A 57671-nucleotide genomic window follows, 5' to 3' on the forward strand; every position below is an offset into this window, starting at 1 on the left:
GATTCATTGAATTTCCAAGAAGTACGAAAAAAGATGCTGCTGCTAATCTAATTCTTAGATTTGCAACAGCACCTTTTAGGTTATCAACTGTTATATCGTGTTATCCCCACTGTAAAGGGTTTAAATTAACAGCATTTCAACAGAAAAACACTATAAATGTGGATAACTCTGTGGATAGTGTGGGCAAACGCATGTTTGTCTTAATTCGTCGACACCTTTTTAAGAACGATTTTTTCAAACTCATCCACATCTTCTTTGATTTTCTTAAGGGAAGCATTCCAAAATAACTGACTACTTGGATCGATATCCATAAGTGCACAAACATCTTGTATACACATCTTGCCAGTTGCTTTTAACATATCATCGTATTTTGATACAAATCCTGATTTGTCTTCAAGATATTTTGCATAGAGTCCTGTAGCAAATAAAAGCCCAAAAGCATAAGGGAAATTATAAAAGTTTCTAGATGCGTAGTAATAATGTGTTTTATTGAGCCACATAAAAGGATGAAGGTAATTTTCATCTAAACCATCTCCATATGATTTTTTCTGAGCATCAATCATTAAATCCTTTAACTCATTAACTGAAAGTGGATGATCTTTTCTGGTTTCAAAAACAGATGTTTCAAAGTAATATCTAGACAAAATATCAACAACTACTTGCGTAGCGCTTTGAAGGCTATTTTCTAGTATAGAAAGTTTTAAGTCCTCGTCAGCGTCTTTTAGAACTGCATTTCTAACAATAGTCTCACAGAAAATTGAAGCAGTTTCGGCAAGTGGCATAGGATACGTTGTATTGAGTATACTCTCTGACATGATGCGATCGCCATGGAAGGCATGACCAAGTTCATGTGCAATGGTAAGGACGTTTTTTAACTTGCCAGTAAAATTGAGTAAAACCCTGCTTTGCTTAATACTAGGAATATTGGAGCAAAATGCACCCCCTACTTTACCTTCTTTTGGTTCAAAATCGATCCAATTTGCATTAAAGCAGTGATCGGCGAAGTGTGATAACTCAGGGCTAAAGTCAGCGAAATATTTAACGATAAAGTCTTGAGCCTCATCAATTGTATAGTTACGATCGGTTGCTGAAACTGGCGCAAAGACGTCATAGAAAGGCATTGGACCATCATTTCCGAGTAATTTAGATTTCAATTTGAGATATCGCCTAAACTCATCTAGATGACTTTCCATTGAACTGATCATAGCATCTAAAATTTCACGTGACATACGAGCGTTGTAAAGCGTCTCCTCAAGCGGAGAAGAAAAGCCTCGTAATACGCTAAGAGTAAGTACTTCACCCTTGATTCCATTGAGAGCTGCAGCTGATATTTCAGCATGTTTTTCATAAGCTTTAAGCTCAGATTCATAACCGATTTTTCTGATTTTACGGTCCGGACTAAATGCTAAATTACGAATAGACATAATTGGCATGTTTTTTTTGCCTTCAGGTAAAGGGACTTCATATGATAATTGTGAGGACGCTTTGCTCTGAAGTGTTTCCCATGCTGATGAACCTGTAGCAACAAGCTTTGAGACAAGAATTTCTTCTTCTGAACTAAGCATGTGATCAGTTGATCTGATCAGTTCATCTAGATAGAAAAAGTGCTCTTTGATAAATGAGCTTTGCTTTGCAAGTTGATCTAAACTGCTGACTTCTTTTAACCAAAGCTTAAAAGCGACAGTTGGAGATGTCAACTCGCTGTTAAATTTTTGGACTTTGGCTTTTAATGATAAAGCAGTTTGGGATTTTGAATTTGTCGTAAACGTCAAATGTCCAAATGCCTGCAGCTTTCTGAGTAAAATTACATCATCAATATATGCTTTTAGATAATTTTCAATTGTCTCAATTTCATTTGAATGATCGCAAAATAATTTTGAAGTAAGTTCTTTATACTTACTCGTAATAGTTTCACACTTTTTTAGATCTGATAAAAATTCAGGAGAATCAAATCCAGTATAGAGGTCGTTTAAGTTCCAACTTGTATTCATGATAGATCACCTGCCAAGTCAACAAATTTAGTAATGTCTTTTTTGATAATTTCTAGTGAAGCATCCCAAAATGCTTCATCTTCCACATTGATAGACATAATTTTACAAACATCTACGATACTCATTTTACCAGAAGCGGCAAGAAGTTTGTCGTAATTTGACTTGAAAAATTCAGGGTCTTCAGTATATTTTGCATAAAGACCTTTTGCAAATAATAAACCAAAAGCATATGGGAAGTTGTAAAAATTAAGGTCCGCAGAATAATAATGAGGTTTGATAAGCCACATATATGGGTGTAAGAAATTATGATCAAGACCATCTCCGTAAGCTGATTTTTGAGCGTTAAGCATAGTCGTTTTTAGTTCGTCAACAGATAATGGATGATCATTTCTTGAAGCAAAAAGATCTGTTTCAAATAAATAACGTGAATATATATCGCAGATGACTTGTGTTGCATCTTGTAGTGAATTTTCTAGAATAGTAATTGCCTCTTCTTTTGTAGCGATATTAAGGGCTGCATTGTTAACGATAGTTTCACAAAAAGTAGAAGCTGTTTCCGCTAGCGGCATAGGATAGTCAATGTTTAATATGTTTTCTTCATTTGTACAAATTGCATGGTAACCATGCCCCAGTTCATGAGCCATCGTCGTTACGTCGCCAAGGTTACCAGTATAGTTTAGGAGTACTCTAAATTCTCCAAGTGGATGGAGGGATGCACAGAAAGCGCCACTTACTTTACCTTCTTTAGGTGCAACATCGATCCAACCTTTTTCAATTGCATTTGATGCCACTTGAGAAAGCTTATCTGAGAAAGCAGCGAAGTTATCCACTACAAATTTACACCCTTCTTCATAGGTAAACTTTTTAGATGCAGTACCAACAGGTGCAAATAAATCATAGAACGGAAGACCTTTGTCATGTCCAAGTAATTTTGCTTTAGTTTTTAGATAAGATTGAAAACTTGGAATCGATTTTTCAATAGAATGCATCATCGCATTAAGTGTTTTTTCAGTCATACGTGATTTTTCAAGTGTCATCTGGAGTGGAGATGAAAAGCCTCTAAGAGCACTCATTGTTAAGACTTCTCCTTTGATGCTATTAAGTGACATAGCAACTGCCTCATCAATGGACTGATATGCTTCGAGTTCGGCTTCGTATGCGGATTTACGTACTTCTTGAGATGCATCACTTGCTAAGTTTCTAATCATCGTAATCGGCAATGTTTTAGTTTCACCATCAAGCGTCAGCGTACATTTTAAAGTAGAAGTTAATTTTTGTTGTAGGGTTGTCCATGCACTAGAACCTGTAATAGAAAGTTTAGATGCCAAGATTTCTTCTGCTTCAGAAAGAAGATGAGTTGCGTATAGTTTATTTTCCGTCAAAATGTATTCAAATTGTTTTAAATAAGCTGAAGACTGGATAAAATCTGATATATTGTCAATTTTACTTAAAAAGATTGTCAACTTTGTACTTGCCACAGTGGCTTTAGAAAAAATTGTTCTTAGCTTATTTTGAGTTTGAAGCGCTTTCTGACTGCTTGTATCAGTCGAAAAAGTTAAACTAGAAAAGCTATATAGTTTAATAGCAGTCCTTTGAATTTCTTCGTTAAGTTTAAAATAAAATTCAACTGAAGCGACATCTTTCAATGTATCTGCATGTTGATTTAGTGTAGCAATATCAGCTTCAAGTTTGTCGAAGTCTGATATAAATTCTGGCGCATCAAACCCAGAATAGATTTCCTTTAATGACCAATTCAATTGCATGCTTACCTCCATAATATTTAGATTGTCGAATTAATAATATAATTATACCATATAAAATATTTTTTGCGACAAAGGACAATAAAAAAGCACCTACAGATCATTGATTTGTAAGTGCATACCATTATAAATCACATTGTGTTAATGAGTGATAAAAGTTTAGGATTTTCTGATTTGAATTTTTCTTTAAATTTGTACATGCGTATATCGGCAATTTTAACTAAGATGTCATAGATCATGGAATCGTCTGGAGAAGCTGAGATTCCGTAACTGAAACTGACGGGTAAATCATTACCTTGGTATTCAATGCGGTGGTCTTTTAGTTTTTCGAAAACTTGCGACATTTTCTCTTCGGCATGAATCAATGAAATGTTCCTTAATAGGATAACAAATTCATCTCCTCCGATTCTTGAGAGTACATCTGATTCACGGATAGAACTTGTGATCATATGAGAGAATTCCATGAGGATGGCATCACCTGCACTATGACCAAAGCTATCGTTAATTAGCTTTAAATAGTTAAGGTCACATAATACAATCGCATAGGGTTCTAAACTTTCCAGAGCATGTTCTCTGTGTGCAGTTAAGAGTTTTTCAAAATAGTTTCGATTGTATGCGCCGGTAAGTTTGTCATAACGCGACATATTCACAGTTTCATCTACAAGGTACTTGTTTTTTAATGCAATTGCAATTTGAGATGCGAAAAAATGAATCAGCTGAAGATCGATTTCATCAAAAGCATGAGGAATCTCACTATCTATATTGATAATTGCAAAGATCTGTCCATCAATTACAATTGGGGCAGATAAAACTGCTTCAATTTCCAGTCCACCAGCTTCTTCAATGTTATTCATACGTTCATCATCCAATGAGTCAAGGTCGAATTCTCGAATATTATTGATAATCATAGGGTTTTCATTATTTCCGGCAGAGTTTTTATAGAGAAAAGTCTCTTCTAGCGTCATAGTTACCTTTTGGAGTGTCTCTAAATCGTATCCAACACAAGTCTGATATTCATATGTTTTGGTGTTGGTATTGTAAAGTAGTAAACTTCCTTTTGAAGCATTTTCTATAACTTCGATAGCAGATTTTAAAATCATATCGTAATAATCATTAGAATCATTTAAGTTGAGAAAGAGATGATTAACTTTAAGTAGTGTATCTAAGGTATGATTTTTGAATATGTTAATTCGCTCAAGTTCCTTTAATTTAATCTCAATTTCTTCTTGTTCTATCAGTGTTTTGTTGATGGCTTCATCATAGTGGCTAAAAAGAATATCGAAATTTTGAAATTTTCGAAAAGGCTTCTTTTTAGGTTTTATAATGTCATGATCATAATTTAACTTGATTCTTTTTTCTAGATTAAGTATGCTGCGATCAACAACAGCAATCATTCTAAGCACGTGAACATAAGTTCCTGCTAAGGATATGAAAAAAATTAGAAAAATAGAGCAAAATAATGCAAGCGGACTTAAGCGCATTAAAAGCATGGTTATCGCTACTGATAATAGAGCAAGTAACAATAGCATCCCTATTGATTTGATTATTTGTTTGGGTTCGAATTTCATATGGTCACCTTTAATTGTTCTTTTCTTAAGTACGCGTTAAGAGTTTTTTAATATTTATACATTATAAATAGAGTATAGAGAAAATTTACATTAACGTTATACAAATCTATAAAACTATTATACATGATAAATACTATCAAAGAAATAATAGGATTAAGATATATTTACGAGGAGGTTAGTATGAACGGAGAAACGTTATCAATTATTTGGGCAGTCCTTATTGTTTTCTTCACAGTTGTTGAAGCGTTTACCTTAGGGTTGACATCGATTTGGTTTGCAGTAGGTTCTTTGGCAGCATTGATTGCTTCAGCACTTGGACTGGGATTGGCAATTCAATTTATTGCTTTCATCGTAGTAGCTATTGTGCTTTTAGTATATACAAGGCCCGTTGCAAGGAAAGTTTTCAAAGTGGGTCAAAATAAAACGAACGTAGATGCTTTAATCGGTAAAACAGGTTTTGTTACTAAGGCTATCTTACCAAAAGAAGTAGGACAAGTAAAACTCAATGGTCAAATATGGACTGCAAAAGGGCCAGAACATGAAAGTTATGATGTTGATGAAGAAGTAGAAGTAATGGCAATAGAGGGTGTAAAATTAATTGTAAAGAAGTTTGAAGAGACTAAATAATAGTTTTACTACGGTCTTTATCACGAAAGTGATATAATAAAAAATATATGATTATATAATAATTTAGGAGGTCTTTATGGGTTTTATCATTGGATTCACACTATTAATACTGCTATTAGTCCTTATAGCATCAAACGTACGGATTGTTCCTCAATCTAACGGGTATGTTATTGAGAGACTTGGTGCTTATTTAACAACTTGGGAAACAGGTCTACATTTTAAAATTCCATTATTAGATAGAATTTCTAAGAAAGTGTCTTTAAAAGAAATGGTAGCTGATTTTCCACCACAACCCGTTATTACAAAAGATAACGTTACCATGAAAATCGATACAATTGTATACTACCAAATTACTGATCCAAAACTTTATACTTATGGTGTTGCAATGCCAATTGTTGCAATAGAGAATTTAACAGCTACAACGTTGCGTAATATTATTGGTCAACTTGAACTTGATGAGACTTTATCATCAAGAGATATCATTAATACTCAAATGAGATCGATTTTGGATGAAGCTACTGATCCTTGGGGAATTAAGGTTAATCGTGTAGAACTTAAAAACATTCTACCTCCAAAAGATATTCAAGATGCTATGGAAAAACAGATGAGAGCAGAACGTGAAAGACGTGAATCTATCCTTCGTGCTGAAGGTGAAAAAAGATCTGCAATCCTTATAGCGGAAGGTAAAAAAGAATCTGTTATTTTAAATGCAGAAGCTGAAAAACAATCTGCAATATTAAGAGCTGAAGCGAAAAAAGAAGCTCAAATAAGAGAAGCAGAAGGGGAAGCCGAAGCAATAATCAAGATCCAACAAGCAACTGCTCAAGGTCTTGAAATGATAAAAGGCGTTAATGCTGATCAATCAGTACTCGCACTTAAGAGTTTTGAAGCCTTAGCTAAAGTTGCTGATGGACAAGCTACTAAGTTGATTATTCCTAGCGAGTTGACTACTGTTGCAAGTATGGTTGCAAGTATCACAGAAGTAGCAGGTATGGGTAAGAAAGAATCTTAAGATCCTATATATAAAAGCTTTATGATGAGTCATTCATCATAAAGCTTTTTTTTGGCGTATTATTTATTTTGATTTATAAAATACTGGCGATTTAATTTGTTCAAAAATATCAACTTATTTAATATTAAAATTAATATTATTAATCAAAACATTAGAATTAGGTTAAAAAAATCAATTATACATTGACTAAATTTAATTAAAAGTGTAATTTTGTATTAAGAGAGGTGATGCCCTAGTGAAGAAAATGGTATTAGGAAGATGTCCAATTTGTAGTTCCAAATTGAAAGTTGTGAGGCTTCAATGTGACCACTGTAAAACAGGAATTGACGGAAGTTTTGAACTTGATAAATTCAGCTATTTAACAGAAGAACAAAAAGAGTTTGTTGAGATTTTTGTTAAGAACAGAGGTAACATCAAAGAAATTGAGAAAGACTTAGGTATTTCATATCCTACTGTTCGACGGAATTTAGATCAAGTGATAGAGGCCTTAGGATATAGTGTTAAACCTACCGAAGAAGAAGTAAACAAAAAGGATATTCTAGAGAAATTAAGTTTAGGTGAATTAACATCAGAAGAAGCACTTAAGCAATTAAAAGGTGAGTCGTAACGGAAATGAGTAAAAATATGTGTTAGGAGGGAATACCATGCATGAAGATGAATTAAAAATTTTAAAGATGATAGAAAGTGGAACAATAACTGCTGAGGAGGGAATGAAACTTCTTGAAGCAATTGGTTCAACAGAAAAGAAAAAAGCTACAAGTAGCTCAAAAAGAGAAGCTAAAAATGTTAGGGTAGTCGTTGAAAGTGATCATAAAAGCACTCCTGTAGACATTAAATTACCACTGGGTATTTTTAAAGCCGGTGTAAAAATTGGTGAGAAATTCTCACCAGAATTTCAAGGTGCAATGGCTGGTATAGATTATGAATCGGTATTAAATGCAATTAACGAAGGTGCCACAGGGGAAGTTGTTTCAGTTACAACTGACGATGGACATCTAGTTAAAATTTATATTGAGTAGGTGGAGTGATGAGTGATAAATTAGAAATTCTTAAAATGATTGAAAATGGTAAAATTACAGTTGATGAAGGGCTTCAAATGATTGAAGCTCTTGAACAAACAGAAAGAATTGAAGATGATGTCAGAGAAGAAATATATGGCAAAGAGACAGAAACAGTAATGGATATTGAGAAAGAAATATATGGGTCCAGTAACACATCTCCCAGCGACCTTAAGAATTTTGACGTATCTTTGACAACTTGTAAACTCAATGTTGAAAGATCAAATGTTGAGGATGTAACAATAGAATTATTAGATGACAAAACGCGAGAATATATCAATAAGCCAGAGTGGCTTCATATGGTAGAAGATAAAAATACGATTTCGATTAAAGAATCTCGTGTTACAAACCTCACAGATATTTTTGACTTTTTCAAAAGTAGTAACTTATCATTGAATTCAGTTTTTATCAATGTAAAGCTTCCTTTGGATTCAGTTATAGATAAGGGTAAGTTCACAAATGTTTCTGGGAGTATTTCGCTGATAGGATTAAAAGGAATTGATATTGAAGCAAGGTCTGTAAGCGGTAAGATATATGCAGGAGATATCAAGGCGAAAATAGTACAACTTAAATCTACTTCTGGTTCAGTAATTGCTGATAATATCAAAGTTGCAAAAGGCTATCTTAAAACGACTTCAGGTAAACTGCGTGTTTCAGGAGAAGCTCATCAACTTGAGTGTAAATCAGTGTCTGGCAGTGTAGAAGCGCAGTGTGGTCAGGTGTTAACTAAAATCATTGCAGGTACAGTTTCTGGCAAAGTGACATTACATTTACCTGAACCTGAAACATTCAATCTTCAATTATCATCGATATCTGGAAATATTGAAACCAATGGGTTTGCTGTGGTTAATAAAGGTACATCAGGAAAAAGAAGTGTCAATATTAACAATAGGTCACAGACCAAGATGATCAATTCAACTACAGTATCGGGAAAGATTATCATAGATAAAATTTAATTGTTCGGAGGCGAGATCACATGAAAGAACTTTTATTCAAAAGAAAAAAAGCATTTGCAGTATATGTTCTCGCCTGTTTTTTTCCAGTAATAGGACAATTGTTAGGAAATCTTGGATTTGCCAATCTTATCGGTGTAGTAGAAAAGGCTAATATGCGAGATTTCTACATAGCTGTTTTGGGAATTGTGGCAATAGTAATTATCTCATCATTGTTACAGTTAAGTTCGAGATTCCTTAGAATTCGCTTTATGCGAGATACATTACTTGATATAAGAAAACAGGCATTTGATAAAATACTTAATTACAGTTATGCACATTTTAGTAAGAAATCAAAAGAAGTATATATCTCTAATTTAGTAAATGACATTAACAATTTTGAGCAGATTTTTTTTCATAGATTATTAAATGTAATCTTTAATAGTGGTGTATATTTTACTTCACTTATATTACTTGCCTTCTTTGATTGGCAATTTGCGATTGCGATCTTTGTTGTTTCACTAGTCGTATTTTTAATAACCAAGGGTTTTGAGGGCAAGACAGTTTCGCTCCAAGAAAATGTATCAACATTAAACGAGGAGTTCACGATTAAAGCTTCCAATACTTTTAATGGTCTTGAAATTTTAAAACTCAATAGCATTGAAGATAAGTTTTTACTACAAACTATGAAGAGTATCGATAAGGTTGAGCAAAAAAGGTTTTTCTTCACGTTATTCACTGAAGGGCAACGTGGACTCACTAATATTTTGAGGTATTTGATATTTATTGGTATATTAATGTATTTACTACTTCAAGCTTTCGGAGGGCTTTCAATTGCAAAACTCACTTTTATGCTGCAACTAGCAACCGGATGCGTATGGCCAATTGGTCAAGTAATGCCTATGTTTAACGAATTAAAAGCTGCTATAAGGATTTATGAAAAAATCACTGTAAATGATGAGCCTGAGAGAGACATCAATCAAAATTTAACACCTTATGTTTTTAAGCAATCCATTGTAGCAAAGGGGCTTTCTTTCGCTTATGATAATCAACCAATTCTCAACAACGCGAGCTTTAACCTAATAAAAGGTAAGAAGTATTTATTGAAGGGAGCAAGTGGTGCTGGTAAATCTACTTTAATTAAGTTGCTGTCTAAGATTTACGAAAACTATCAAGGAGAAATTTATCTTGATGATGAAAATTATCATCATGTTTCTTCAGAGGCATTTAACAATAATGTTTCGTATATTTATCAAGATGTGTTTTTGTTTGAAGATACACTTTTAAATAATATTACACTCTATAGTGACTACTCTAGTGAGATTATAGACGATGCGATAAAGCGATCGGGACTTGAAGAACTTTTGCTCGAAAAAGAAGAAGGGCTAAATTTCAAAATCCAAGAAAATGGCAAAAATCTCTCAGGAGGTCAAAGACAAAGGATCTCTATAGCGAGAGCAATTATTAAACAAACCGACATATTATTTGCTGATGAAGCAACTTCAAGTTTAAATGAACAATTGGGGAGAGAGGTTGAAGAAACAATTCTATCTCTAAAAAGTACAGTAATAGCAATTTCTCACAGGTATTATGAAGGAATAACTGAAAAGTATGATTACGTACTTGAACTCAAAAATGGATTGTTACAAGAGTACCCAAGTGAAGTCTATTTTAAAGAGGTGGTCACACTATGAAAAAAGCGATTTTTAAAGCTATACCACTCCTAGTGATTGCTGCATTTATAGGTATTCTAGTTTTCTCGGTTGATGGATTGATATCAATAGAAATGATGAAAGCGATTGATGCGGTAACTTCACAGAACAAAGTAGCTTTTGGAGAACATATTAAAGGGCTATTGTTTCTAGCGATATTTCTTGTGCCCACAACACTTCTCCTGGCTTATCTTAAAGGAAAATACAAGAAAAAGGCAATTGTATCTGCAAAGCGATATTATATGGAACAAATCTTTGATAAAGAGATCAATCAATTTCAATCTGAGAATACAGCTATGTATATCAGTACATTAACAAACGACGTTTCAAATATTGAAATGAATTACATTGATGGACTATATGAAGTTGTCATTAATACAATGAACTTTATCGTAGGAATAATTGTAATTGCTTATGTGAGTCCGATTGCACTTGTCGTTGGTCTTGTACTAGGTTTGCTTGGTACGGTGATTTCGGTAGTGATGGGAAAACCACTCCAAAAACATCAAGAACACAGAAGTGAATTTTATAAAGACTATACTTCATATATCAAAGAGTTTTTAAGTGCTTTTCATATTATTAAATCCAATAACCTTAACGACAAAGTCAGAAAAGATTTTTTTAATAAATCAGAAGCAATCCAAGAAAAGGGATATCTTATTGACCGAATAGTTTCATATATTAGTGCGACTCAGAATTTTATGATGATGACGATGATGTATGGTTTGTTGGCTTTTTCAGTGTTTATGGCAATTAAAGGAAATTTGACGTTAGGTGGTGTGATTCTTATCGTCAATAATATGGAAAAAATCATGTTTCCTTTGATGCAGATTAGTGAATGGTTGCCTAAAATACAGTCAAGTAAAGGAATCTTTAAGCGAATTGATAACTTGTTGATTAAGGCTGTTGAGCATGTTGAAACAGTTGAAATTGACGCAATTAATGAAGCGATTGGATTTGAGGATGTTAGTTTCTCATATGATGTCCAAGAGGTGCTTAGTCATACAAATTTCAATTTTGAAAAAGGCAAAAAATACCTTGTGATTGGACCAAGTGGTGGTGGAAAATCTACGGTGCTCAAGCTAATGAGAAAATACTTCAATCCAACAGAGGGCAAGATTAGGTTAGATCATTATAACTTAAAAGATGTTTTCAAAGAAGATTACTTTTTACAATTAGCCAATATTGAACAACAGGTATTTATCTTTGAGGATACGTTGCTGAATAATTTGTGTTTGTATAAAGAATACTCTGCCGAGGAAATTGAACTGGCTATCATAAAAGCCGGATTAACAGACTTTGTTGAGGGCCATCCACAGGGCTTAGAGCGTATGCTCTATGACAATGGCAAGAACATATCGGGTGGTGAAAAAAGTAGAATAGCAATTGCAAGAGGTTTATTACAACATGCTAAGGTTATCATATTAGATGAAGCGTTTGCAAGCTTAGACAGTGCAATTGCAAAAAATATTGAAAAGACAATTTTAGATCTTGATGAGGTAATGGTCGTCAACGTAAGTCATGTTATTTTTGAGGAAACTAAAGCTTACTATGATGAGATCTATATGATAAAAAATAAAAATGTGTATGCAATGTCTTAACATTGCATACACATTTTTTTTTATGTTGAGTAGACACAGTTACCACCAACATATGTTTTAGCAACCTTAACGTTTAGAAGAGCATCTGCTTCAAGCGTCTCAAGTAAATTAGGAATGGCTATAAAATCTGCTAAGTATCCAGTTTTCAATTCACCTTTAAAGTGGGCTTCGTATGAGAAGTAAGCACCAGCTTTAGTGTAAGCATCAAATGCAGTATTAAAATCTAAGCATTCCTCGCTATAAAAAACTTTTCCTGATGGATTTTTACGGTAAATTGCATAATATAGTCCTCTGAAGGGATTGGGGTCTTCAACAGGTGCATCTGATCCAAAAGCGAGTATGATATTATTTTCAATCATGGTACGATAAGCATAAGAAAATCTAGCGAGTTCAGAGCCAACACGCTGCTCGACTATATTCATATCATATTCTAAGAATACAGGCTGTACCAACGCGTGGATACCCGATTGACCCATTGTTTTTATCATTAAACGGTCCATTATCTGACAGTGTATAATCGCATCTCGTCTATTTTGCGGTGCAGAGGATCTATCTGTATTGCTCAGATGCTCAATGATCCAATTGATGGTGTAATCCCCTATGCCGTGAATGGCCACATCTATATGATTAGCCATTGCAATTGAGATTAGATTTTTGAGTTCATTCTCATTGTGAATCAAAATGCCTTGTGTATCAGCAGCATCGCGATATGGTGCTCTTAGTTTCGCTGTTCTGGAGCCTAGACTTCCATCAGCCAATATTTTTAGAGGACCTGTCTTGAAAAAGATACTGCCTTGGTTTTGCTGATAGCCACTATTAATATGGCTCATGAAGTCTTCTGGTGTGAAAAACTGCGATTGTTCATATACTCTTAATTTTAGCAAACCATTTTGATCTAGTTTTTTAAAGAGAACGATAATTTTGAACTGGTCTTTAGCATCTACCATGATGAGGTCGTCAGTCTGTACTGAAGTTATACCATATTGATGTAGGCAAGACTGTGCTTTTAAAATATAGTGCTCCATGTCACTTATGCTAGGATCTTGACGAACAAGTGACAGTGCATTTTCTCGTAGAATGCCAGTGGGAATAGTATTTTCTAACTCGATTTCGCCACCTTCTATTTTTGTGTCCGCATTAATGTTGAAATAATGAAGTGCATAACTATTTACCACAGCAATATGGCCACATGTTCTGTAGAGAATAATAGGGCGATCATTAGAAACGACGTCCAAATCAAAACGACTAGGGAACTTAACTGAGTCGAAAAGATCTTGATTCCATCCCCTCCCCACAACCACAGAGGGTTGATGTATAGTGATATAGTCGGATAAAATCTGCTGAAGTTGTGATAGGCTTTTTACACCATCAAGGATACATTGGCTAAGTGAAGCGCCATAGCCAATTAGATGCATATGAGAATCGTTAAAACTTGGATATAAGTGGTAGTTGGATAAGTCTATAAATTCATAGTCAGTCATTTCGTAAGTCGTTGGAAGTTTATCAGTTATTCGCTCAATGATGCCATTATCCACATAAATGATTGAATTTTCATCGTGATTTGGGTAGATTGATTTAGCTTTGATTACCTTTTTCATAGTCGCCTCGTTTAAAAGTATTTTACAATTATTATATATGTAAAATCGTGACTTGTCAGTGGATTATGATATAATGGATAGGGTAAAATACATTGTGTAATAAATCACAAATAGTCCTAGAATATAGATAAAAAGAGAGTCTAGGCCGAAATAGGAGGAAAAATGAAGTATAAGAAACATCTGGTATTAGCGATTAGTATGTTGTTTTTATTAAGTGGTTGTAAAGCGCAGCCAAGTGATATAAGTAATACCACGGCAGAAACGAGTTCGACTGAAGTTGTTCAAACTTCAGAAGGTACATCACAAGAAACTACTTTGGTCCCAGGGACAACTGAATCAGCTTCATCTGAAGTTGTTACAAGTGAAGCTGCCACAACTGAAACTACTACAACAGAAACTACTACTACAGAACATAAAATCACTAGAAGTGAGTCAACCATTCGAAATGATTCGAAGACAAATAGTATCATAACTACTCAAGATAGTTTTCAAATAGGTACTTACGTTACGCTAAGTATATATGCAGATGCACAAGTACCTGATCGCGTATTTGATGATCTGTTTGGATTAATTGATAAGTATGAGTATATGATCTCTAAAAATATCAAAGGAACTGAGCTCAATCAAGTGAACCAAAATGCTGGAATAGCACCAGTAAGAGTATCTAAAGATATAATAGAGATGATAAAGTTGGGCCTCAAGTATGCTGATGTAACAAAAGGTAGATTTGATATTTCAGTTGGTCCATTAGTGGACTTATGGGCTATAGGTACTGATTTTGCTCATCTTCCTACAGATGCTGAAATCAAAGAAAAAATGGCACTTATTGATTATAAGAAAATCGTGATTGATGAAACAAAGCAAACGGTGTTTCTACCCGAAAAGGATATGGAAATCGATTTAGGCGCAATTGCAAAAGGATATATTGCTGATCGTTTAAAAGGATTGATTCAAGAAGAAGGCTATGAAAGTGCAATTATTAACTTAGGTGGAAATGTCTTAACTGTTGGTACAAAGCCCAACAGTGATAACTGGAACATTGGTGTAAGAAATCCTGAATCTAATGCAGGTTCAACCATGGGGATATTGAAGCTTACGGATAACTCAATTGTTTCCTCAGGTGTGTATGAAAGATTTTTCATCGAAGATAATGTGAGATATCACCATATTATCAATGCGACAACTGGCTATCCAGAACAGAATGATATGTTATCAGTATCGATTATTTCTGAGCGATCTGTTGATGGAGATGCTTTATCAACAACAGTTTTTCTACTTGGACTTAAAGAAGGTTACCGCTATATTGAATCACTCGATGGTGTCGGTGCGGTATTTATTATGAAAGACCATTCTGTATATGTAACAGATAGCCTACAGGATAAATTCACACTGACGAGCAAAGATTATACAATTAAATCGATCAATAATTAAGTTATAGTTTATGAATAAAGAGAGAACCTTGGATCATGATCCAAGGTTCTTTTATTGTATTATGAATTTGTTTTTATTATGACTGTGTCTATATACCCGAAAGACTATAGCCTATGAAAAAAGGAGATTTTCCTATCTGACAATTGTCAGGTAGGAAGATCTCCTTATCATACTTGATTAGTGTTTTGTTGTTTGCACTTCTCTTTATATTATCTTAATTTAAGCGCTTGCTTAGCAAGTTCAATGAAATTACCTACGTGAATAGATACGCCTGTAATTGCATCAGTGTGTCCTTCAGCATCAGTTAAAGTTACTGCTTCAAAATCTTGAGTATCAACTAAGAATCCTTCAACTAGAGCAGCTTGCTCATGCCATTCAGATGAAGCTTTACCGATAGATACCATACCATAGTCACCATCGATTGAAGCTGTCTTTTTATCTTTTTCAGTATCTTTGCTTGTTCCATTCCAGTTAGCAGCAACGATAAAACCGTTGATTACTGTAAATGAAGCATTTTCTTTCCAACCTGAATCGCCATAATCAGCATCTTCAGCGTAGAAAGAACCATCTACGTATTTACCAGTTCCAACAGGACCAGCAGCAAGAGCTTCATTTGTTAAGTCAACAAAATCACTTACATGGATTGAAACGCCAGTGATTGAGTCAGTATGACCTTCAGCATCTGAATAGTTAAGACCATCAAATGATTGGTTTTCTACTAAGTAAGCTTCAGCAAGAGCAGCTTGTACATCCCACTCAGATTGTGCTTTACCGTAAGCAACCATGTTGTATTCGCCATCCATAGATGTCGTTTTTTTGTCTTTTCCAGCAGTTACGCTAGCGCCGTTCCAATCAGCATTTACGATCTTACCATCTTTAACTTCGATTGTAACAACTGTTTTCCAACCTGACTCAGCGTCAAAAGTTGGTTGTGTAGCAAAGTAGATTCCATCAGCTAATGAACCACCAGCTGCTGTAGTTTCAGCTGCTGTAGTTTCAGCTGCTGTTGTTTCTGCTGCTGTAGTTTCAACTACTGCAGGCTCATCTTTTGCACATCCAATAAATAAACTGCTCATCATAACTAATACGAGCAATAGACTTAATAATTTCCTCATAAGCCACCTCCTAGTGTTTTGCAAACAACCTAAACTTATTATATCAAAAGTTTCGATAAAAGCAATTTATATTAAGGAATCTTGATACTTTTTTAACGTAAAAAAAGGAAACATTTGAGAAATGCTTCCTTCTGTTGATATAAGTGAGTCGTAGAAATTTTTTTGTATGAAAATACTCAAAAAAGTGACAACGTTATTTCCAATTTGAGGTTGTTACTCATACACAACTGCAGTGCCATACACCATGATTTCTGCAGCACCTTGTACAACACTTGATGAGGCATATCTTATGTTTATAATTGCATTTGCCCCTTGAGCGGTTGCTTCATCTACCATGTGCTTAGTAGCAATCTGTCTTGCTTCATTTAACATATCGCTATATTCCTTCATCTCCCCACCAACGAGATGGCGAAAACCTGATGCGATGTCTTTGCCAATGTGTTTGGCTCTTATTGTGCTTCCTTTTACTAAGCCTATTGTCTTTACAATTTTTTTAGAAGGTATATCTGGGGTGTTTACCAATAACATAAAAATTCCTCCTTAAGTTGATATCAATATTTTTTATAGTCGTTTCCTTCTTTTTTAGACTCTTTAAACCGATCGTTAATCAGTGAAATAATGAGGACTATTCCTACAATTAATAAACCAATTGCTAATATATTGATGATTTGGTTAAGGACCATCAAGGAAGGTATCAAAATTGTGAGAACAGCAAACAAAAATATTAAGACAATGAAAGTTACAAATAAAACACTTGAAAATTTGATCATAAGACCAGCCCCTTTTTAATTTCTATCTTTATAGCCTTATATTATCAAATAACACTTCTTTAGTTATTAAAAAAGAATTAACTTTTATGCTTTTAATGAAAAATTATAAAAAACCATAAAAATTTTTTTATAAATTAAAAACGATTTTTATACAGTGGAAGTAAAATTTGAATAGCTCGAATTATTAGACAATTCCGAAATTTTAAACTGTTTAGACTTACTAAGCTATAAATACTTATAAAAATATACAGTGCATGAATATGCAAAATTGTTTGAAAATTCTACAAAAGGCTACAAACGTTGAAAAACTAAGCTTGTCAATATTTTGTCACAAGTGATATACTGTAAGTGCTTCAGAATGATTATGAATAAATTGCCATATAATTACAAACCAAACTGAAAGAGGTGTTATGATGAACCCAAATGGCTTACAGGTCTATTCAGAAATTGGAAGGTTAAAAAAGGTTTTACTTCATAGACCAGGTGAAGAAATAGAAAATTTGACGCCAGAACTTATGAACAGACTCTTGTTTGATGATATTCCTTATCTCAAGGTAGCAAGAGAGGAACACGATGCATTTGCAAAGGTATTCCAAGATAATGGTGTTGAAGTAAACTATCTAGAAGATTTAATTGCAGAATCACTATTTGATAATTCACGTAAAGAAGCTTTTATTGATGAATTCGTTAAAGAAGCAGGCCTAAAAAACCAATTGAGAATTGAACAAGTAAAAGATTACTACAGAAGTTTTGAAACCAACAGAGCTATGATTGACAAGATGATGGCTGGTATTCGTAGAGAAGAACTCAAACCTTCAGGTCTAAGGACACTTTCTGATTTAGTGGACATGAACTATCCATTCATAGTGGATCCACTTCCTAATTTATATTTTACAAGAGATCCATTTTCAACTGTTGGCAGCGGTATTGCTCTAAACAAGATGCGGACACCGACACGTTGTCGTGAAACTATTTTTTCCAAATATATTTTTAGATACCACAAAGACTATAAAAACCTTGATATTCCTTTCTGGTATGACCGTGATATGGCTAATGCTATAGAAGGTGGAGATGTGTTAGTGCTTAGTGACAAAGTAATTGCAATTGGTATATCACAAAGAACGGATGCGGATGCAATAGAGATTTTTGCACGTAATGTTTTCTCTGATGGACAGCCATTTCAAACTATTTTGGCATTTGATATCCCTAAAACAAGAGCTTTTATGCATCTTGATACAGTATTTACAATGGTAGACCATAGTGTATTTACAATTCACCCAGAAATAGAAGGACCACTTACAGTGTATTCGCTCACAAGATCTGATAAAAAAGGCGATTATAAAATTGAACGCGAATATCAAACACTTGAAACAATATTGAGCAAGTACTTAGAGGTCGATTCTGTTAAGTTAATTAGATGTGGTGGCAAAAAAGGAATTGATGCTGGTAGAGAGCAATGGAACGATGGCTCAAATACACTAGCGCTTGCTCCTGGAGAGGTAATCGTCTACTCTAGAAATCATGTCACAAATCAACTGTTAGAATCTGAAGGTATAAAAATACATGAAATTCCTTCTTCGGAGCTTTCGAGAGGTCGAGGTGGCCCAAGATGTATGTCTATGCCACTCAATAGGGATTTAATTATTAAAAAATAGCAATGCATTATATCCAAAATTTGATTAGTTAGCGCAAGCGCTAATATTATAAATTTAACCACTTTATAGGAGGGTTCATATGCCAGTTAGTTTAAAGGGAAGACATCTATTGACATTAAAAGATTTTACGCCAGAAGAGATTAGATACTTGTTAAATTTATCAAAAGATTTAAAAGCAAAAAAACGCGCTGGAATTAGAGGCGATTTATTAGATCGAAAAAATATCTGTTTGATATTTGAAAAAAATTCTACTAGAACACGCTGTGCTTTTGAAGTCGCAGCATTTGATGAAGGCGCAAGTGTGACATTCCTTACCAATAGTCAAATGGGAAAAAAAGAAAGTATTGAAGATACTGCGAAGGTACTTGGCAGATTTTATGATGGCATAGAGTTTAGAGGATTTGAGCAACAAACGGTTGATGCTTTAGCAAAATACGCAGGCGTTCCTGTTTGGAATGGACTAACAGATATGTATCATCCAACTCAGATATTAGCAGACTTTTTAACGATTATGGAACATGTAGATAAACCTCTTAACAAAGTTAAGTTTGTTTATTCAGGTGATGCTAGAAATAATATGGGAAATTCACTCATGATAGGTGCCGCTAAGATGGGAATGCATTTTGTTGCACTAGCACCTAAGTCGCTTTGGCCATCAGAAGCACTTGTTGAAGAGATGAGAGTCGTTGCTAAAGAAACAGGAGCAATTTTAGAGTTTTCTGAAGATGTTGCTGCAGTTGATGGTGCAGACGTTATCTATACTGATGTATGGGTTTCAATGGGTGAGGAGCATCTATTTGAAGAACGCATTAAAACACTTAAACCATATCAAGTAAATATGGACATGCTGAGAAAAACTAATAATGAAGATGTGATTTTTATGCACTGCTTACCAGCTTTCCATGATTTAATGACTGAGGTTGGAGTCCAAATTGAACAAAAATTTGGGATGAGAGAAATGGAAGTTACTGATGAAGTGTTTAGAAGTAAAAATTCAGTAGTATTTGATGAAGCTGAAAATAGAATGCATACAATTAAAGCAATTATGGTTGCTACAATAGGTAATTTGTAATACAAATTTATGCCGGAGGCTAGTTTATGAATACGAAAGACAAGATAGTTGTCGCACTTGGCGGTAATGCACTTGGAAATTCACCAAAAGAGCAATTGGAATTGGTGAAACTAACTGCAAAGCCAATTGTTGATTTGATTGAAGCCGGTCATGAAGTGATCTTAGCACATGGCAATGGTCCACAAGTTGGCATGATTAATTTAGCGATGTCAACATCAGCAGAATCGTCATCTCATACACCTGAGATGCCTTTTCCAGAGTGTGGTGCTATGAGCCAAGGATACATTGGTTTCCATCTTCAAAATGCAATTAGAGAAGAACTGCTTAATCGTTCGATGCAAATACCAGTTGCTACAGTTATTACTCAAGTGATTGTTGATAAAGATGATCCTGCATTTAAAAATCCTACAAAGCCGATTGGTGCCTTTTATACTAAAGAGATATCTGAACAGTTAGTATCTGAAAAAGGGTATACCATGGTTGAAGATTCAGGACGTGGATTTAGGAGAGTCGTTGCTTCACCTAAACCAATAGATGTAGCAGAAAAGGAAACAGTTAAGACACTTGTTGAGAACGGGCATGTAGTAATAACAGTTGGTGGAGGCGGCATTCCAGTTTATAAAGACGGCAATCGATTGATTGGTGTTCCAGCAGTTATTGATAAGGATTTTGCTTCAGCTAAAATTGCAGAAATACTGGATGCTGATTACTTGATTATCCTTACAGCAGTTGAGAAAGTCGCGATAAATTTTGGTAAACCAGATGTTAAGTGGCTAAGTCAAATGTCCATATCACAAGCGTATCAATATATTGAAGAAGGTCATTTTGCACCTGGAAGTATGTTGCCAAAGGTTCAAGCTGCAATCCAGTTTGCAAGTTCGAAAAAGGGAAGAAAAGCACTTATTACTTCTCTAGAAAAGGCAAAAGAGGGAATAGATGGGATAACAGGAACAGTTGTTATCGCAGAGTAAGGATGTTAATCTCATTTATTTAATATATTCACTATCAATCATATTTCAAAAAACGCCCCTGAAAGTCCACTCTTTCAGGGGCGTTTTAAAGTTTTGTGGCATAAAAATTGCGTGTAATATTTATATATCCATTTGAAAGCTGATTCAAATGATTTATAATGAAGAAAAGAGACTAAGATTGTGAGCGTGATGAGATGAGTAATTATACTGGAGAAAAAGAAAACTTAACTGACGATCTGTTTATCAAAAGGCTTCACCAAATATTTGACCCAATTTCAGTGCCGATTATCATGGTTAATAAGGAGACCGAGGTTGTAATGATCAATGAGTCCTTCGCTGATTATCTAGGTTATCCTAGAAGTCAAATTCTTGGAAAGAAAGTAGAAACAGTCGATCCCAACACACGCTTCCCTTATGTTATCAAAAATAAACAACCAGAGTTTGCACATAAGCACAAGTTTATCAACGGGCATACAGCTTTAGTTCACAGAATTCCCGTTCTCGATGACGACGGCGAAGTGGTGTATGGTTTTGGTATGGTTATTTTTGACGATTTAAGACAGCTGCAACAAGTGCTAGAGAAGAACAAATTATTAGAAGGTAAACTAATGATTTATCAAGAAGAACTAAAAAGTATGCGTGGTGCTAAGTATTCTTGGAATTCAATCATTGGAAATTCTGTAATCATGCAGGATGTTAAAAGCATTGCAGCAAAGGCGGCAAAAACAGACTCAAACGTATTAATTGTCGGTGAGAGTGGAACTGGAAAAGAACTATTTGCCCATGCGATACACAATGATAGCAAACGTTTTGATGGTCCATTTATCAAAATCAATTGTGCCGCTATTCCCAAGGATCTCTTGGAGTCAGAGCTTTTTGGATATGAAGAAGGTGCTTTTACTGGCGCGAAAAAACAAGGAAAAGTTGGTAAATTTGAACTTGCTAATGGCGGGACTATTTTTCTAGATGAGATTGGTGATATGCCTCTTGATATGCAAGTGAAAATTTTACGTGTATTGCAAGAAAAAGAAGTTGAGCGTATTGGTGGCAACAAAACTACACCTATTGATTGTAGAATTATTGCAGCGACTAATCGCGACCTAGCAGAACGAATCAAGGAAAACGAGTTCCGAGAGGATTTATATTATAGGCTAAATGTTGTCAATATTGAGGTTCCACCCCTAAGACTCCGAAAGGAAGATGTGGAAATTCTAACACTTAAGTTAATGGAAAAGTTATCACATTCACTTGGAAAGTATGTTAGCAATATAACCGTTGATGCACTTGATTGTCTAAAGACTTATAATTGGCCAGGTAACATTAGAGAACTCGAAAACGTTGTAGAGCGTGCTATTAATATGACTGACAGTGAAACCATAGAGATTCAACATTTACCTACTTTCATAATTGCACATAATCCCAACGAACAAGTAGAACCAACAACGCTTACTAGCCTTAGACATGCGGTAGATGAAGTGGAAAAGGCGACGATTCTCAAATGTCTTAAAGCGGTTAATTACAATAAATTGAAAGCGGCTAAAATTTTAGGCATCAGTCGAACGAGCTTATACGAGAAAATAGAAAAATTTAAAATTGATGCAGAGTAAAATCTGGAGAAGTGACACTGTCCATAAACTGTTGTACAAATTATGGACAGTGTCTTTTTTTTGTACAACATTTAGTACAAGATTCTTATAAAAATTGCCTAAATACATCTTATTTTAATTGGCACGACTTTTGCGTATTCATATTCACAAACAAGAGTGGTTCAGATTGCATAATAGATTTAGGAGGCAACAGATGAAAAAGAGAACTGTTGGAATAGTAGGCACTGGGATTTATATCCCCGAACAAGTAATTACTGCAAAAGAAATTGCAGATGCTACAAATGGTATATGGGCTGAACAAGCTATTATTGATAAACTTGGTTTTACTCAAAAACCTGTTCCAGGTCCTGGAGATGGTACACAAGCAATGGGTGTAAAAGCAGCGCTAGATTGCCTTAAAAATACAGGTGTTGATCCACTTGATATAGATGTGGTTCTTTGCATGGGTGAAGAATGGAAAGAATATCCTTTAACGACTTCTGCAATTTATATTCAAGAACAAATTGGTGCGAAGAATGCTTGGGGTATTGATGTTCAAAATAGATGCTGTACAACGGTTACTGCTATGAAAATGGCGAGAGACATGTTAATCGCAGATGAATCAATTGATACAATAATGGTTTGTGGAGGTTACAGAAATGGTGACTTCGTAGACTATAGCGACAAAAACATGAGCATGATGTTTAACCTTGGCGCTGGTGCAGGTGCAATTATATTAAAAGCAGATTATAATAGAAACATTTTATTAGAATCTCATATTATGTCTGATGGAAGCATGGCAAGAGATGCTGGCGTAGAAATTGGTGGTATAGAAAATCCAATAGATGTTGACAATATAGACGAAGCATACAAATCATTAAGATTATTACAGCCAGAACATATGAAAAATAGACTAAATGAAGTATCCATGAGCAACTGGATGCAATGTATTGACTTGGCATTTGAGAAATCTAATGTCGAAAAATCACAACTCGATTACTTAGCAGTACTTCACTTCAAGTACTCTATGCATAAACAAATGCTTGGCCTTCTAGGTTTAGATGAGAGTCAGTCTATCTATCTTAGTGAATTCGGTCATATAGGTCAAGTAGATCAAATTTTATCTTTACATCTAGCCGAAAGACAAGGGAAACTTAAAGAGGGGTCGGTCGTGTCTATGATTGCTGCAGGAATTGGATATGCATGGGCAGCTAATGTAATAATATGGGGAGAAGGGGGTGAAGGCAGTGTTCGTTAAATCTGAATACCAAAAGAAACTAGTTCATGTAAAAGACGTACTCTCAATGATAAATTCAGGTGATCACGTGGTATCTGGACTTGCAGGTGCAGAGCCAAAGGCTATTTTGTCGGAGCTACATACTGCGGCAGACAGCCTAAGAGATGTATCGATCATCACATGTTTACCAATGGGAAATTACGAATTCTTTGGCAATCCCCAGTACAAGGACTCGTTTTTAATGGAGGGATGGTTTTATAGTGGATTTATGCGTAAACTCCATGCAAACAAGAACATTACCTTTATCCCCAATCATCTTCATTTTGCTTCAACTAAAAGGCTCGATTATAAAGTACCACGTATCTATATGGGCAATTGTTCACCAGTTGATGCGCACGGTTATGTATCGCTTGGACTTAGTGCAGTCTATGAAAAAGATATGATAGAGAAGGCAGACTTGGTTATTTTAGAAGTAAATCCCAATGTGCCAAGAACATTTGGAGATACGTTGCTTCATTATTCAAAAGTTGATTATTTTGTAGAAGCAGATTATCAGATGCCTGAATTACCAGTTACTGAACCTAACGAAAAAGACAAACTGATTGGGAAACATATCGCTGAACTTATAGAAGACGGTTCAACAATCCAGCTTGGCATTGGAGGAATTCCAAATGCAGTTGCACAGGCACTTAAAACTAAGAAAAACTTAGGTATTCATACTGAGATGTTTACTGATGGCATGGTTGATTTAGTAGAGTGCGGTGCCGTTAATAATAGCATGAAAACAATTCACCCAGAAAAAATGATCGCAGCATTTGCACTTGGAAGCAAAAAGTTATATGATTTCATTAATGATAATCCAAGTGTAGAGATTAAAAAGGGTACTTATGTGAATGATCCTTATGTAATTGGTCAAAACCATAAAATGGTATCCATCAATACATCAATAGAAGTTGATTTAACAGGACAATGTTGTTCCGAATCTATTGGTGTAAGACAAATTAGTGGCACAGGTGGTCAAGCAGACACAGCAATTGGTGCACAACTTTCAGAAGATGGAAAATCATTTATAGCACTTTATTCCACTGCTATGATTAAAGATAAAACAACAGGTGAAATTATTGAAAAATCAAAAATTGTACCTATGTTAACGCCAGGAGCAATTGTATCCCTTTCTAGAAATGATGTCGATTATGTTGTAACAGAATATGGTGCAGTTTCATTAAGAGGTACCTCGGTACGAGAACGTGTTAAAAGACTCATCAGTATTGCGCATCCAAAATTTAGAGAAGAACTTCAAAAAGAAGCAGATGCCCTGATGATCTGGTAAAAATGCTATATTCGTCTCCTTTAAATAGACCCTAAACGAAAAGAAGAAACAGGACACCCAACCTGTTTCTTCTTTTCGTTTATATAAAATAAGGTTTATTTATCGTATTCATTATTGAGTCGATCGGCGATTTCTTTGCCAAGTGCATTTAGTGCTTCAAATTCAACATCTTTAGGAGAATAAGTTGCTTCTATGGATGGTCCGATTTTTTCCCATCCAATTTCAGAGACAAAAGCCTCTATACCAGATACACCGCCACCTGACCAAGACTTATTCCCAAATACTGAGATATAGCGATCTTTTAATCCTGAATTACCAAGTTTGGCAAGAACAGTTTCAACAGAGCTAAAAACTTTTGTGTTATAAGCACATGAGCCTATGACAACTGCTTTATATTTCCAGATTTCACTTAAGATATAAGAGCTGTGCGTTTTAGATGCATCAAAGACTTTAACATTTTTAACGCCATTTTCTGCAATGATTCGCGCTAAATAGTCTGCCATTTTAGCGGTATTACCGTACATAGAGCCATATACGATTACGACGCCATGGTCGGCTTCGAAGCGACTCCATTTATCATATAAATCGATAATTTTACTTGGATTACTTCTCCAGATTGGCCCATGCGTTGGTGCGATCATCTTGATATCAAGCCCAGCAAGTTTTTTTAGGCTTCTTTGAACCATTGGGCTGTATTTTGCTACTATATTACTATAATATCTTCTAGTTTCATCTTCATAAAAATCATAATTGAGTTCATCATCAAATATACCGCCATCTAGTGCACCAAATCCACCAAAAGCATCCATAGAGAAAAGAACACCTGAAGTTTCATCAAAAGTCATCATCGTTTCTGGCCAATGTACCATAGGTGTAAGATAAAATGTCAATTTATGCTTACCAAGATCAAGGGACTCACCATCGCCAACTTCATAATAGTTTTTTGTGATGCCATAAAAACCTTCTATAAAAGGAAAAGTCTTTTTGTTGCCTACGATTTTCATATCAGGATATGCACCAAGAAGTGCTAGCATAGAACCCGAATGATCTGGCTCCATATGATTAACGATTAAGTAATCAACCTTGCGATCGCCGATGATTTCTTTGATTTTTTCAAGATATTCAGTTGTTTTATTAAACTTAACCGTATCAAGAATGGCTATTTTTTCATCGTTGATAAGATATGAGTTATAAGCAACACCTTTTTCAAGTGGCCAATAGTTTTCGAAAAGTGTCGTCTCTCGGTCATTGACACCTATCCAGTGGATATCTTCTCTTATGCTTAATCTACAATTCATTTTTCACCTCATATTTTAGTATGTTATAGTTAATCCAGTCTTTCTATGCTTCTATTATAAAATAAAAGTGCATATTATTACAGACAATTTTTGTATTAATTTATTTACAGTTATGAATTGTATACAAAATACAGATATGCTATAATACTATTTGTGAGTGAAATGGCTATAGTAGTTTACATCCTGACTATTCTTTTATATAATGTACTTGAAACTTTAGTAGTATAACATTTGGCGATTCTGTCAAATGATTAACAAAATGTAGTAATGGATTGGGAGTACGTCGATTGACAGGAATGTATTTTGTATACTATACTGTTTTTGTAATCAATGATGATTAAAAGGAGGCTATTTTTAATGGGTAAAAAAGTTATGAAAACCATGGATGGTAACACTGCTGCTGCATATGTAGCATATGCATTTACAGATGTTGCTGCTATCTACCCTATTACCCCATCGTCTAATATGGCGGAATCAGTAGATGAGTGGGCGTCTAGTGGTAAAAAGAACATTTTTGGCCGTCCTGTAGCTGTTTCTGAACTTCAATCAGAAGCTGGCGCTGCAGGTGCAGTACACGGATCTTTACAAGCCGGAGCTTTGACAACAACTTTTACTGCGTCACAAGGTTTGCTTTTAATGATCCCAAATATGTACAAAATCGCTGGTGAATTATTACCTGGCGTATTCCACGTTAGTGCAAGAGCAATTGCTGGACATGCACTTTCGATTTTTGGAGATCATTCAGATGTCATGGCAGCAAAACAAACTGGTTTTGCATTTATAGCTTCTGGCTCAGTTCAAGAAGTTATGGACCTTGCTGGTGTAGCACATTTAGCTTCTATTAAAGGTAGAGTACCTTTTGTACATTTCTTCGATGGATTTAGAACTTCACATGAAGTTCAAAAGATTGAAGTAATTGATTACGCTGAATATGATAGATTAGTTGATCACGATGCAATCAATGCATTTAGAAATAACGCACTTAGCCCTGAGCATCCTGTAACAAGAGGAACAGCTCAAAACCCTGATATTTTCTTCCAAGCAAGAGAAGCTTCAAATAAATACTACAATGCACTTCCAGAAATTGTAGTTGACTATATGAATGAAATCAACAAAATCACTGGTAGAGAGTACAAGCCTTTTAACTACTATGGTGCACCAGATGCAGATAGAGTTATCATCGCTATGGGTTCTGTTACTGAATCAGTTGAAGAAACGATTGACTACTTAGTTGCTAAAGGCGAAAAAGTAGGTATGATCAAAGTTAGACTTTACAGACCATGGGCACCAAAATACTTCTTTGATGTTTTACCAGCTACAGTTAAGAAAATTGCTGTACTTGATAGATGTAAAGAGCCTGGTGCAGATGGAGAACCATTATTTAAAGATGTTAGAAACATGTTCTACGGAAAAGATAATGCACCAGTTATCGTTGGTGGTAGATACGGTCTTGGTTCAAAAGATACTACACCTACACATATTAAACGTGTATTTGACGAACTTAAAAAAGATGTTGCAGCTCAAGAATTCACTATTGGTATCGTAGATGATGTAACTAATTTATCTTTAAATATTGAAGATTATATTGTTGCTGAAAATGTAGGAACAATTCGTTGTAAATTCTGGGGTCTTGGATCAGATGGTACTGTTGGTGCTAATAAAAACGCTATCAAAATCATCGGTGATAAAACAGATATGTATGCACAAGGTTACTTCTCATACGATTCTAAAAAATCAGGTGGTATTACTGTATCTCACTTAAGATTCGGTAAAAACCCAATTCGTTCAACTTACCTTATTGACGAAGCTGATTATGTTGCTTGTCACAACCAATCTTACGTTTTCCAATATGACTTATTAAAAGGTCTCAAAAAGGGTGGTACTTTCGTACTTAACTGTAAATGGAATGCAGAAGAAGTGTCAGCATTATTACCTGGTAGCATGAAACGTTATATTGCTAAAAACGATATCAAGTTCTACACAATTGATGCAACTAGCATTGCTGAAGAAATTGGTCTTGGAAATAGAATTAACATGATCATGCAATCTGCTTTCTTTAAACTTGCAAAAGTTATTGAACTTGATGACGCAGTTAAATACCTTAAAGAAGCTATTGAAAAATCATATGGAAATAAAGGTGCAAAAATTGTTGAGCTTAACAATAAAGCAGTTGAACTTGGTATCGAGAGACTTGCTCAAGTTGCAGTTCCTGCTGAGTGGGCAAATGCTGAAGATTCTGCAGTAGTAGAAGCTAAAGGTGATCCAACATTTATCAAAGAAATCTTGAGACCAGTTAATGCACAAAAAGGTGATGATCTTCCAGTTAGTACTTTTAATGGTTATGAAGATGGTACTTTTGAAGCAGGTACTGCTGCATACGAAAAACGTGGAATCGCAGTAAATGTACCAGAATGGCAAATCGATAATTGTATCCAATGTAACCAATGTTCATATGTTTGTCCTCATGCTGTAATTAGACCTTTCTTATTAACTGAAGAAGAAATGGCAAATGCACCTGAAGGATTCCATACTAAAAAAGCAATTGGTAAAGGACTTGAAGGTTTACAATACAAAATTCAAATCTCTCCTTATGACTGTACTGGTTGTGGAAACTGTGCGGATGTCTGCCCAGCTAAACAAAAAGCACTTGTTATGAAACCAATTGAGACACAAGTTGATGTTGAGTCAGAAAACTGGAACTTCGCAGTTGAACTTCCTGTTAAAGATGATAAAATGGCACTTAGTACAGTAAAAGGTTCACAATTTGCACAACCTCTTTTCGAATTCTCAGGCGCTTGTGCTGGTTGTGGAGAGACACCATATATTAAAGCAGTTACTCAATTATTTGGTGATCGTATGATGATTGCAAATGCAACAGGTTGTTCTTCAATCTGGGGTGGTTCTGCTCCAGCTACACCATATACTAAAAATGCTGAAGGCAAAGGTCCAGCATGGGCAAACTCTTTATTTGAAGATAATGCTGAGTATGGTTATGGTATGGGACTTGGTGTAAAAGCAATTAGAGAAAATATGGTTGATAAATTTGAAGCACTAGTTGCAATGAATGCTGATCCTGCTGTTACTGCAGCATTTACTGAATGGTTAGAAACTAGAGAAGATGCTGAAGGGTCAAAAGCTTCATCAGCAAAAGTTCTTGAAGTTCTTGCTAACAATAATGTAACTGATGCAGCTGCAAAAGAAATCTTAACATTTGCTGCTAATCATAAAGATTACCTTGTAAAACGTTCAGTTTGGATCCTTGGTGGTGATGGTTGGGCATATGACATCGGTTTCGGTGGTCTAGACCATGTAATCGCTAGTGGTGAAAATGTAAACATCTTAGTATTTGATACAGAAGTTTACTCAAATACAGGTGGACAAGCATCTAAAGCTACACCGGTTGCTGCAATCGCTAAGTTTGCTGCTTCAGGTATGAGAGTTAAGAAAAAAGATCTTGGTATGATCGCTACAACATATGGCTATGTGTATACTGCACAAGTTTCTATGGGCGCAAACCAAAATCAATTCTTAAAAGTAATTCAAGAAGCTGAATCTTATGATGGTCCATCACTCATCATCTGCTATGCACCATGTATCAACCATGGTATCAGAACCGGTATGGGAACAACTCAAAGAAGAATGAAAGAGGCTGTTGAGTCAGGTTACTGGCATCTATGGAGATTTGACCCTAGAGTGAAAGCTGAAGGCAAAAATCCATTTATCTTAGATTCAAAAGAGCCAACTGCAAGCTTCAGAGATTTCATCTTGGGTGAAACGCGTTATACAACATTACAAAAACAATTCCCAGAAGTAGCTGAGCAATTGTTTGATCTTGCAGAAGAGCAAGCAAAAGATCGTTACGCTGGTTATGTAAGAATGACTAAGATGGAATACTAAGCATCTAAAAGTTCATAAACAAGGTGCCACTCAAATTGAGTGGCACTTTTTTTTCATGTATTGTATAGAGATGAATTTAGATATTTTTCCTAGAATATTGCAATGCGTTAATAAATGCATTAAAATATATTTAGCATACCGAATTAATTGAGATAAAAGAGGTGACAATGAACTTTTTGAGATTTCAAGTACGATTAAATACAGATATTTATAATGCTTATCGATCTTTAGTTAATATTGAGAAAATATTGAAGTGGACTGAGGTTCGAGCATCATCTATAACAGGCGTTCCGTATTCACAAGTGTCCTGGGAGTTTGAAGATGCTCTTGATTATGAATTCAATATCATGCAGTGTGCTGTAAAGACAGAGTATTGTACTGAAATTCATATGCTTATCAAATTAGATGCTATCAATAGCTCAAAGTTCAATGAGGTTGAAGCGCTTGATGATTTTATCAAAAGTGAAAGTGCAAAGGCGAATGCATTACTTGAATCATTGAGAAAACACTTTAATAAAGATTGGGTTATTCAAGATAGAGATTTAACTGCTGGTATTTTAAAAGGCTCATTTTAATTGATCTCAAGAAAGATTAGTAGAGTGAGTGAGGTAATGAGGAGGAAATATGAAATATAGAGTGATAGGTAAAACAGGGCTAGAAGCATCAGTTTTAGGGCTTGGATGTATGAGGTTTCCAGTTGAAGGTGAAGATGCTTCAAAAATCAAAAAGGATGAAGCTATTGAAATGATTCGCTATGCCTTAGATCATGGCATTAATTATATTGATACTGCATATCCTTACCATGGTGGTGAAAGCGAGACTCTTGTTGGAGAAGCTTTAAAAGATGGCTATCGTGAAAAGGCAATTTTGATCACAAAGTCACCAGGATGGTTGATCAAAACGAAAGAAGATTTTCATAAATATTTAGATGAACAACTAAAAAAACTACAAACTGATCACTTAGATATATATTTGTTACATGCACTTAACGTCAACACATGGGCAACTTATAAAGAAATTGATGTTTTTTCTGCTATTGAAGAAGCTAAGGCGCAAGGAAAAATCAAACATATCGGTTTTTCTTTTCATGATGAGTATAAGGTGTTTGAAGAAATCATTAATGCTTATGATTGGGACCTTTGCATGTTGCAGTTAAACTATATGGATATGGAAGAGCAAGCTGGTTTAAAGGGCCTTAAACTTGCAGAAGAAAAAGGTATTCCAGTTATAGTGATGGAACCTTTAAAAGGAGGCATGTTAGCAAACCCTTCACAAGAGGTTTCTGAGTTATGGGAGACTTATCCAGAGAAGAGAAGTGCTGTTGAATGGGCACTTAGATATGTTTCGAATTTTGAAAATGTCAAAGTTGTTTTAAGTGGTATGTCATCTCTAGATCAAATTAAGAATAGCATCAGCATCGCAGATCAATTGACAGTAGGTAACCTAGATGATGCAGGACTCGAACTCGTAGAAAAAGTTAAAGAAGCTTATAAAGCAAGAGTTCAAGTGCCATGTACAGATTGTAAGTACTGTGTACCATGTCCACAAGGTGTTCAAATTCCGCGTGCATTTACTTTTTACAACCGAGCGCATATCTTCAATCAAATAGAAGCTATCAAAGGCCAGTATAACGCACAAGTGCCTGCAGAAGCTAAAGCAGGACAGTGTATTGCCTGTGGTATTTGTGAACCTAAATGTCCTCAAAAAATTCAAATTATTGATTCTTTAAAACGTGTCGCGGTAGCGTTTGAGTGATTATGAAAATATTTTAAGTGTTAAAAATATTGTTGAACCTCATGCAAAAAACGTCTATAATGAAGTGAGCACTTATAAGATATTGAAAGAGGTGGCATTTTGAAAAAAGGTGATTTTTTGTGGGCAGCGATATTACTAGCATTTACTGCTTTTGTTATTACGCCGGCTACACATGTTGTTTTTGTTGATTTTACAGGAGCACACCCATATATTGGCGGATTCATCAAATTTGGTTTGCTAGCAACAATGGGTGAAATGTTAGTTGTAAGGATTTCAACTAGAGAATGGAAGAAAGCCCCGGGTTTTTTATGGAGAGTTGCCATATGGGGGTTTCTAGGTATGGTTATTACATTGATCTTCACTATATTTAGTGGAGGTGTAATGGGAGCCCTAGATAAAGGATTACTCCTTGGAAAGGGTAATAAGTTCGCTTTTGCATTTTTCACCAGTTTTCTGATGAACTGTACATTTGCACCAACAATGATGGCTTTTCATCGATTTACTGATACTTACTTAGATCTTAAGTATGGTGAAAAGATAGCAAAACCAACAATAGCTCAAGTTGTAAATAAAATTGATTGGAAGGGTTTTGTTTCATTTGTAATATTAATTACAATCCCATTTTTCTGGATACCAGCGCATACGATAACTTTTTTACTCCCACCAGAGTATAGAGTTTTAGTAGCTGCTTATCTAAGTATGGCTTTAGGATTGTTACTTACAATTGCAAAACGGAAGAAGTAAACATTTAAAACTTAAAGGCATACTATTCACAGCTTGTGAATAGTATGCCTTTTTTAATTGTCATAAATTTTCTGAAAGGACTCTAGATTGTATAGGTCTCACCTAGTTCAGGGAGGTGAAGTTCTGCTTTTTCAAAATCTTTAATCTTGTCAGCTAAAGCATCTCTAGAAGATTCTTCTCCATGATTGACAAAAATATGCTTTAATCCTTTAACAGAGCTGATCCAAGATAGCAAGTGACTTTCATCTGCATGTCCTGAGAACCCGTGTAGATCATGAAGCTTAGCACCAACTGTTACATCAACGTCTAGGATTTTAACTGATTTTGTACCATCTAGAATCTGTCTTCCGATAGTGCCTTCTGCTTGATAGCCAATAAACACAAGATGTGTATTTTTACGCCAAAGATTATGTTTCAAATGATGTGTTATGCGACCTGCTTCGCACATACCGCTTGCTGCTATGATGACCTTGGGATGAGGATTGTGATTGAGTCCCACAGAACCTTCAATTGATGTTATCAAATGAAGATTATCCATTTTAAAAGGTGCACCCGAAAAGTTTTGTACTGCTGGACTCATGAAGGAAATATGACTCTCATAAATTTTAGTTGCTTCAAGTGCTAGGGGGGAATCGATATAAATTGGAATGTTCTTTAGGCGAGCGCCTCTTTCATCAGGGTGCTGTTTGATAAAGTTGTTGAGTTCGAAGATAATCTCTTGAGTTCGTCCCACTGCAAATGATGGAATCAGTACAGTACCATTATGAGAAGTTGCCTCAAGAATGATATCAACTAATTTTTCAGCTCGCGTTGTTATATCAGTGTGTAACCTTCCGCCATAAGTGGATTCGACAACGATTGCATCCGCAAAGTTCACTGTTTCTGGAGGGAGTTCCAATAGATTTGTCCCATTACCTAAATCTCCTGAAAAAGCTAAAGTCATAGTTTTATTATCCTGTTTATATGTGAGAATCAACGATGAAGAACCGAGTAGATGTCCAGCGCGAATAAATGTAAAGCTAAAGTGTGGATTTAACTGATGTGGCATGTGGTAAGGAAGAGGGTAAAGGTATTGAAAGGATTCGACTGCTTCATCTTCTGTAAAAAGCGGTTTAATTAAGTCCAGTCCAGCGCGCTCTCTTTTCTTATTCTCCCATGCGGCTTCAGTTTCATGTATTTTTCCTGAGTCTTTTAAAAGAATTTCAGCGAGATGACTTGTAGGTTGTGTACAAAATATTTTTCCATTAAAGCCTCGCTTAACTAAAAGTGGAATTCTACCAGAGTGATCAATATGTGCATGTGTTAGGATGATGTAGTCAATCTCTTTGGCTAAGAAAGGCAATTCTTCAAAGTTCAATGATTCTTCTTTTGGAGTGCCTTGAAACTGGCCAGAATCAACTAAAATCTTTAAATTTTCAAAATGTATCAGTGTCATTGAGCCTGTTACTTGTCCAGCGGCTCCCAAAAATTGTAATTTCATATTGGCCTCCTTAAAACTGTGATATTATATTATTACCCCTTTTTTTTATTAAAACATAAATTTAATATACGAATCGCCTAGATGTTTGTTAAAATAAATATGTATGACTATATTGTATCAGAGGAGCGAGGCATGAGGTATAAAAAATCAAGGGTCCTGCTAGTTATAACCCTTATTGTCCTTATCGTTGGTGGAGCTTATTTTGTAAAGGCTCAAAATGAAAAGGCGCAAATAATAAATCAAGAAAAGTTAGCCCAAGCAGAAGCGGCTCGAATAGAACAAGAGAGGCAAATTCTTGAACAAGAAAAGGCAGAGAAAATTGCCGAAGAAAAGAGAAAGAAAGAAGAAGAAGAAAAACGTATTGAAGAAGAACGGAAGTTGAAAAATGAGAAGATTGCCAATAACACATTCTATATAAAAGCGGGTGGTACTTCACTTTATGAAAAAGCAGATGCCTCTAGTGAAATAATCTCTAGTTTAAAAGGTAAAAGGAGCATTTATATTGAGGAACGCATTAAAGATGAGAACGGAGAGTTAAGTTATCTTAGAGTGAAAAATAACATCGACGATGTTGATGATTTAGGGTATATAAAAGCATCTGATGTAGTTGATTCTTTGGTCGCTTATATTGCTAAGCCCTATTCTGATGTAGATTATTCTTACTATCCAAAAAATGATTCTTTTGAGTCAAATCCTAAGATAGATGTTAAAGCAATCTATGTAACCGGTTCTACAGCCTCTAACGAGAGACTTGATGAAATGATAGCTCTTATAGATGAAACAAAGTTAAATGCAATGGTGGTAGACGTAAAAGACGATAATGGCTATTTATTATTCCACTCACCTACTGCAGAGAAGCTTAATCCTGAAGCGAATGATCATGTATATATTGATGACATGCAAGCTTTTATGGACAAGATGAAAGAACATAATGTATATTTAATTGCAAGAGTTGTAACTTTTAAATCACCAATCTATGCAAAAGCACATCCTGAAAGAGCTATAGTATATAAAGATTCTGGTGAACTTTATAGTGACAATGATCGTCTGATTTGGGCATCGGCGTATGATCGCGAGCTATGGGCGTATAATGTAGGCATTGCAAAAGAGGCTGCTGCATATGGGTTTAATGAAATCCAGTTTGACTATGTTAGGTTTCCAGCGATTGCGAAGCAAGAAGCAATGGATTACAGAGATGGAACGGGTGAGTCGCATACAGCAATCATTCAAGCTTTTATAAAATTTGCATATGAAGCGCTCACAGAAGATCAAGTCTATATATCTGCGGATGTTTTTGGTTGGGCAGCAACTGCGCTGGATGATGTTGGTATAGGACAACATTGGGAGTCAATTGCAAATGTAGTAGACTATATTAGTCCTATGAATTACCCTAGTCATTATGGACCAGGCAACTATGGGCTTCCTGTTCCTGATGCTTATCCCTATGAGACGATGGATCGTTCTGTAAAAGATGCGATTGCAAGAAATGCCAACTTGTTGAATGCGGGACATATTCGCCCTTGGATTCAACATTTTACAGCGACTTGGGTCGACGGGCATATCAAGTATGGTATCAAAGAGGTGAAAGCTCAAATAGAGGCATTAGAAGCAAATGGCATTAACGAGTATTTAGTATGGAATGCAGGAAATTACTATTATGAAAACGCCTTTAAATAGTGCGTTAAATAAATTAGATTTTTAGGAGGCATTATATGTTAGCGAGAGAGATTGCAGAATCTTTACTTAAGATTAAAGCTGTAACAATCGTAGATGAAAAAAATTTGTTTACATGGGTTTCTGGTATTAAGTCGCCAGTATACTGTGATAACCGAATGACTATTAGCTACCCTGAGGTAAGAGAAAAAATTGCTAATGGTTTTGTAGAGATTATTAAAGAAAAGTTTCCTGATGTAGAAATTATTGCAGGGACAGCAACTGCTGGCATTCCACATGCAGCATGGGTTGCCCAAAAGCTGAACTTACCAATGGTATATGTGAGAAGTAGTGCAAAAGAACATGGTAAAGGAAAACAAACAGAAGGTGTCTTAACTGAAGGTGCAAAAGTTGTTCTTATTGAAGATCTCTTGTCAACAGGAGGAAGCTCTATTAAGGCGTGTGAAGCATTAACCAATGAAGGTGCAAATGTAATGGGAACACTTGCAATTTTTAGTTATAATTTTTCACAGGTAGATCAACTTTTTAGCGAGCGAAATATTCCGTATATTACTTTGACAGACTATAGAACTTTATTGCCAATTGCTGTAGAGATGGGTTATGTACCCAATACTTCATTAGAGACATTGATCAAGTGGAGTGAAAATCCAAAAATGTTTACAAAAGAATAATTTAGAGGTGAAAATTGAGAGTTAGAAAGAAACCAGGAGCGTATGAAGCGCTTCTAGAATATGACACGTATTATATTGATCAACCTGAAGTGCATAAAGGAAAATGGCACGAGGTATTTGGAAATTCTCATCCGATCCACGCAGAATTTGGCGGGGGAAAGGGAAAGTTTATTATTGAAATGGCAAAAAGAAATCCAGAAGTAAACTTTATTATGGTTGATGCTGTTACAGAAGTTGTTTTAAAAGCAGTTGAGAGAGCTGAACAGGAAGAAATGATACCGAATTTGAAAATTATTAAGATTGATTTGAGATTTGCTCAAAATTACTTTGATTCGGAAGACTTAGATCGCATCTACCTTAATTTTAGTGACCCATGGCCTAAAAAACGTCACTATAAGAGAAGACTAACTTATAGAGACTTTATGGATGTGTACAAAACCATCCTTAAAAAGGATGGATGGATACACTTTAAGACGGATAATAGAAGTTTATTTGAGTTCTCGCTTAATGAATTTGCAACGATGGACTTAGTTATGCGCAATATTGCTTTAGATCTTCATGCACAAGACGGTATTGACAATGTGATGACAGAGTATGAAGAAAAATTCTCTTCTATGGGTCATCCTATCTTTAGAGTAGAGGTAGCATTTAGATAAGCTTAGGGGGTGGTGTTATTCTTAAGAAAACATTTTATATATTTGTAGCACTTATTATATTGCTGATGACAATTGCTTATATGGCAGGTTTATTTAATGATTTGAGTTTTGATACACCACTGTTAAGTAATATCTATGAAGGTTTAAAATTACTCTTTAGAGTAAATATCATCTGGATTGGCTTAGTGATATTTTTAGAAAATAACAATCCATCTAGAACTTTGGCTTGGTTGCTGGTGTTAGTACTCTTACCAGTGGTTGGATTCTTTTTATATGTACTTTTTGGTAGAAGTTATAGAAAACAGAAAAAAGCCAAAGCTAAGATTCTCAGTGATTCTGATCGCATGGAGAAAGCTGCTGAAATCCAATCGAGTTTGCTTGAGTATATAGACTTGCCAAACAGCGAAAATCCAGCAAATCGAAGACTGATGCAACTGCTATTAAAAAATGCTAAAGCACCTTTTTCTATGAGTAACGAAGTAACGGTACTTACCAATGGTCTCAGTAAGTTCAACCGCCTATTTGGGGCAATAAAGCGCGCTACAGATCATATTCATCTAGAGTATTTTATCATCAAAGATGATCACATTGGCAATGAACTGCGAGAATTGTTAATCGAAAAAGCAAATGAAGGTGTAAAAATTAGAGTTATATTTGATGATGTTGGCTCTATGGGACTATCAAGAAAGTATATTAATAGTTTAAAAAGAGCTGGTATTGAAGTCCATTCATTTTTCAAAGTGCCATTACCTATTCTATCAAGAGACTTGAATTATAGAAATCATAGAAAGATTGTTGTCATTGATGGTCTTATCGGTTTTGTGGGCGGACTCAATATTGGTGATGAATATATTGGAAATTCAGACAAATTTGCTTTTTGGCGTGATACACATTTGGAAATCAAGGGTGAGGCAGTATATGCCTTGCAGACGATTTTCTTAAATGATTGGAATTATGTTGCAGGTCAAGTAGTACAAGGGGTTACGTATTATCCGGAAATTAAAGTAGCAAAGACTTCTTTGGTGCAGATTGCTGCTTCTGGTCCAGACTCAGAGTGGAAATGTATTTTACAAGCTTTTTATAAAATGATCTCTAATGCAGTGGACAAGATATGGGTTACAACACCTTATCTAGTCCCCGAAGAAAGTATCTTAATGGGGCTTAAAACTGCAGCACTTAGTGGTATCGACGTTAAGATCATCATCCCATCACAACCAGATCATTTTTTTGTGTACTGGGCATCACAAGCCAACATACAACAACTTTTAGAAGCTGGTGTTAAGATTTATAGGTATAAAAATGGTTTTATTCATTCGAAGATCATGATCGTAGATAAGTTAGTTGCTACGGTTGGGACAGCCAATCTTGATATTCGATCAATGGAAATAAATTTTGAAGTCAATGCGTTTATGTATGATGTTGATGTTATTTCTAGACTAGAAGAAGATTTTATCCATGATATTGATGAGAGTATTATGTATGAACTGGAAACGTTTAAGCATAGAGGCATTCATAGAAAACTTATGGAAGCACTGGGCCGACTTGTTTCACCACTACAATAACTGGAGGAGAATGTGATATATTTTTTAGGTGCAATTATACTATTAGGATTAGATCAAGTTACTAAGATGCTTGCAGTATCCAACTTGATGAACAAAGGGGCCGTTACCTTTATAGAAGGTTTTTTAGGATTTCGTTATACAGAGAATACAGGTGCAGCTTTTAGTATCTTGAGGGAAAAGCAGTTATTATTGATTTTGTTAACATCGGTAGTAATCATAGCTTTAGTAGGTTTTTTTGTGAAAGCACTTAGAACGGATACACATATCGTTGTAAAACTTTCATACATGTTGCTTCTTTCTGGTGCAATAGGAAACTTAATTGATAGAGTGAGACTTAACTATGTTATTGATTTTTTGGAGTTTAGATTTATACAATTTCCAATATTCAATGTAGCTGATATGTGCGTGGTCGTAGGGGTCGTGCTATTAGCCTTTTCAACTTTGTTTTTAAAATATGATTTTTAAAATATAGTTAGATGGAGGGGAATATGTTAATAGGGATCATTGGTTCAGGAACTATGGGTGCTGGAATAGCTCAGACAATTGCTTTAAATGGCATACAAGTAATTGTTAGAGATATAAGTGAAGCACAACTTGAAAAGGGAAAAGCTTCGATTCGCGGAAGTTTGTCGAGATTATTAGAGAAAAACAAAATAACACGTGAAAAAATGGACGAGGCATTAGAGTTACTTTCTTTTTCTACTGAAATTGCAGCTTTGATTGATTGTAACATTATTATTGAAGCAGCTTCAGAAAATTTAGCAGTTAAATGCAAAATATTTGAAGAGTTAGACAGAATTATCAATAAGGATGCTATTTTAGCAACCAATACTTCTTCACTTTCGATAACCGAGATCGCTGCACATACCCTTAGACCTGACAAGGTTGTTGGGATGCACTTTTTCAATCCGGTTACTAAGATGAAACTTATTGAGATCATTAGTGGTATTGGGACTTCGAAGGAAACTTTGGCAACTATTTTTACCATGGCTGAAAATATAGGGAAATCACCTATTAAAGTAGAAGAAGCACCTGGATTTGTTGTCAATCGAATCTTAGTTCCTATGATCAATGAAGCGATTGCTATTAAAGCAGAGGGCATTGCATCAGCAGAGGATATTGATAAAGCAATGCTTTTAGGTGCAAATCATCCTATTGGACCAATAGCACTATCGGATTTAATTGGCAACGATGTGGTGCTTGCAATTATGGAAACACTATACAGTGATTTTGGAGATCCTAAGTATCGTCCACATCCACTTTTAAGGAAAATGGTCAAAGCTGGACTTCTAGGTAGGAAAACGAAACAAGGGTTTTATAATTATTAAAAATTATTTAATAAAAATTTAAATGAATCAGTTTCCATATTATGATAGAATATAGTGCACGGTGTATATTGTGTACGCATATGTGTGATAGAGTATTAGGAAGGATAGACAATGAAGTTTTATATAAAGGTTTTTATTATATCATTTATAGGATTTTTAGCGATATTTACAGGTGTTTTGTTCGCGATAGATTCAATTATGGACAAGCCTGAGATTCCAATAGCAACTGTCGATACGACAGAGCCAACAACTGAAGTCATAGATCCTGAGGGCGGCGGAAATGTTGGTGAAGATGATCAGAGAACTGAACTAGAGAAGATTGCTGAAGATTCCCCGAGAATCAATATAATTGCATTTGGACTCAATGGCCAATTGGCAGATACCATGATGCTTTTTAGCTATGATCCAGATTTAAACCGAATGGACATATTGTCAATTCCACGTGATACTTATCACCATATTGAAGGATATGATGATCCAGCATATAAAAAAATGAATGCCACTTACGGTTTCGCTGAAATTGGTGGCGTAAATGGCATGAAAAAAGTGCTTTCAGAATTTTTAGGAGTACCAATTGATTATTATTTAAAAGTTGATTTTGAAGCGGTAAGAGCAGTAGTGGATACGCTCGGTGGCTATGAAGTAAATGTACCTTTTGATATGAAATATGATGATTATTATGATAAGCCCCCTCTTCATATCGACTTAAAAAAAGGTCCTCAAGTTTTAAACGGGACTGATACAGTTAAGTATCTTAGATTTAGAAAAAACAATGATGAATCGATTATGGAAGGGGATGTACAGCGCATTCCAAGGCAGCAACATTTCGTGAGTACGATGATGAGTAAAGCCTTAAGTAGTAAACTTCCTTCGGTGATCAATACCATTATTGGTGGAAAATATGTTCAAACAGATATGACGATAGAAGAAGCACTAAGTCTAGCTATAAAAGGTGCAAGCATTGAGTCTGATGACATTCATTTTTATATGCTTGAAGGCGAAGCGAAGATGATTAAAGGTTCCTCATACTGGATCCATGATCCAGCAAGCTTAGAAAAAACACTATATGGATTCTATGGATTTACGATAGGTGAGGATTCAACACTAGAGCCAACTGATGAAGCATCTACTGAAACGACAACTAAAAGCGGCAACTAATTATAATAAAGAGCCAATCGCAACATCTAAAGGATGTTATGATTGGCTCTTTTTAATTATTCTTGGTTAAAGATTCGAGGATAATATGACTTAGTTTATAGACATCTCCAGCTCCCATGGTGATAATCAAATCGTTAGGGAGTGCATTTTGTAATATATAGTTATTAACTTCATCAAAAGTCGGGTAGTAGTTCACTTTGACTTTTTCCTTAATCATGGCTTTCATTAAATCAAGAGAACTTACTTCACCATGGTCCACTTCTCTTGCTGCATATATGTCGCAGAGGATTACTTCGGATGCGTTTTTAAAAGCACCTGCAAACTCGTTGAGTAAGTCTTTTGTTCTTGAATAGGTATGTGGCTGGAAGATACATATGATGCGATTGATATCTGTCATCCTTGCGGCTGCTTCAAGTGACGCTTTGATTTCATTAGGATGATGGGCATAGTCATCAACTATTGTGATTTCTCCTACTTTGCCAATTAACTCAAACCGTCTATTAGCGTTTTTAAAGCTTGAGAGCCTTGAAGTTATAAGTGCTAAATCGTCAATGTATATATTTGCCACGACAAAAGCAGCCAGTGCATTATATATATTGTGCTGTCCTGGAATGATGAGTGAAACTTTAGTAAGTTTTTGTTCTTTATTAAATATATCAAACGTCGCTTGACCAAGACTGTTATAAACAATGTTTTTTGCAATGTAATCGCAATGATCATTTAATCCAAAGGTTAGTACTTTCCCAGTATAATAAGGTATAATTTTTCTCGAATTATAATCATCTCCATTTAGTACCAAAATGCCTTCTTCAGTGATGTTGTTAGAAAATTTTGCAAATGCACTGACAATATGGTCAAGATCACGGAAGTAATCCAAGTGATCTTCATCTACATTGAGAATTACCCCCACTTTTGGGAAGAAAGAGAGAAAATTCTCTTTGTATTCACAAGCTTCTGTAATAAAGAGATCACTATTGCCTATTTTAACATTGCTCTTAATATCATTGAAAAAGCCACCCACTAAAGCGGTAGGGTCAAAAATTGTATCGTTGAAAATTCGAGTAACCATTGAAGTGGTTGTTGTTTTTCCATGTGTTCCAGCAATAGCGATGGATTTGTTATAACCTGCCATTATTTGACCAAGCATCTCAGCTCTGCTAATACATGGTATATTTTGATCTACAGCATATGCTACTTCGGGATTATCTTCTGCTACCGCCGAAGTATACACCACCAAATCTGCACCAGAGATGTTTTTAGCATCATGCACGTAATATACGACAATTCCCTTTTGAACAAGTATATCTGTTACATCACTTTGATGGAGGTCGGAGCCGGTTACTTTGAAGCCTTGGTGCAATAATATTTCAGCAATAGCGCTATTGCTGACGCCGCCAATGCCAACAATGTGAATGTGTTTAATCATAGATAGATCTATCATACTTACTCCTAATTGTTTGAATTTTACATCATAGGAAGCATCATAAAGATGTCTCAATATATATTTTATACCAGTTGATGTCTTAAATCATAATGATTATACCTTATTTTGAGAACAGTTTAAAGACCTACATATTGAAAAACATGAAACAAAATAGTGAAAAAGTATTGAAGTAATGCCTAAAAACGAATAAAATTAAACTATTATAATAATAATATTCGGAGTGTGGTGCTGTGAGCAAATTAAAACGTAATGAAAGAATCGGTGCTATTGTGAAAATACTGTGTGATTCCCCAAATAAAGTATTCACACTAAATTATTTCACTCTTATTTTTGATTCGGCAAAGTCGACGATAAGTGAAGACCTTGTCATTGTCAAAAAGATTATGGAAGAACTATCTCTTGGAAAAGTTGTAACAATTGCAGGTGCATCAGGGGGTGCAAAATATGTACCTATGATGGGTAGAGAAGAAAAACATGCTTTGATTGAGCAGATTTGTGAAGATATAAAAAAACCAGAGCGCGTTATGCCAGGCAAGTACTTATATATGGCAGATATATTATATAATCCGGTTTACACAAAAGGTATCGGAGATATTTTTGCAGAAAAATTTTCTGAAGACCATACTAAAGTCGACTATGTATTGACCATCGAAACAAAAGGAATTCCAATTGCCATGATGACAGCTCGAGGACTCAATGTTCCACTTGTTATTGCGAGACATGAAAATAAAGTGACTGAAGGGTCAAAGATTAGTATAAACTACATATCAGGTTCCACGGGTAGTTTACAGACAATGTATATTTCAAAAAAAGCAATAAAGAAAGATTCCAATGTACTAATCGTCGATGATTTTATGAAAGCTGGTGGATCAGCCAAAGGGATGACGCAATTGGTACAAGAAATGGATTGTAAAGTAGCGGGAATTTGTGTTCTATTTGATACAACAGTTCCTTCCCAAAAATTAGTTGACAAGTATATATCCTTAATTAAATACGAGGGAATTGATACTAACGATGAGATCTTGGTTCATCCTAATTATGAGTATCTTTAGGCTGGAGATAAATAAAAATAAAAAATTAAAAAAAATTAACAAAAAAAGAAGGATTTTCGTAACATATATAGAATATACACTCTTAACAGCTTAAGTTAGGGGGATAAAAATGAACATAACAGATGTCAGAATTAGAAAACTTCGTGAAGATGGTAAAATGAAAGCAGTGGTATCATTAACTTTTGATGATGCATTTGTCGTACATGATATTAAAGTGATCGAAGGACAAAATGGACTTTTTGTTGCAATGCCAAGTCGAAAAGTAGGTGAAGCAGATTATAGAGATATCGCTCATCCAATTAATCAAGAGACACGGACGATGATACAAGATATCATTTTTGAAGAATACGAAAAGGCGAAAAACTTAACTGGGGAAGAGTTTTTCGAAGAATAGTATAAGTATGAGTGAACACGCTAGAGCGTGTTCTTTTTTTATGTCTACTTTGCTTTATTGAGATTGATTTTGAAGATTTGAGGTTCAAAACTTAAAGAAAAGCCTCATTAGTAAGAATATACGAACTTTTCTCAATTTTTCTTAATAGTTGTTTAGTTTTATGTGTAAAAGTGATATAATTTTGCGTGTTGAAAGTCAAAGTTTACGAGGGAAGTCAAATGGATAAACTAATTACAATTATACTAGCTGCTGGATATGGTAAAAGAATGAAATCTAAGTTACCAAAGGTACTTCATAAAGTTAGCGGTGTCCCTATGATTCAGCATGTTGTCGATCTTGCAAATGAAATTGGTACAGATGAAACAGTATGCGTTGTTGGACATGGTAGAGAATTGGTTGAATCAGCACTTGCAAATCAAAATATAGAATTTGCTGTCCAAGAAGTTCAACTTGGAACTGGACATGCAGTTAAATCAGCTCAAGCTTTTATAGATGAAGGTTTGGTTTTAGTTTTATTTGGAGATGCACCGCTTTTAAGTGCTTCGACACTAAAAGCCTTTATTACAAATCATAAAAACGGAAAATATAAAGCTAGCCTAATATCGACATTTTTTGATGACCCAACAGGGTATGGTAGAATTGTCAGAGATCAAGAGGGTAATTTTGATCGAATTATTGAGCATAAGGATGCATCGGAAGATCAAAAACGTATTGGGGAGATAAATTCAGGTATTGGTTTGTTTGATGCATCAATATTGATGGACGCACTAGATGCACTTAAGAATAACAATAGTCAAGGTGAATATTATTTGACTGATGTATTTGAATATGTGAAAGAAAAACATGGTAAAGTAGATGCCTTTGTAATTAAAGATGCTTATGAAGTAATGGGAATCAATGATCGAATGGCGCTTGCCGAAGCTGAAAAATACCATCAAGATCTAATTAAAAAGCATTGGATGCGTGAAGGCGTTACACTTATATCACCTGAAAGCATCTATATAGAAAAGTATGTTACTATTGGTCAAGATACAATTATTGAGCAGGGCACAATGCTTAAAGGGAGTACTGTGATCGGCGAAGATTGTCATATTGGCCCCTTTAGTGAAGTGATAGATACAAAAATTGGAAATGAAGTAAAAGTGAAGCATTCAACACTTACAGATTCATCGGTAGATGATCGTACAGTCGTTGGACCTTATGCCTACTTAAGACCAAAGTCAAATGTTGGTAAGGATTGTAAAATAGGTGATTTTGTAGAAGTGAAAAATTCAACTATCGGTGATAGTACTAAAATTTCACACTTAACATACGTTGGAGATGGCAAGGTTGGTAAAAATGTCAACCTTGGCTGTGGCGTTGTGTTTGTAAATTACGATGGCGTTAACAAACATCTTACAGAAATCGAAGATGATGTTTTCGTAGGTTGCAATACAAACTTAATTGCCCCGGTAAAAGTGGGTAAAGAAGCGTATATTGCAGCAGGCTCAACTATTACACAGGATGTTCCTGAAAAAGCACTTGGAATTGCGAGAGAACGACAAGTCAACAAGACCGATTGGTCAAACAAATATTTAAAAAAGAAGTAGGAGGAAATAATGCAATCGAATGACAGGAGGATAAAGGTATTTACAGGTAATGCCAATCCAGATCTTGCAAGAGCAATCTGTAAAGAACTAGGGTTACCGCTAGGTGACAGCATTGTAAAAACCTTTAGCGATGGGGAGATCTCAGTAAACATCAATGAGACAGTAAGAGGTATCGATGTTTTCGTAGTGCAGTCCTTTTCTTTGCCTAAAGTAAACGACTATTTGATGGAACTTCTTATTATGATTGATGCGCTTAAGCGTGCATCAGCTGGAAGAATTACTGCAGTAATTCCTTATTATGGTTATGCAAGGCAAGATCGTAAGGCTAAAGCAAGAGATCCAATTTCAGCAAAATTGGTTGCAAACCTAATTGTTGCGGCAGGTGCAGACAGAGTTTTAACGATGGATTTACATGCGGCACAAATACAAGGTTATTTTGATATTCCTCTTGATCACTTAAAAGGAGTCCCGATTATAGCTGAGTATTTCAGACAAAAAGATATCAAGGACCTCGTAGTGGTTTCTCCTGACCTTGGTAGTGTTACAAGAACTAGAGATTTATCAAACAAAGTTGACGCACCAATAGCGATCGTTGACAAAAGAAGACCGGAACCAAATGTATCTGAAATCATGAATATCATAGGTGAGGTAAAGGGAAAAAATGTTATCTTAATTGACGATATGATCGATACAGCTGGTACTATTGTCAATGCCGCAAAAGCTTTAAAAGAAATGGGTGCAAAAGATGTATATGCATGTTGCACGCATGGTGTCTTCTCAGGACCAGCTGCATCAAGAATTAGAGATTCGGAGATTTCTGAATTAGTAGTGCTTGATACGATTGATGTTTCACCTGAAATGAAAGAACTTAAAAATGTAACTATGTTATCAGTTGCACCATTGTTTTCAGAGGCAATTAGAAGAATCTTCAACAACGACTCAGTTAGTACGATGTTCGAAGAATAGAAAAACTGAAGCTCATTATGATTTTCCGACGCTTAACCAACATTGTTGTTAAGCGTTTTTTTTGATATAATCTTATGGTCTAATACATCAGTGTATAAACAGATGAGATGAAGGAGATATTTCGTGTATATTATCGTTGGCCTTGGTAATCCAGGCAAAAAATATGATTTAACTAGACATAATGTTGGATTTGAAGCGATTGATCGCCTCAGTGAAAAATTTGGAATCAGTGTCAATAAACTTAAATACAAAGCCTTGATTGGTGAAGGGGTCATAGCAGGAGAGAAAGTAATCTTGGTAAAACCTCAAACATATATGAATTTAAGCGGTGAAACTGTAAAGGCAATTTGTAGTTTTTATCAGCTACCAATGGAAAACTTGATTGTTATATTTGACGATGTTGATACTGATTTTGGTAAATTAAGAATCCGCAAAAAGGGAAGTGCAGGTACACATAATGGGATGCGTCACATTATATATCTTTTGCAACAAGATAACTTTCCGAGAATAAGAATCGGCATAGGGCGTTCATTGCGCCTTGAGTTAAAAGATTTTGTGCTTCAAAAATTTTCAAAATCTGAACTGAATGAAATGAATGAAACAATTGATAAAGTAGCTAATGCGGTTGAGTGTATTATTGATGAAGGTGCTGACAGTGCCATGAATCGTTATAATGGTTAATTGAGGGGCAAAAATGTTTGATTTATTACTAAATCTATTTAAGCATTCTGTTGAGGTGCAAACACTTAATAAAAGTATTGAGGAAAATATTAGTCCTATCTTAATACATGGTTCAGATCAACAGGTTGTAAAATGGGTTGCACAAAGTGTAGCTAAAACTCAAAAAAGAGCAACAATTCTCTTTTTTGAAGATGAACATAAAGCGAAAATTGCAGCTGAAGAAATTGAAGAAGCAGTATATTTACCGGGTCGTGAGCTTATATGGTTTGACTCATATGCGCATTCGAATCAGGTGGCACTCGAGCGAGTGGAAGCTATTTTACAAGCTACCCAAATGGCAGTTCCTCTTGTTTTTACATCGATCAACAATTTACTTTATCGCTATCCTCGAAAGAAGTTGATCGCTGATAAAATGATCAAACTGGATTTGAATTCCGAAATTTCATTAGCAGAACTTCAAAAAACACTTTATAACTATGGGTATGAAAGAGTAGAAATAGTTGAATCAAAAGGTCAATATAGTATCCGGGGTGGAATTTTAGATGTCTTTTCTACAATGTATGATGTCCCATATCGTATTGAATTTTTTGGAGATGAAGTAGATTCGATCAGAGATTTTGATATTGAAACACAAAAATCATTAAACAAATTTGAGCGTTTTGATATTTATCCAACGAGAAAACTGGTACTGGATGAAGCTTTAATTACAAAAGCGATTCAGAAATTAACCGCATCGAAAGGCAAATACAAAAGCGATAAACGTGAAAAAATAGAGGCAATTGTTGAGCATTTATCTGAAAACATTTTTGTAGATGGTATTGATAAATATTTTCCACTTTTTTATGATCAGACGGATACGCTTTTAGATTATTTTGAAAATCCAATTGTCTATATTATGGGTAACAATCAATGTGTCTCACGAATGGGACAATTTATAGCGGATTATAGAAGACAATTTACTGATTATCTAGAACGTGGCGAAGTAATTGCCGAACAATATCATAGAATTTACGATTTTGATGAAATCAAAACTGAATTATCAATGCGCCAAGTTATTCTAACGGAATTGTTGATTAAGCACACTGAAGGTTTTGAACCTTCTCAAATCATCAAGTTATCATCAAGAGAGATGAACAAATATTATGGTAAATTTGATCAAATTGCATTAGATCTAAGAAAATGGAAGTTAAAAGGTTATCATATACTCATTGCTTTTAACAGTGCTGAAAGGTTAAATCGCTTTCTATCGGCGATGGCATCATATGAAATAGCGGTCAACACTGAAGAAGGTTTCTTAAATGAAGGCTATGAACAAATAATGAGTAGCCAAGCAGTCGCAGTGTTTCATCCAGCTCAAAGTGGTTTTTATTTTGATACGTTTAAAGCACTTGTTTTAACGGAACATGAGCTTTTTGGAGAAGGAAAAAAGGTTTCTAAGAAAAAACCTGCCCAAGGAAAAGTAATTAAAGCCTTTTCAGAACTTTCAGTTGGTGATTATGTCGTTCATGAATCTCATGGTGTTGGACAGTATTTAGGTGTTGAACAGATGAAAATCGATCAGACACGTAAAGATTTTTTAAAGCTACGATACGCTCAAGATGATTATCTTTATATCCCTGTTGAGAGTGCCGGACTTGTTCAAAAGTATATGGGAACAGATTCTGATAAACTCAAACTCAATAGATTGGGTGGACAAGAATGGAAGAAAACTAAATCAAGAGCTAAAAAAGCAATTGAAGACATGACAGATGAACTTATAGAACTTTATGCAACAAGAAGTACCAAAAAAGGTTATCAGTTTAGTCAAGATAACGAGTGGCAGCGCGAATTTGAGGCACTGTTTCCTTATCAGGAAACACGTGATCAACTAAAGTGTGTTGAGGAGATCAAAAACGACATGGAAAGACCTCAACCTATGGAGAGATTACTATGCGGTGATGTTGGCTATGGCAAAACCGAAGTTGCTCTTAGAGCCGCATTTAAAGCGGTTTTAGATTCAAAGCAGGTTGCGATTCTCGTACCAACCACAATTCTAGCCCAACAACATTATAACAATATTGTAGAAAGGTTTTCTAAGTATCCCGCAAATGTTCAAATGATCTCTCGATTTAGAACCAAAACAGAGCAAACGAAGATTATTAAAGATATAAAAAGTGGTGTTGTGGATGTTGTTGTAGGGACACATCGCATATTATCAAATGATGTTATTTTTAAGGATTTAGGGCTATTAATTATTGATGAGGAACAGCGTTTTGGTGTGAAACATAAAGAGAAGATTAAACAAATGAAAGAAAATATTGATGTCCTCACGCTAACTGCAACCCCAATTCCTAGAACACTTCATATGTCCATGATTGGTATAAGAGATATGAGTGTTATTGAAGATCCACCAGAAGATCGCTATCCAATTCAGACTTATGTAGTTGAGTTCGATGAAAACTTGGTAAGAGAAGCAATTTCTAGAGAACTAGAACGCGGCGGACAAGTATATTTTGTGCATAACCGTATCTCAGATATAGATAGGGTTGCTGCGAAGCTTGGGGAACTCGTTCCAGAGGCCGTTGTACACTATGCACATGGCCAAATGAATGAACATCAACTAGAGAAACTGATGTTGGATTTTATGAACAATGACTTCAATGTACTTGTATGCACCACGATAATTGAAACAGGACTAGATATTTCTAATGTTAATACCATTATCATCAATGATGGAGATCGATTCGGATTATCTCAACTCTATCAGTTAAGAGGTAGAGTAGGACGAAGTAACCGATTAGCATATTGCTATATATTCTATCAAGAAAACAAAGTGCTCAATGAGATCGCTGAAAAAAGACTAAAGGCGATTAAAGAATTTACAGAACTTGGTGCTGGTTTCAAAATTGCTATGAGAGATTTGGAAATCAGGGGGGCTGGGAACGTGCTAGGAACTGAGCAACATGGGTACATGGAAGCGATTGGTTATGATTTGTTTTGTAAGTTATTAGAAGAAAGTGTTATGGTTAAAAAAGGTGAGGTCGTGAAAGAAAAACCTCAAGCAAAAATTGATTTAGCAGTCAATGCATTTATCCCTGAGAACTATATAAGCAATCATCAACTTAAGATTGAAATCTATAAAAAAATTGCTTCAATTGAGAGCCGTTCTGATGTTGACTTGATTTATGAAGAAATTGAAGATCGTTTTGGCACTGTACCTGTCTCAGTAAATAATTTGATCATGATTGCCTATATTAAAGCGCTTTGCGAGATGATGGGAATTGACGAGATCTCAGAAGATGGAAAAGATTTTATCTTGAAATTTGCAACTGACTTTGCAATCAGCCCAATTTTTATCAGTCAAGTGATGACCTATGATGCGAAGAATGTATCTTTCTTTGCAGGAAATCCAGCGGTTTTAAGGGTCAAAATTACAAACAGATTAAGAAAAAAAGAAGAACAATTAACAATGCTTGAAAAATATGTAGAAAAAATATATAGTTTTCATAGTGAATATTTAAATATATAATGATATGTGAAATTGAATACGTTAAGTCTTTTGACTTACCAAATAATTTGAGGAGTGGGAATATGTCTAATTTAAGAAAGATTACAGCATTGCTTTTGGTTGTGCTGATGGTAGCATTAACAGGTTGTGGTGCTAAAGAAGAAAATGGTGTTACAACAGAAGGCGTAACGAAAGTTGATAGAACAAATGCTGTTGCAGTAGTAAATGATGAAGTTGTAGATATAGATACATTTAATATTTACTATGCGATGTATGAAACTGCTTATAAACAGTACTATGGAGAAGATATACTCACTCAAGAATTTGAAGGTGTGAAATTTGGTGATGTTTTAAGAGAAGATATTTTGGATATGTTAGTACAAGATTCACTTATTCGCTCTTATGTACTCTCAACAGGTTTTACAATTAAAGACGATGTATTTAAAGAGAAATATGACGAATTAAAAGCAATGCTTGAAGAAGATACAGAAACCAAAACAATGTATGATACTATTGGCGTGACAGATGCATTTCTTGAAAAACAAGTTCAAGGAAGTATCTTGATGGAAGAATTCACAAATACAGTAAATGGCATGATTGATGCTGAGACAGCGCGTTTAGAGGAATTGTATAAAACCGAGCCAGTTCAAGTAAGTGCGCGTCATATACTCGTTGCAGATGAAGAAACTGCAGCAGAAGTAAAAACTAAGCTAGATGCTGGTGAAGACTTTGCAGAACTGGTAACGCAATATTCTACAGATACTGGTTCAGTGGCTACTGGTGGAGATTTGGGCTATTTTCCAAGGGGTGTAATGGTTGCTGAGTTTGAAGAAGCTGCATTTACGCAGCCAATTGGTGAAATAGGCGAACCTGTACAATCTTCTTTTGGCTATCACATTATAAAGGTTGAAGATCGACAAACAATTGCGGAGCTTATTGAGGCTGGTGAAGACGAAGCGGTGATTAACGATTTTAAACAACAAATTAAAGACAGTCTTTATAACGAGTACTACACGAAAAAAATTGACGAATTAAAAGCTGCTGCATCTATAGAAACTTTTATAGATAAAGTGACACCAAAAACAGAAGGTTAATAAGCGATACGCTACTAATATATATAAACTTTGAGAGGTCAGACTAGCGCTGGCCTCTTTATAATAGGAGTAATTATGTCGAAGTCTAATGAGCATAGTGCATCAGATTCATTTGTTAAAGGTGCCTTTATATTGGGTATTTCAGGAGTATTTATAAAAATACTAGGTGCGTTTTTTAAAATCCCATTAGCGGATAAGTTAGGACCCGAAGGGATGAGTTATTTTCAAAGTGCTTATCCAATATATAATTTCTTTATCGTACTGGCTACTGCCGGCTTACCCACCGCACTTGGTAAAATAATTGCGGAGCAAAGAGCACTGGGTGATTATAGAAATCTGGATAAAACGTTTAAATCAGGATTAGTTTTAATGACGTCGATAGGTCTTATGGGGACGCTTATTATGTTCTTTGGCGCTGATAAGATAGTCGAGATCATCAAAAATCCAGAAGCAGCATTAGCTTTTAAGGCACTTGCGCCTGCAATTGTTATTGTTTCTGTTATGGCAGTTTTTAGAGGCTTTTTTCAGGGGTTTCAGCATATGAAGCCATTTGCACTTTCGCAGATTTTTGAGCAACTAGGAAGAGTAATTGTTGGATTTGCACTTGCTGTTTTTTTATTGGATAAAGGGACAAAGTATGCAGCTGCCGGTGCGACCTTTGGCGCAACAACGGGTGCAATTGCGGGCTTATTTGTAATTTTCCTTTTGTATAAAAAGTTTAGGAAAAAACATTTTGAAGCACATTCCAAATTAATGACTGGTAAAGCACAAGAAACAAGTGAAATTATGAAGCGAATTGCTATGATTGCAGTCCCAATAACACTTGGTGCAGCAGTTATGCCGCTTATGAGCACTATAGATGTTATGCTTGTTATGAACCGTTTAACAGATATCGGTATGGGAGAACAAGCCAATGATCTATATGGAATGTTAAGCGGATACGCTGCGGTTCTTGTTAACTTGCCACAAGTGATTACATCAGCTATTCAGATAAGCATTGTTCCTGCAGTGGCAGCATTTTATGTACAAAAAGAAGTTAAATCTTTAAGTAGCACTATTCAAAATGGTATTCGCATGACTTTAATTATAAGTCTACCAGCTACTGCTGGCTTGGTACTGTTGTCACAACCGATAATGGAACTCTTATATCCAAGTCAATTACAATATGCACAGACAACGGGACAAATATTATCTATTTTAGGTTTTGGTGTTATTTTCTTAGGGATGTTCCAAGTAACTACAGGAATCTTGCAAGGTTTGAGCATGCAAAACAGACCTGCAATGAACCTTATGATTGGTGCAATTATAAAAATTATACTCACGTATGTATTAGTTGGAATTCCAAGTATCAATATATATGGCGCAGCTATATCAACATTAGCTGCTTATGGAACAGCCACTACGTTGAACCTTATCACTATGAAACGTAGTGCCAATATTACTTTTGACCCCAAAGCTGTACTTTTAAAACCACTATATTCAGTTTTTGTAATGAGTATCGTTGTATTATTGGGGCGTCAATTAGCGTTATTGTTTATTTCGCCAAATTTATCCACGGTATTTGCGATATTCATCGGTATGATTGCGTATTTCTTTATGCTATTTAAGACTAAAACTTTAACAGATGAAGATTATGCATTAATGCCAGGAGGTAGTAAGCTCAAAAAAATTAGTGATCGATTTTTTAAATAAGGAGTAAGACATGTATAATATTACGATTGTGGGGATGGGCCCTGGCGGACAAGCTTATTTAACACTTGAAGCATTTAATCAGCTCACACAGGCAAACGATATTTTTCTCAGAACAGATCGACATCCTGTAGTAAGTTACCTAGTGAAAAATGGTATGAAATATGAATCTTTTGATGCGCTTTATGACCAGTTTGAGACGTTTGAAGAGGTGTATGCTGCTATTGCAGATGAAGTTATAAAAAAAGCAGAAACCTCAGATGTAATATATGCAGTCCCAGGAAATCCTTTTGTTGCAGAAAAATCAGTTGCTATGATTATGGAGAAAACAAATAAAGATATAAAAATCATTCACGGGGCAAGCTTTATAGATGCAATTGTCACATCGCTTCATTATGATCCTGTTAAAGGGATGGTTATCCTAGATGCGCTGACGATTGAAACTGAAATCATTAGAACCAATAAAGACCATCTTTTTATTCAGGTATATGACCAGATGACCGCTTCAATGCTTAAACTTAAGCTGATGGAGTACTGGGAAGATACGCATGAAGTTACTGTTATTCAAGGTGCAGGCATTCCAGATATGGAAGTAATTAAAAAGATGCCACTGTATGAACTCGATCGCCAAAGCGAATTATTTAATCATCTAACAAGCGTATTTGTACCAGGTGGAGAATCTATACGTCATGAATTACATGAACTTGAACAAATCATGGTTAAATTAAGAGCGGAAAATGGTTGTCCATGGGATCGAGAACAAACGCATAAAAGTTTAGGCCCTTACTTGATAGAAGAAGCATATGAAGTTAAAGAAGCTATAGACGCGGAAGATGACGATTCGCTTGTGGATGAATTAGGGGATGTTTTGCTGCAAGTTGTTTTTCATGCTACCATTGCATCAGAAAATGGTTATTTTGAAATGAGTGATATTATAAATACAATTTGTGAGAAGATGGTGCGAAGACACCCGCATGTATTCTCAGATGTAAGGGTTAATAATTCAGAAGAAGTACTTATTAACTGGCAAGAAATTAAAAATAAAGAAAAATCAAATGAAACAGTCGTAGACAGTATGATTTCAATATCGAAAAGTCTTCCTGCGCTTTTAAGGGCTCAGAAGGTGCAAAAGAGAGCATCAGATGTAGGCTTTGATTGGAATACTGCTAAAGATGCACTTGCTAAAATCGATGAAGAGGTATCAGAAGTTAAAGAGGCATTTGAAAAAGAAGATTTCGATGGCATCGCTGAGGAACTTGGTGATCTGCTTTTAATCATTACCAATGTAGCACGATTGATGAAAATTGATGCTGAACAATGTTTAGTTGATGCAACTGAGAAATTTATAAAACGATTCAGTTATATAGAGGAAGAATTGTTAAAAACTGGTGCGAGACCTAGTTCCCTGTTACTAGAACGCATGGAGGCACTTTGGGTGCAATCGAAAAAATGGGATAATTTATAAAAAAAAACACGAAATTTCTTGTAAAAGTTGAAATTTCAACGTATACTAATAATAGTTAAAACAACTTAATATTTTAGGAGGTTATATCGTGAATAAAGCTGAATTAGTAGCTAGCATGGCTGAGAAATCTGGTTTAACTAAAAAAGATGCAGAATTGGCATTAAACGCTTTCATGAAAAGTGTTGAAGAAGAACTTGCTAATAGCGGTAAAGTTCAATTAGTTGGCTTCGGTACTTTCGATGTTAGAGAAAGAAAAGAAAGAACTGGTAGAAACCCAAGAAATCCTAAAGAAACAATCAATATCCCTGCTTCAAAAGCACCTGTATTTAAAGCTGGTAAAGCTTTAAAAGAAACTGTAAACGAATAAGTTATGATATGAGAGAAAGCAGCAGCTGTGCTGCTTTTTCTTGATTCTAACACCACAAAGAGGTGAAGATATGCGTATAGATAAATACTTAAAAAATGCGCGCTTAATTAAAAGAAGAACCATTGCAAAAGAAGCGTGTGACCAAGGTAGAATTTTAGTTGATGGTAAAGTAGCCAAGCCGGGAACGGAAGTTAAAATAGGGGATGAAGTTAAAATCACACTAGGCAGTAAAGCAACGACGATTCGTATTACCGCATTGGATGAACATGTAGCGAAAGATGCTGCTAAGGATCTATATGAGGTAGTTTCGTAAAGCGAGTAGAGGTGCCCCATGAAAAAGAAAAAAGGCAAATTTTTCAAAAGAAATCGATTGACGTTATTTCTGATTATATTAGCTTTTGGTTATTATGGATTTATAATGATGAAAGCAGATCAAAAGTTAGAGGAATACCAAGGTGTCCAGCAAGAGTTGAGAGCAGAAATCGGCGATTTAGAACATGAAATTGATAAATTAGTTGATGAATATGCTTATTCACAAACACCAGAAGCAGTTGAGAAAATTGCGAGAGAAAAATTGAAAATGGTTAAACCTAACGAAATTATCTATTTAATTAAAGAACTAGAAGAGTCGGAAGGAAACTAATATGAAATTATCTTGTATCGATATTGGAACAAATTCTATAAGACTTATGATTGCTGATTTTGATGGCAGCAAATTTAGTAATGTGCATAAAGAGCTAGAGATGACGAGAATCGGATATGGCGTTAACGAAACAAAGCTATTAGATGTTAATCGAATGAAATTATCTGCAGAGGTAGTTGAGACCTATTATAAAAAATCAATTATAGCAGGTGCTGAGCATGTTTTTATGATGGCAACTAGCGCTGTAAGAGACGCTGTGAATGCAGATGTTTTTATTGAGATGGTAATGGCTAAAACTGGTCAACTAATTGATGTTATATCAGGAGAACTTGAAGCTGAAGTCGGATTTCTAGGGGTTTTACTTGGAAATGACAGACCGGAAGATAAACTCTTGATCATAGATATTGGCGGAGGATCAACTGAACTTATAGTAGGTGATCTGGATGGCATCCAATTTTCAAAAAGTATAAATATTGGTGCAGTTAGACTTACTGGTGCATACGTTTATAATGATCCAGTTAAACCTGAAGAAGTTGTTGTGATGAAGTCAGTTATTACAGAACATATAGAGGCCGTGGTTTCAGAAATTAGTGCTTTTAAAATTGATAGTGCAATTGGGATTGGTGGAACTGCAACAACTATTGCTACTATGGTTCATAGTGTTGAGCATTATTCGAGAGAAAGCGTACACCAGTTAAAAGTAGATCAAGAGGAATTGGCACAAATTACAACGCAACTTTTAGAATTAAATGTTGAAGATAAAAAGAAGATTATTGGATTAGAAGCGAAGCGTGCGGATATTATTTTAGCGGGTAGTTTGATATTAGAAGAACTCTTATTAAAGTTAAAGATACAAGCTTATTCTGTAAGCGATTACGACAATCTAGAGGGGTATACAGCATACCAATATAAACGTTTGTAATCTTTTAAAAGTTTTTCTTTAAAAATATTGACATAAGAATAATAATCATGTAAAATCAATCTTGTCGCATCATTATATGGTCCAGTAGTTCAGTTGGTTAGAACGCTAGCCTGTCACGCTAGAGGTCGACGGTTCGAGTCCGTTCTGGATCGCCATTAACTAAATTTTGTGTTACAAAATTTAGACCGACATGAGCAACTTTAGTTGCAGGAGGTTTTAGACCGACATGAGCAACATTAGTTGCAGGAGGTTTTAGACCGACATGAGCAACAATAGTTGCTATGAGGTTGTAACATGTGCCGGTGTAGCTCAATTGGTAGAGCAACTGACTTGTAATCAGTAGGTCGCGGGTTCGAGTCCCATCACCGGCTCCATTAAACAGCATTTTAGTGCTGTTTTTTTTATTTTTTTGATAAATTAGAAGAATAGGTTGAGGTATGCATCGTATTTGTTTAAAATAGTAAATATACACATAAAATGAAGCGAAAGTTGAAGATTTTATGTGTTTTCAGATTAACTTTAATAAAAAATTTACATTATTGCCTTAGTTACGCTATGATTAGTGCTTATGATAGAGTGAAACGGTAATAAAATGGAGGTACTTCATGCTTAGCAAAGAAATTTTGAAG

49 protein-coding genes and 2 tRNA genes (1 of these 51 running past the window's edge) are annotated in these 57671 nt (G+C 35.2%); 41 read left to right on the forward strand and 10 right to left on the reverse strand.

All coding sequences use genetic code 11. The features are described from left to right. Window positions 1-200: 200 nt before the first annotated feature. From QE109_RS15660 to QE109_RS15670, 3 genes are all read right to left on the reverse strand, one after another. Window positions 201-1991, reverse strand: a complete 1791-nt coding sequence (locus QE109_RS15660) for a M3 family oligoendopeptidase (RefSeq protein ID WP_281095495.1) — start codon at window positions 1989-1991, stop codon at window positions 201-203. Next, entirely contained in the window at window positions 1988-3754 is a 1767-nt protein-coding gene (locus tag QE109_RS15665; protein ID WP_281095496.1) for a M3 family oligoendopeptidase, read from the reverse strand. Before QE109_RS15665 ends, QE109_RS15660 begins: the two co-directional genes overlap by 4 nt. A gap of 128 nt (window positions 3755-3882) precedes the next feature. Next, on the reverse strand, window positions 3883-5319 hold the full coding sequence (locus QE109_RS15670) for a GGDEF domain-containing protein (protein ID WP_281095497.1): 1437 nt from the start codon (window positions 5317-5319) through the stop codon (window positions 3883-3885). A gap of 180 nt (window positions 5320-5499) precedes the next feature. On the opposite strand from QE109_RS15670, the gene QE109_RS15675 reads away from it, so the two are divergent. The 7 genes from QE109_RS15675 to QE109_RS15705 all read left to right on the forward strand — a co-directional run bounded on the left by QE109_RS15675 (window position 5500) and on the right by QE109_RS15705 (window position 12261). Beyond that, complete coding sequence (locus QE109_RS15675; protein WP_281095498.1) at window positions 5500-5946, forward strand: NfeD family protein; 447 nt, start codon at window positions 5500-5502, stop codon at window positions 5944-5946. 76 nt (window positions 5947-6022) lie between these two features. Continuing rightward, window positions 6023-6958, forward strand: a complete 936-nt coding sequence (locus QE109_RS15680) for an SPFH domain-containing protein (protein WP_281095499.1) — start codon at window positions 6023-6025, stop codon at window positions 6956-6958. Window positions 6959-7202: 244 nt separating this feature from the next. After that, on the forward strand, window positions 7203-7565 hold the full coding sequence (locus QE109_RS15685; RefSeq protein ID WP_342637168.1) for a DUF2089 domain-containing protein: 363 nt from the start codon (window positions 7203-7205) through the stop codon (window positions 7563-7565). Window positions 7566-7602: 37 nt separating this feature from the next. Further along, a complete protein-coding gene (locus QE109_RS15690; protein WP_281095501.1) occupies window positions 7603-7977 on the forward strand; it encodes an SHOCT-like domain-containing protein in 375 nt (124 codons plus the stop codon). Window positions 7978-7985: 8 nt separating this feature from the next. Then, window positions 7986-8972, forward strand: a complete 987-nt coding sequence (locus QE109_RS15695) for a DUF4097 family beta strand repeat-containing protein (RefSeq protein ID WP_281095502.1) — start codon at window positions 7986-7988, stop codon at window positions 8970-8972. Window positions 8973-8992: 20 nt separating this feature from the next. Beyond that, complete coding sequence (locus QE109_RS15700; protein WP_281095503.1) at window positions 8993-10642, forward strand: ATP-binding cassette domain-containing protein; 1650 nt, start codon at window positions 8993-8995, stop codon at window positions 10640-10642. Then, window positions 10639-12261 carry an ABC transporter ATP-binding protein gene (locus tag QE109_RS15705; protein WP_281095504.1) on the forward strand — a complete coding sequence of 541 codons (1623 nt, stop codon included), beginning with the start codon at window positions 10639-10641 and terminating at the stop codon, window positions 12259-12261. The genes QE109_RS15700 and QE109_RS15705 overlap by 4 nt, the downstream gene beginning before the upstream one ends. Before the next feature lie 20 nt (window positions 12262-12281). On the opposite strand, the gene QE109_RS15710 is transcribed toward QE109_RS15705, so the two are convergent. Beyond that, the gene (locus QE109_RS15710) at window positions 12282-13859 is read right to left on the reverse strand and encodes an amidohydrolase (protein ID WP_281095505.1); all 1578 of its coding nucleotides are present in this window, start codon (window positions 13857-13859) and stop codon (window positions 12282-12284) included. A 162-nt stretch (window positions 13860-14021) separates the two neighbouring features. Here QE109_RS15710 and QE109_RS15715 point away from each other — a divergent pair, with 162 nt between their 5' ends. Next, window positions 14022-15290 (forward strand): FAD:protein FMN transferase, encoded by a 1269-nt coding sequence (locus QE109_RS15715; protein ID WP_281095506.1) that lies wholly within the window; start codon window positions 14022-14024, stop codon window positions 15288-15290. A 209-nt stretch (window positions 15291-15499) separates the two neighbouring features. Here the strand turns inward: QE109_RS15715 and QE109_RS15720 are convergent, their stop codons facing one another. The 3 genes from QE109_RS15720 to QE109_RS15730 form a co-directional block, all read right to left on the reverse strand. After that, on the reverse strand, window positions 15500-16405 hold the full coding sequence (locus tag QE109_RS15720) for a hypothetical protein (RefSeq protein WP_281095507.1): 906 nt from the start codon (window positions 16403-16405) through the stop codon (window positions 15500-15502). A gap of 213 nt (window positions 16406-16618) precedes the next feature. After that, window positions 16619-16933, reverse strand: coding sequence for a YbjQ family protein (locus tag QE109_RS15725; protein WP_281095508.1), 315 nt, complete (start codon window positions 16931-16933; stop codon window positions 16619-16621). Between the two features lie 23 nt (window positions 16934-16956). Further along, complete coding sequence (locus QE109_RS15730) at window positions 16957-17175, reverse strand: hypothetical protein (protein WP_281095509.1); 219 nt, start codon at window positions 17173-17175, stop codon at window positions 16957-16959. Window positions 17176-17585: 410 nt separating this feature from the next. Here QE109_RS15730 and arcA point away from each other — a divergent pair, with 410 nt between their 5' ends. The 6 genes from arcA (at window position 17586) to QE109_RS15760 (ending at window position 25026) form a co-directional block, all read left to right on the forward strand. Further along, entirely contained in the window at window positions 17586-18830 is a 1245-nt protein-coding gene (gene arcA / locus QE109_RS15735; RefSeq protein ID WP_281095510.1) for an arginine deiminase, read from the forward strand. Window positions 18831-18909: 79 nt separating this feature from the next. Next, window positions 18910-19902: an ornithine carbamoyltransferase gene (argF, locus tag QE109_RS15740; RefSeq protein ID WP_281095511.1), complete on the forward strand. Its 993-nt coding sequence runs from the start codon at window positions 18910-18912 to the stop codon at window positions 19900-19902. Window positions 19903-19928: 26 nt separating this feature from the next. Further along, a complete protein-coding gene (gene arcC / locus QE109_RS15745) occupies window positions 19929-20873 on the forward strand; it encodes a carbamate kinase (RefSeq protein WP_281095512.1) in 945 nt (314 codons plus the stop codon). Between the two features lie 194 nt (window positions 20874-21067). After that, a complete protein-coding gene (locus tag QE109_RS15750) occupies window positions 21068-22480 on the forward strand; it encodes a sigma-54 interaction domain-containing protein (protein ID WP_281095513.1) in 1413 nt (470 codons plus the stop codon). Between the two features lie 193 nt (window positions 22481-22673). After that, entirely contained in the window at window positions 22674-23717 is a 1044-nt protein-coding gene (locus QE109_RS15755) for a 3-oxoacyl-ACP synthase (protein WP_281095514.1), read from the forward strand. Continuing rightward, window positions 23698-25026: an acetyl-CoA hydrolase/transferase family protein gene (locus QE109_RS15760; protein WP_342637167.1), complete on the forward strand. Its 1329-nt coding sequence runs from the start codon at window positions 23698-23700 to the stop codon at window positions 25024-25026. Before QE109_RS15755 ends, QE109_RS15760 begins: the two co-directional genes overlap by 20 nt. Before the next feature lie 95 nt (window positions 25027-25121). On the opposite strand, the gene QE109_RS15765 is transcribed toward QE109_RS15760, so the two are convergent. Further along, on the reverse strand, window positions 25122-26324 hold the full coding sequence (locus QE109_RS15765; RefSeq protein WP_281095515.1) for an FprA family A-type flavoprotein: 1203 nt from the start codon (window positions 26322-26324) through the stop codon (window positions 25122-25124). 357 nt (window positions 26325-26681) lie between these two features. Between QE109_RS15765 and nifJ the strand changes: the two genes are divergently transcribed. The 4 genes from nifJ (at window position 26682) to QE109_RS15785 (ending at window position 32720) form a co-directional block, all read left to right on the forward strand. Continuing rightward, a complete protein-coding gene (gene nifJ, locus QE109_RS15770) occupies window positions 26682-30221 on the forward strand; it encodes a pyruvate:ferredoxin (flavodoxin) oxidoreductase (protein ID WP_281095516.1) in 3540 nt (1179 codons plus the stop codon). A 167-nt stretch (window positions 30222-30388) separates the two neighbouring features. Further along, window positions 30389-30796 (forward strand): hypothetical protein, encoded by a 408-nt coding sequence (locus QE109_RS15775; RefSeq protein ID WP_281095517.1) that lies wholly within the window; start codon window positions 30389-30391, stop codon window positions 30794-30796. Between the two features lie 49 nt (window positions 30797-30845). After that, window positions 30846-31976, forward strand: a complete 1131-nt coding sequence (locus QE109_RS15780) for an aldo/keto reductase (protein ID WP_281095518.1) — start codon at window positions 30846-30848, stop codon at window positions 31974-31976. Between the two features lie 99 nt (window positions 31977-32075). Continuing rightward, window positions 32076-32720, forward strand: a complete 645-nt coding sequence (locus QE109_RS15785; protein WP_281095519.1) for a hypothetical protein — start codon at window positions 32076-32078, stop codon at window positions 32718-32720. Between the two features lie 82 nt (window positions 32721-32802). On the opposite strand, the gene QE109_RS15790 is transcribed toward QE109_RS15785, so the two are convergent. Continuing rightward, window positions 32803-34200 (reverse strand): MBL fold metallo-hydrolase RNA specificity domain-containing protein, encoded by a 1398-nt coding sequence (locus QE109_RS15790; RefSeq protein WP_281095520.1) that lies wholly within the window; start codon window positions 34198-34200, stop codon window positions 32803-32805. A 132-nt stretch (window positions 34201-34332) separates the two neighbouring features. Between QE109_RS15790 and QE109_RS15795 the strand changes: the two genes are divergently transcribed. The 7 genes from QE109_RS15795 to QE109_RS15825 all read left to right on the forward strand — a co-directional run bounded on the left by QE109_RS15795 (window position 34333) and on the right by QE109_RS15825 (window position 41249). Further along, window positions 34333-35877 carry a putative glycoside hydrolase gene (locus QE109_RS15795; RefSeq protein WP_281095521.1) on the forward strand — a complete coding sequence of 515 codons (1545 nt, stop codon included), beginning with the start codon at window positions 34333-34335 and terminating at the stop codon, window positions 35875-35877. Window positions 35878-35912: 35 nt separating this feature from the next. Continuing rightward, window positions 35913-36545 (forward strand): orotate phosphoribosyltransferase, encoded by a 633-nt coding sequence (gene pyrE, locus QE109_RS15800; RefSeq protein WP_281095522.1) that lies wholly within the window; start codon window positions 35913-35915, stop codon window positions 36543-36545. 14 nt (window positions 36546-36559) lie between these two features. Continuing rightward, window positions 36560-37201, forward strand: a complete 642-nt coding sequence (gene trmB / locus QE109_RS15805) for a tRNA (guanosine(46)-N7)-methyltransferase TrmB (RefSeq protein WP_281095523.1) — start codon at window positions 36560-36562, stop codon at window positions 37199-37201. 80 nt (window positions 37202-37281) lie between these two features. Further along, a complete protein-coding gene (cls, locus tag QE109_RS15810; protein ID WP_281095524.1) occupies window positions 37282-38763 on the forward strand; it encodes a cardiolipin synthase in 1482 nt (493 codons plus the stop codon). A 12-nt stretch (window positions 38764-38775) separates the two neighbouring features. Then, on the forward strand, window positions 38776-39228 hold the full coding sequence (gene lspA, locus QE109_RS15815; RefSeq protein WP_281095525.1) for a signal peptidase II: 453 nt from the start codon (window positions 38776-38778) through the stop codon (window positions 39226-39228). A gap of 23 nt (window positions 39229-39251) precedes the next feature. Continuing rightward, on the forward strand, window positions 39252-40091 hold the full coding sequence (locus QE109_RS15820) for a 3-hydroxybutyryl-CoA dehydrogenase (protein WP_281095526.1): 840 nt from the start codon (window positions 39252-39254) through the stop codon (window positions 40089-40091). 111 nt (window positions 40092-40202) lie between these two features. Then, a complete protein-coding gene (locus QE109_RS15825; protein WP_281095527.1) occupies window positions 40203-41249 on the forward strand; it encodes an LCP family protein in 1047 nt (348 codons plus the stop codon). A 52-nt stretch (window positions 41250-41301) separates the two neighbouring features. Here the strand turns inward: QE109_RS15825 and murC are convergent, their stop codons facing one another. Further along, window positions 41302-42690, reverse strand: coding sequence for a UDP-N-acetylmuramate--L-alanine ligase (murC, locus tag QE109_RS15830; protein ID WP_281095528.1), 1389 nt, complete (start codon window positions 42688-42690; stop codon window positions 41302-41304). A gap of 233 nt (window positions 42691-42923) precedes the next feature. On the opposite strand from murC, the gene purR reads away from it, so the two are divergent. The 16 genes from purR to QE109_RS15910 all read left to right on the forward strand — a co-directional run. Next, entirely contained in the window at window positions 42924-43745 is an 822-nt protein-coding gene (gene purR / locus QE109_RS15835; protein WP_281095529.1) for a pur operon repressor, read from the forward strand. A 109-nt stretch (window positions 43746-43854) separates the two neighbouring features. Then, window positions 43855-44139 carry a septation regulator SpoVG gene (spoVG, locus tag QE109_RS15840; RefSeq protein ID WP_281095530.1) on the forward strand — a complete coding sequence of 95 codons (285 nt, stop codon included), beginning with the start codon at window positions 43855-43857 and terminating at the stop codon, window positions 44137-44139. A 218-nt stretch (window positions 44140-44357) separates the two neighbouring features. Next, a complete protein-coding gene (glmU, locus tag QE109_RS15845; protein WP_281095531.1) occupies window positions 44358-45728 on the forward strand; it encodes a bifunctional UDP-N-acetylglucosamine diphosphorylase/glucosamine-1-phosphate N-acetyltransferase GlmU in 1371 nt (456 codons plus the stop codon). Window positions 45729-45737: 9 nt separating this feature from the next. Then, window positions 45738-46694, forward strand: a complete 957-nt coding sequence (locus QE109_RS15850) for a ribose-phosphate pyrophosphokinase (RefSeq protein WP_281095532.1) — start codon at window positions 45738-45740, stop codon at window positions 46692-46694. Window positions 46695-46817: 123 nt separating this feature from the next. After that, window positions 46818-47375: an aminoacyl-tRNA hydrolase gene (gene pth / locus QE109_RS15855; protein WP_281095533.1), complete on the forward strand. Its 558-nt coding sequence runs from the start codon at window positions 46818-46820 to the stop codon at window positions 47373-47375. A gap of 13 nt (window positions 47376-47388) precedes the next feature. Beyond that, complete coding sequence (gene mfd, locus QE109_RS15860; RefSeq protein WP_281095534.1) at window positions 47389-50883, forward strand: transcription-repair coupling factor; 3495 nt, start codon at window positions 47389-47391, stop codon at window positions 50881-50883. A 62-nt stretch (window positions 50884-50945) separates the two neighbouring features. Further along, entirely contained in the window at window positions 50946-51956 is a 1011-nt protein-coding gene (locus tag QE109_RS15865; protein ID WP_281095535.1) for a peptidylprolyl isomerase, read from the forward strand. Between the two features lie 75 nt (window positions 51957-52031). Beyond that, on the forward strand, window positions 52032-53648 hold the full coding sequence (locus tag QE109_RS15870; RefSeq protein ID WP_281095536.1) for a putative polysaccharide biosynthesis protein: 1617 nt from the start codon (window positions 52032-52034) through the stop codon (window positions 53646-53648). Between the two features lie 10 nt (window positions 53649-53658). After that, a complete protein-coding gene (gene yabN, locus QE109_RS15875) occupies window positions 53659-55110 on the forward strand; it encodes a bifunctional methyltransferase/pyrophosphohydrolase YabN (protein ID WP_281095537.1) in 1452 nt (483 codons plus the stop codon). Between the two features lie 88 nt (window positions 55111-55198). Next, window positions 55199-55477 (forward strand): HU family DNA-binding protein, encoded by a 279-nt coding sequence (locus QE109_RS15880; protein ID WP_281095538.1) that lies wholly within the window; start codon window positions 55199-55201, stop codon window positions 55475-55477. Window positions 55478-55547: 70 nt separating this feature from the next. Next, a complete protein-coding gene (locus tag QE109_RS15885) occupies window positions 55548-55790 on the forward strand; it encodes an RNA-binding S4 domain-containing protein (protein WP_281095539.1) in 243 nt (80 codons plus the stop codon). An 18-nt stretch (window positions 55791-55808) separates the two neighbouring features. After that, on the forward strand, window positions 55809-56120 hold the full coding sequence (locus QE109_RS15890) for an FtsB family cell division protein (RefSeq protein WP_281095540.1): 312 nt from the start codon (window positions 55809-55811) through the stop codon (window positions 56118-56120). A 1-nt stretch (window position 56121) separates the two neighbouring features. After that, on the forward strand, window positions 56122-57042 hold the full coding sequence (locus QE109_RS15895; protein WP_281095541.1) for a Ppx/GppA phosphatase family protein: 921 nt from the start codon (window positions 56122-56124) through the stop codon (window positions 57040-57042). A 78-nt stretch (window positions 57043-57120) separates the two neighbouring features. Further along, window positions 57121-57197 (forward strand) — tRNA-Asp (locus tag QE109_RS15900). A 143-nt stretch (window positions 57198-57340) separates the two neighbouring features. Continuing rightward, window positions 57341-57416, forward strand: a tRNA-Thr gene (locus QE109_RS15905). A 231-nt stretch (window positions 57417-57647) separates the two neighbouring features. Further along, window positions 57648-57671 carry the 5' portion of a TldD/PmbA family protein gene (locus tag QE109_RS15910; RefSeq protein WP_281095542.1) on the forward strand. Its footprint extends 1365 nt past the window's final position, so the window shows 24 of its 1389 coding nt (coding positions 1-24); it begins with the start codon at window positions 57648-57650; its stop codon lies off the right edge, out of view.

The organism is Fusibacter bizertensis (assembly GCF_029914245.1).
GTDB lineage: Bacteria > Bacillota > Clostridia > Peptostreptococcales > Acidaminobacteraceae > Fusibacter_C > Fusibacter_C bizertensis.

Excerpts from the sequence above, each read along its gene's own strand:
- QE109_RS15660 (WP_281095495.1), bottom strand. The coding sequence starts at position 1,991 with ATGAATACAAGTTGGAACTTAAACGACCTCTATACTGGATTTGATTCT.
- QE109_RS15665 (WP_281095496.1), bottom strand. The coding sequence starts at position 3,754 with ATGCAATTGAATTGGTCATTAAAGGAAATCTATTCTGGGTTTGATGCG.
- QE109_RS15670 (WP_281095497.1), bottom strand. The coding sequence starts at position 5,319 with ATGAAATTCGAACCCAAACAAATAATCAAATCAATAGGGATGCTATTG.
- QE109_RS15675 (WP_281095498.1), top strand. The coding sequence starts at position 5,500 with ATGAACGGAGAAACGTTATCAATTATTTGGGCAGTCCTTATTGTTTTC.
- QE109_RS15680 (WP_281095499.1), top strand. The coding sequence starts at position 6,023 with ATGGGTTTTATCATTGGATTCACACTATTAATACTGCTATTAGTCCTT.
- QE109_RS15685 (WP_342637168.1), top strand. The coding sequence starts at position 7,203 with ATGGTATTAGGAAGATGTCCAATTTGTAGTTCCAAATTGAAAGTTGTG.
- QE109_RS15690 (WP_281095501.1), top strand. The coding sequence starts at position 7,603 with ATGCATGAAGATGAATTAAAAATTTTAAAGATGATAGAAAGTGGAACA.
- QE109_RS15695 (WP_281095502.1), top strand. The coding sequence starts at position 7,986 with ATGAGTGATAAATTAGAAATTCTTAAAATGATTGAAAATGGTAAAATT.
- QE109_RS15700 (WP_281095503.1), top strand. The coding sequence starts at position 8,993 with ATGAAAGAACTTTTATTCAAAAGAAAAAAAGCATTTGCAGTATATGTT.
- QE109_RS15705 (WP_281095504.1), top strand. The coding sequence starts at position 10,639 with ATGAAAAAAGCGATTTTTAAAGCTATACCACTCCTAGTGATTGCTGCA.
- QE109_RS15710 (WP_281095505.1), bottom strand. The coding sequence starts at position 13,859 with ATGAAAAAGGTAATCAAAGCTAAATCAATCTACCCAAATCACGATGAA.
- QE109_RS15715 (WP_281095506.1), top strand. The coding sequence starts at position 14,022 with ATGAAGTATAAGAAACATCTGGTATTAGCGATTAGTATGTTGTTTTTA.
- QE109_RS15720 (WP_281095507.1), bottom strand. The coding sequence starts at position 16,405 with ATGAGGAAATTATTAAGTCTATTGCTCGTATTAGTTATGATGAGCAGT.
- QE109_RS15725 (WP_281095508.1), bottom strand. The coding sequence starts at position 16,933 with ATGTTATTGGTAAACACCCCAGATATACCTTCTAAAAAAATTGTAAAG.
- QE109_RS15730 (WP_281095509.1), bottom strand. The coding sequence starts at position 17,175 with ATGATCAAATTTTCAAGTGTTTTATTTGTAACTTTCATTGTCTTAATA.
- arcA (WP_281095510.1), top strand. The coding sequence starts at position 17,586 with ATGATGAACCCAAATGGCTTACAGGTCTATTCAGAAATTGGAAGGTTA.
- argF (WP_281095511.1), top strand. The coding sequence starts at position 18,910 with ATGCCAGTTAGTTTAAAGGGAAGACATCTATTGACATTAAAAGATTTT.
- arcC (WP_281095512.1), top strand. The coding sequence starts at position 19,929 with ATGAATACGAAAGACAAGATAGTTGTCGCACTTGGCGGTAATGCACTT.
- QE109_RS15750 (WP_281095513.1), top strand. The coding sequence starts at position 21,068 with ATGAGTAATTATACTGGAGAAAAAGAAAACTTAACTGACGATCTGTTT.
- QE109_RS15755 (WP_281095514.1), top strand. The coding sequence starts at position 22,674 with ATGAAAAAGAGAACTGTTGGAATAGTAGGCACTGGGATTTATATCCCC.
- QE109_RS15765 (WP_281095515.1), bottom strand. The coding sequence starts at position 26,324 with ATGAATTGTAGATTAAGCATAAGAGAAGATATCCACTGGATAGGTGTC.
- nifJ (WP_281095516.1), top strand. The coding sequence starts at position 26,682 with ATGGGTAAAAAAGTTATGAAAACCATGGATGGTAACACTGCTGCTGCA.
- QE109_RS15775 (WP_281095517.1), top strand. The coding sequence starts at position 30,389 with ATGAACTTTTTGAGATTTCAAGTACGATTAAATACAGATATTTATAAT.
- QE109_RS15780 (WP_281095518.1), top strand. The coding sequence starts at position 30,846 with ATGAAATATAGAGTGATAGGTAAAACAGGGCTAGAAGCATCAGTTTTA.
- QE109_RS15790 (WP_281095520.1), bottom strand. The coding sequence starts at position 34,200 with ATGAAATTACAATTTTTGGGAGCCGCTGGACAAGTAACAGGCTCAATG.
- QE109_RS15795 (WP_281095521.1), top strand. The coding sequence starts at position 34,333 with ATGAGGTATAAAAAATCAAGGGTCCTGCTAGTTATAACCCTTATTGTC.
- pyrE (WP_281095522.1), top strand. The coding sequence starts at position 35,913 with ATGTTAGCGAGAGAGATTGCAGAATCTTTACTTAAGATTAAAGCTGTA.
- cls (WP_281095524.1), top strand. The coding sequence starts at position 37,282 with ATGGCAGGTTTATTTAATGATTTGAGTTTTGATACACCACTGTTAAGT.
- QE109_RS15820 (WP_281095526.1), top strand. The coding sequence starts at position 39,252 with ATGTTAATAGGGATCATTGGTTCAGGAACTATGGGTGCTGGAATAGCT.
- QE109_RS15825 (WP_281095527.1), top strand. The coding sequence starts at position 40,203 with ATGAAGTTTTATATAAAGGTTTTTATTATATCATTTATAGGATTTTTA.
- murC (WP_281095528.1), bottom strand. The coding sequence starts at position 42,690 with ATGATAGATCTATCTATGATTAAACACATTCACATTGTTGGCATTGGC.
- spoVG (WP_281095530.1), top strand. The coding sequence starts at position 43,855 with ATGAACATAACAGATGTCAGAATTAGAAAACTTCGTGAAGATGGTAAA.
- glmU (WP_281095531.1), top strand. The coding sequence starts at position 44,358 with ATGGATAAACTAATTACAATTATACTAGCTGCTGGATATGGTAAAAGA.
- QE109_RS15850 (WP_281095532.1), top strand. The coding sequence starts at position 45,738 with ATGCAATCGAATGACAGGAGGATAAAGGTATTTACAGGTAATGCCAAT.
- mfd (WP_281095534.1), top strand. The coding sequence starts at position 47,389 with ATGTTTGATTTATTACTAAATCTATTTAAGCATTCTGTTGAGGTGCAA.
- QE109_RS15865 (WP_281095535.1), top strand. The coding sequence starts at position 50,946 with ATGTCTAATTTAAGAAAGATTACAGCATTGCTTTTGGTTGTGCTGATG.
- QE109_RS15870 (WP_281095536.1), top strand. The coding sequence starts at position 52,032 with ATGTCGAAGTCTAATGAGCATAGTGCATCAGATTCATTTGTTAAAGGT.
- yabN (WP_281095537.1), top strand. The coding sequence starts at position 53,659 with ATGTATAATATTACGATTGTGGGGATGGGCCCTGGCGGACAAGCTTAT.
- QE109_RS15885 (WP_281095539.1), top strand. The coding sequence starts at position 55,548 with ATGCGTATAGATAAATACTTAAAAAATGCGCGCTTAATTAAAAGAAGA.
- QE109_RS15890 (WP_281095540.1), top strand. The coding sequence starts at position 55,809 with ATGAAAAAGAAAAAAGGCAAATTTTTCAAAAGAAATCGATTGACGTTA.
- QE109_RS15895 (WP_281095541.1), top strand. The coding sequence starts at position 56,122 with ATGAAATTATCTTGTATCGATATTGGAACAAATTCTATAAGACTTATG.